This window comes from Candidatus Symbiopectobacterium sp. NZEC135 (genome assembly GCF_025962695.1).
Window position 1 is genome coordinate 1 of the sequence record NZ_JAGFPF010000030.1, and the last position, 51,751, is coordinate 51,751.

The 51,751-nt window shown below is 47.7% G+C and carries 52 protein-coding genes, 4 tRNA genes and 1 other annotated feature; of the genes, 13 read left to right on the top strand and 43 right to left on the bottom strand.

What is annotated here, in order from left to right; all coding sequences use genetic code 11:
- Positions 1 to 287 precede the first annotated feature (287 nt).
- From clpB to rluD, 3 genes are all read right to left on the bottom strand, one after another.
- Positions 288 to 2,867, bottom strand: coding sequence for an ATP-dependent chaperone ClpB (gene clpB / locus J5224_RS14875; protein ID WP_264626119.1), 2,580 nt, complete (start codon positions 2,865 to 2,867; stop codon positions 288 to 290).
- A 135-nt stretch (positions 2,868 to 3,002) separates the two neighbouring features.
- Positions 3,003 to 3,737 (bottom strand): purine nucleoside phosphorylase YfiH, encoded by a 735-nt coding sequence (gene yfiH, locus J5224_RS14880; RefSeq protein WP_264626120.1) that lies wholly within the window; start codon positions 3,735 to 3,737, stop codon positions 3,003 to 3,005.
- 10 nt (positions 3,738 to 3,747) lie between these two features.
- The gene (gene rluD / locus J5224_RS14885; RefSeq protein ID WP_264626121.1) at positions 3,748 to 4,725 is read right to left on the bottom strand and encodes a 23S rRNA pseudouridine(1911/1915/1917) synthase RluD; all 978 of its coding nucleotides are present in this window, start codon (positions 4,723 to 4,725) and stop codon (positions 3,748 to 3,750) included.
- 133 nt (positions 4,726 to 4,858) lie between these two features.
- Here rluD and bamD point away from each other — a divergent pair, with 133 nt between their 5' ends.
- From bamD to pheA, 4 genes are all read left to right on the top strand, one after another.
- Positions 4,859 to 5,593 carry an outer membrane protein assembly factor BamD gene (gene bamD / locus J5224_RS14890; protein WP_264626122.1) on the top strand — a complete coding sequence of 245 codons (735 nt, stop codon included), beginning with the start codon at positions 4,859 to 4,861 and terminating at the stop codon, positions 5,591 to 5,593.
- Between the two features lie 324 nt (positions 5,594 to 5,917).
- The gene (gene raiA / locus J5224_RS14895) at positions 5,918 to 6,250 is read left to right on the top strand and encodes a ribosome-associated translation inhibitor RaiA (RefSeq protein WP_264626123.1); all 333 of its coding nucleotides are present in this window, start codon (positions 5,918 to 5,920) and stop codon (positions 6,248 to 6,250) included.
- A gap of 157 nt (positions 6,251 to 6,407) precedes the next feature.
- Positions 6,408 to 6,531: a sequence feature (Phe leader region), on the top strand.
- Positions 6,409 to 6,456 (top strand): pheA operon leader peptide PheL, encoded by a 48-nt coding sequence (gene pheL, locus J5224_RS14900; protein ID WP_196907589.1) that lies wholly within the window; start codon positions 6,409 to 6,411, stop codon positions 6,454 to 6,456. (Overlaps the previous feature by 48 nt.)
- Before the next feature lie 54 nt (positions 6,532 to 6,585).
- Positions 6,586 to 7,743, top strand: a complete 1,158-nt coding sequence (pheA, locus tag J5224_RS14905) for a bifunctional chorismate mutase/prephenate dehydratase (protein WP_264626124.1) — start codon at positions 6,586 to 6,588, stop codon at positions 7,741 to 7,743.
- A 43-nt stretch (positions 7,744 to 7,786) separates the two neighbouring features.
- On the opposite strand, the gene tyrA is transcribed toward pheA, so the two are convergent.
- On the bottom strand, positions 7,787 to 8,908 hold the full coding sequence (gene tyrA, locus J5224_RS14910) for a bifunctional chorismate mutase/prephenate dehydrogenase (protein WP_264626125.1): 1,122 nt from the start codon (positions 8,906 to 8,908) through the stop codon (positions 7,787 to 7,789).
- A gap of 6 nt (positions 8,909 to 8,914) precedes the next feature.
- Complete coding sequence (locus J5224_RS14915; RefSeq protein ID WP_264626126.1) at positions 8,915 to 9,988, bottom strand: 3-deoxy-7-phosphoheptulonate synthase; 1,074 nt, start codon at positions 9,986 to 9,988, stop codon at positions 8,915 to 8,917.
- A gap of 218 nt (positions 9,989 to 10,206) precedes the next feature.
- Between J5224_RS14915 and btsR the strand changes: the two genes are divergently transcribed.
- Positions 10,207 to 10,923 (top strand): two-component system response regulator BtsR, encoded by a 717-nt coding sequence (gene btsR / locus J5224_RS14920; RefSeq protein ID WP_264626127.1) that lies wholly within the window; start codon positions 10,207 to 10,209, stop codon positions 10,921 to 10,923.
- A 30-nt stretch (positions 10,924 to 10,953) separates the two neighbouring features.
- Positions 10,954 to 11,301: a DUF2799 domain-containing protein gene (locus tag J5224_RS14925; RefSeq protein ID WP_264626128.1), complete on the top strand. Its 348-nt coding sequence runs from the start codon at positions 10,954 to 10,956 to the stop codon at positions 11,299 to 11,301.
- A 28-nt stretch (positions 11,302 to 11,329) separates the two neighbouring features.
- Here J5224_RS14925 and J5224_RS14930 read toward each other — a convergent pair whose 3' ends face one another.
- From J5224_RS14930 to ffh, 6 genes are all read right to left on the bottom strand, one after another.
- Complete coding sequence (locus J5224_RS14930) at positions 11,330 to 12,364, bottom strand: hypothetical protein (protein ID WP_264626129.1); 1,035 nt, start codon at positions 12,362 to 12,364, stop codon at positions 11,330 to 11,332.
- A 207-nt stretch (positions 12,365 to 12,571) separates the two neighbouring features.
- Positions 12,572 to 12,919 (bottom strand): 50S ribosomal protein L19, encoded by a 348-nt coding sequence (gene rplS, locus J5224_RS14935; RefSeq protein WP_222157879.1) that lies wholly within the window; start codon positions 12,917 to 12,919, stop codon positions 12,572 to 12,574.
- 59 nt (positions 12,920 to 12,978) lie between these two features.
- The gene (trmD, locus tag J5224_RS14940; RefSeq protein ID WP_264626130.1) at positions 12,979 to 13,734 is read right to left on the bottom strand and encodes a tRNA (guanosine(37)-N1)-methyltransferase TrmD; all 756 of its coding nucleotides are present in this window, start codon (positions 13,732 to 13,734) and stop codon (positions 12,979 to 12,981) included.
- 38 nt (positions 13,735 to 13,772) lie between these two features.
- Positions 13,773 to 14,321, bottom strand: coding sequence for a ribosome maturation factor RimM (gene rimM / locus J5224_RS14945; protein ID WP_264626131.1), 549 nt, complete (start codon positions 14,319 to 14,321; stop codon positions 13,773 to 13,775).
- A gap of 18 nt (positions 14,322 to 14,339) precedes the next feature.
- On the bottom strand, positions 14,340 to 14,588 hold the full coding sequence (gene rpsP / locus J5224_RS14950) for a 30S ribosomal protein S16 (protein ID WP_264626132.1): 249 nt from the start codon (positions 14,586 to 14,588) through the stop codon (positions 14,340 to 14,342).
- Positions 14,589 to 14,735: 147 nt separating this feature from the next.
- Entirely contained in the window at positions 14,736 to 16,097 is a 1,362-nt protein-coding gene (gene ffh, locus J5224_RS14955) for a signal recognition particle protein (protein ID WP_264626133.1), read from the bottom strand.
- A gap of 181 nt (positions 16,098 to 16,278) precedes the next feature.
- Between ffh and J5224_RS14960 the strand changes: the two genes are divergently transcribed.
- Positions 16,279 to 17,073: an inner membrane protein YpjD gene (locus J5224_RS14960; RefSeq protein WP_264626166.1), complete on the top strand. Its 795-nt coding sequence runs from the start codon at positions 16,279 to 16,281 to the stop codon at positions 17,071 to 17,073.
- Between the two features lie 65 nt (positions 17,074 to 17,138).
- Here J5224_RS14960 and luxS read toward each other — a convergent pair whose 3' ends face one another.
- The 14 genes from luxS to J5224_RS15030 form a co-directional block, all read right to left on the bottom strand.
- The gene (gene luxS, locus J5224_RS14965; RefSeq protein ID WP_264626134.1) at positions 17,139 to 17,654 is read right to left on the bottom strand and encodes an S-ribosylhomocysteine lyase; all 516 of its coding nucleotides are present in this window, start codon (positions 17,652 to 17,654) and stop codon (positions 17,139 to 17,141) included.
- A 171-nt stretch (positions 17,655 to 17,825) separates the two neighbouring features.
- Entirely contained in the window at positions 17,826 to 19,385 is a 1,560-nt protein-coding gene (gene gshA, locus J5224_RS14970) for a glutamate--cysteine ligase (protein ID WP_264626135.1), read from the bottom strand.
- A gap of 79 nt (positions 19,386 to 19,464) precedes the next feature.
- Complete coding sequence (locus tag J5224_RS14975) at positions 19,465 to 19,893, bottom strand: YqaA family protein (RefSeq protein ID WP_264626136.1); 429 nt, start codon at positions 19,891 to 19,893, stop codon at positions 19,465 to 19,467.
- Positions 19,890 to 20,456 carry a fructose-1-phosphate/6-phosphogluconate phosphatase gene (gene yqaB, locus J5224_RS14980; protein WP_264626137.1) on the bottom strand — a complete coding sequence of 189 codons (567 nt, stop codon included), beginning with the start codon at positions 20,454 to 20,456 and terminating at the stop codon, positions 19,890 to 19,892. Before yqaB ends, J5224_RS14975 begins: the two co-directional genes overlap by 4 nt.
- 195 nt (positions 20,457 to 20,651) lie before the next feature.
- A tRNA-Arg gene (locus J5224_RS14985) sits at positions 20,652 to 20,728 on the bottom strand.
- Positions 20,729 to 20,794: 66 nt separating this feature from the next.
- Positions 20,795 to 20,871: transfer RNA gene (locus J5224_RS14990), tRNA-Arg, on the bottom strand.
- A 112-nt stretch (positions 20,872 to 20,983) separates the two neighbouring features.
- A tRNA-Arg gene (locus J5224_RS14995) sits at positions 20,984 to 21,060 on the bottom strand.
- Between the two features lie 8 nt (positions 21,061 to 21,068).
- Positions 21,069 to 21,161, bottom strand: a tRNA-Ser gene (locus tag J5224_RS15000).
- 301 nt (positions 21,162 to 21,462) lie between these two features.
- The gene (csrA, locus tag J5224_RS15005) at positions 21,463 to 21,648 is read right to left on the bottom strand and encodes a carbon storage regulator CsrA (RefSeq protein ID WP_005972168.1); all 186 of its coding nucleotides are present in this window, start codon (positions 21,646 to 21,648) and stop codon (positions 21,463 to 21,465) included.
- A gap of 327 nt (positions 21,649 to 21,975) precedes the next feature.
- The gene (gene alaS, locus J5224_RS15010) at positions 21,976 to 24,603 is read right to left on the bottom strand and encodes an alanine--tRNA ligase (protein ID WP_264626138.1); all 2,628 of its coding nucleotides are present in this window, start codon (positions 24,601 to 24,603) and stop codon (positions 21,976 to 21,978) included.
- Between the two features lie 138 nt (positions 24,604 to 24,741).
- Complete coding sequence (locus tag J5224_RS15015) at positions 24,742 to 25,209, bottom strand: regulatory protein RecX (protein WP_264626139.1); 468 nt, start codon at positions 25,207 to 25,209, stop codon at positions 24,742 to 24,744.
- 79 nt (positions 25,210 to 25,288) lie between these two features.
- Entirely contained in the window at positions 25,289 to 26,368 is a 1,080-nt protein-coding gene (gene recA, locus J5224_RS15020) for a recombinase RecA (RefSeq protein ID WP_264626140.1), read from the bottom strand.
- A gap of 136 nt (positions 26,369 to 26,504) precedes the next feature.
- On the bottom strand, positions 26,505 to 26,996 hold the full coding sequence (gene pncC, locus J5224_RS15025; protein WP_264626141.1) for a nicotinamide-nucleotide amidase: 492 nt from the start codon (positions 26,994 to 26,996) through the stop codon (positions 26,505 to 26,507).
- A gap of 188 nt (positions 26,997 to 27,184) precedes the next feature.
- Complete coding sequence (locus J5224_RS15030) at positions 27,185 to 27,520, bottom strand: hypothetical protein (protein ID WP_264626142.1); 336 nt, start codon at positions 27,518 to 27,520, stop codon at positions 27,185 to 27,187.
- 348 nt (positions 27,521 to 27,868) lie between these two features.
- Here J5224_RS15030 and J5224_RS15035 point away from each other — a divergent pair, with 348 nt between their 5' ends.
- From J5224_RS15035 to grxB, 4 genes are all read left to right on the top strand, one after another.
- Positions 27,869 to 28,369 (top strand): GNAT family N-acetyltransferase, encoded by a 501-nt coding sequence (locus J5224_RS15035; protein WP_264626143.1) that lies wholly within the window; start codon positions 27,869 to 27,871, stop codon positions 28,367 to 28,369.
- A gap of 105 nt (positions 28,370 to 28,474) precedes the next feature.
- The gene (locus J5224_RS15040) at positions 28,475 to 28,969 is read left to right on the top strand and encodes an SRPBCC family protein (RefSeq protein ID WP_264626144.1); all 495 of its coding nucleotides are present in this window, start codon (positions 28,475 to 28,477) and stop codon (positions 28,967 to 28,969) included.
- Positions 28,970 to 29,040: 71 nt separating this feature from the next.
- Complete coding sequence (locus tag J5224_RS15045) at positions 29,041 to 29,721, top strand: MarC family NAAT transporter (RefSeq protein WP_264626145.1); 681 nt, start codon at positions 29,041 to 29,043, stop codon at positions 29,719 to 29,721.
- 395 nt (positions 29,722 to 30,116) lie between these two features.
- A complete protein-coding gene (gene grxB / locus J5224_RS15050) occupies positions 30,117 to 30,752 on the top strand; it encodes a glutaredoxin 2 (protein ID WP_264626146.1) in 636 nt (211 codons plus the stop codon).
- Between the two features lie 10 nt (positions 30,753 to 30,762).
- On the opposite strand, the gene J5224_RS15055 is transcribed toward grxB, so the two are convergent.
- Together J5224_RS15055 and J5224_RS15060 are read right to left on the bottom strand one after the other, a co-directional pair.
- On the bottom strand, positions 30,763 to 31,287 hold the full coding sequence (locus J5224_RS15055) for an isochorismatase family protein (RefSeq protein ID WP_264626147.1): 525 nt from the start codon (positions 31,285 to 31,287) through the stop codon (positions 30,763 to 30,765).
- 127 nt (positions 31,288 to 31,414) lie between these two features.
- Positions 31,415 to 32,437, bottom strand: coding sequence for a sugar kinase (locus J5224_RS15060; protein WP_264626148.1), 1,023 nt, complete (start codon positions 32,435 to 32,437; stop codon positions 31,415 to 31,417).
- 503 nt (positions 32,438 to 32,940) lie between these two features.
- On the opposite strand from J5224_RS15060, the gene J5224_RS15065 reads away from it, so the two are divergent.
- Both J5224_RS15065 and J5224_RS15070 read left to right on the top strand, forming a co-directional pair.
- Positions 32,941 to 34,569: a methyl-accepting chemotaxis protein gene (locus tag J5224_RS15065; RefSeq protein WP_264626149.1), complete on the top strand. Its 1,629-nt coding sequence runs from the start codon at positions 32,941 to 32,943 to the stop codon at positions 34,567 to 34,569.
- A gap of 415 nt (positions 34,570 to 34,984) precedes the next feature.
- Positions 34,985 to 36,238, top strand: a complete 1,254-nt coding sequence (locus J5224_RS15070) for an EAL and HDOD domain-containing protein (RefSeq protein ID WP_264626150.1) — start codon at positions 34,985 to 34,987, stop codon at positions 36,236 to 36,238.
- 58 nt (positions 36,239 to 36,296) lie between these two features.
- Here J5224_RS15070 and J5224_RS15075 read toward each other — a convergent pair whose 3' ends face one another.
- The 16 genes from J5224_RS15075 to sctE all read right to left on the bottom strand — a co-directional run.
- The gene (locus J5224_RS15075; RefSeq protein ID WP_264626151.1) at positions 36,297 to 37,970 is read right to left on the bottom strand and encodes a methyl-accepting chemotaxis protein; all 1,674 of its coding nucleotides are present in this window, start codon (positions 37,968 to 37,970) and stop codon (positions 36,297 to 36,299) included.
- A gap of 275 nt (positions 37,971 to 38,245) precedes the next feature.
- On the bottom strand, positions 38,246 to 38,506 hold the full coding sequence (locus tag J5224_RS15080; protein WP_222157901.1) for a hypothetical protein: 261 nt from the start codon (positions 38,504 to 38,506) through the stop codon (positions 38,246 to 38,248).
- Between the two features lie 323 nt (positions 38,507 to 38,829).
- Positions 38,830 to 40,416 (bottom strand): winged helix-turn-helix domain-containing protein, encoded by a 1,587-nt coding sequence (locus J5224_RS15085; RefSeq protein ID WP_264626152.1) that lies wholly within the window; start codon positions 40,414 to 40,416, stop codon positions 38,830 to 38,832.
- 348 nt (positions 40,417 to 40,764) lie between these two features.
- Positions 40,765 to 41,346 (bottom strand): hypothetical protein, encoded by a 582-nt coding sequence (locus J5224_RS15090; protein WP_264626153.1) that lies wholly within the window; start codon positions 41,344 to 41,346, stop codon positions 40,765 to 40,767.
- Positions 41,327 to 41,527, bottom strand: coding sequence for a hypothetical protein (locus tag J5224_RS15095; protein WP_264626154.1), 201 nt, complete (start codon positions 41,525 to 41,527; stop codon positions 41,327 to 41,329). The genes J5224_RS15090 and J5224_RS15095 overlap by 20 nt, the downstream gene beginning before the upstream one ends.
- Positions 41,528 to 41,530: 3 nt before the next feature.
- Positions 41,531 to 42,244 (bottom strand): hypothetical protein, encoded by a 714-nt coding sequence (locus tag J5224_RS15100; protein ID WP_264626155.1) that lies wholly within the window; start codon positions 42,242 to 42,244, stop codon positions 41,531 to 41,533.
- Complete coding sequence (locus tag J5224_RS15105) at positions 42,228 to 42,785, bottom strand: hypothetical protein (protein ID WP_264626156.1); 558 nt, start codon at positions 42,783 to 42,785, stop codon at positions 42,228 to 42,230. Before J5224_RS15105 ends, J5224_RS15100 begins: the two co-directional genes overlap by 17 nt.
- A gap of 28 nt (positions 42,786 to 42,813) precedes the next feature.
- A complete protein-coding gene (locus tag J5224_RS15110; RefSeq protein WP_264626157.1) occupies positions 42,814 to 43,623 on the bottom strand; it encodes an EscJ/YscJ/HrcJ family type III secretion inner membrane ring protein in 810 nt (269 codons plus the stop codon).
- A 2-nt stretch (positions 43,624 to 43,625) separates the two neighbouring features.
- Complete coding sequence (gene sctI, locus J5224_RS15115) at positions 43,626 to 43,928, bottom strand: type III secretion system inner rod subunit SctI (RefSeq protein ID WP_264626158.1); 303 nt, start codon at positions 43,926 to 43,928, stop codon at positions 43,626 to 43,628.
- A 21-nt stretch (positions 43,929 to 43,949) separates the two neighbouring features.
- Positions 43,950 to 44,216, bottom strand: coding sequence for a type III secretion system needle complex protein (locus tag J5224_RS15120; RefSeq protein ID WP_264626159.1), 267 nt, complete (start codon positions 44,214 to 44,216; stop codon positions 43,950 to 43,952).
- 13 nt (positions 44,217 to 44,229) lie between these two features.
- Positions 44,230 to 45,432 (bottom strand): PrgH/EprH family type III secretion apparatus protein, encoded by a 1,203-nt coding sequence (locus J5224_RS15125; protein WP_264626160.1) that lies wholly within the window; start codon positions 45,430 to 45,432, stop codon positions 44,230 to 44,232.
- Positions 45,433 to 45,719: 287 nt separating this feature from the next.
- A complete protein-coding gene (locus J5224_RS15130) occupies positions 45,720 to 45,959 on the bottom strand; it encodes an acyl carrier protein (RefSeq protein WP_264626161.1) in 240 nt (79 codons plus the stop codon).
- 103 nt (positions 45,960 to 46,062) lie between these two features.
- Positions 46,063 to 48,741, bottom strand: coding sequence for a hypothetical protein (locus J5224_RS15135; protein ID WP_264626162.1), 2,679 nt, complete (start codon positions 48,739 to 48,741; stop codon positions 46,063 to 46,065).
- Positions 48,742 to 48,754: 13 nt separating this feature from the next.
- The gene (locus J5224_RS15140; RefSeq protein WP_264626163.1) at positions 48,755 to 49,825 is read right to left on the bottom strand and encodes an IpaD/SipD/SspD family type III secretion system needle tip protein; all 1,071 of its coding nucleotides are present in this window, start codon (positions 49,823 to 49,825) and stop codon (positions 48,755 to 48,757) included.
- A gap of 64 nt (positions 49,826 to 49,889) precedes the next feature.
- Positions 49,890 to 51,008, bottom strand: a complete 1,119-nt coding sequence (locus J5224_RS15145) for a hypothetical protein (protein ID WP_264626164.1) — start codon at positions 51,006 to 51,008, stop codon at positions 49,890 to 49,892.
- 11 nt (positions 51,009 to 51,019) lie between these two features.
- Positions 51,020 to 51,751: type III secretion system translocon subunit SctE (sctE, locus tag J5224_RS15150; protein WP_264626165.1), on the bottom strand; the 732-nt coding region annotated here is incomplete at its 5' end.

Sequence of the window (51,751 nt, forward strand, 5' to 3'; positions counted from 1 at the left end):
CACATCTACCGTGGCGCGGGAGGCGTATATTACGCTGCACCGCTGAAAAGTCAACGTTAATTTTTCAATTTCGCGTTCGGCTTTTCTGTTTTACTTCTTACTGTTACCACAACCGCGTGTCGCTGTTGCCGTGTCAGTGGAGGCGCATTATAGGGAGTTCTTTCGCGCTGACAAGCGCTAAATGCAAAAAAAATTCCAAGCGCTTATTTTTAACACAACCACTCTGTATAAAAAAAGCGGCACCTCTGTGCCGCTTAATACTTTTACCATATAAAACATAATGTTAATCACTGTCTAGCAACAATATGCTTTTCGCTGCCCTCAACATCCAAGGTGACCGGTTTTCCCGGAATCAATTTGCCCGAAAGAATTTCCTGGGCCAGCGGGTTTTCAATCTGCTGCTGGATAGCACGTTTGAGCGGTCGAGCACCGTAAACCGGGTCAAAACCACTTAGCCCCAATTGTTCCAATGCCGCCTCGGTCATCGTGACCTGATAGCCACGTTCTTCTAGCCGCTTGTACAACCGCTGCAACTGAATACGCGCGATGGACATAATGTGTGCCTGACCCAATGGGTGGAATACCACAACTTCATCAATACGGTTGATAAACTCCGGCCGGAAACGATGGCTGACCACATCCATAACCATGTCACGCATCCCGACATAATCCATTTCACCGAAATGTTCCTGAATGAGATCGGACCCCAGGTTCGAGGTCATCACGATAACGGTATTACGGAAATCCACCGTTCTGCCTTGCCCATCCGTCAAACGGCCATCGTCGAGCACCTGCAACAGAATGTTGAATACATCTGGGTGGGCTTTTTCAACTTCATCAAGCAGGATCACAGAATAAGGACGCCGCCGAACCGCTTCGGTGAGATATCCCCCTTCTTCATACCCCACGTATCCCGGAGGTGCACCTACCAAACGAGACACCGAGTGCTTTTCCATAAATTCAGACATGTCGATGCGCACCATAGCGTCATCGCTGTCGAACAAGAAGGCCGCCAGTGTTTTACACAGTTCAGTTTTCCCCACCCCGGTTGGCCCCAGGAACAGGAACGATCCAATGGGTCGATTAGGATCGGAAAGGCCTGCACGACTGCGACGAATCGAGTTCGCCACGGCACTGACCGCTTCATCTTGCCCGATAACGCGCTGATGAAGTTCTTGCTCCATACGCAGCAGCTTGTCTCGTTCACTTTCCAACATGCGCGCAACGGGAATTCCCGTCCATCTGGCTAGCACTTCGGCAATTTCAGCATCGGTCACTTTATTGCGTAACAGGTGCATGGTTTTCCCTTCCGCCTGCGTCGCCGCTGCTAGCTGTTTTTCAAGCTCAGGCAAGCGCCCATACTGCAACTCCGACATGCGAGCGAGATCGCCCTGACGACGAGCTTGCTCCAGTTCAATTTTCGCTTGTTCCAATGCGGCCTTGATATTTTGCGTACCGCTGAGAGAGGCTTTCTCCGCTTTCCACTCTTCTTCAAGTTTGGAGTAGTCACGTTCTTTCTGATCAAGCTCTTCGTTCAGCACAGACAGCCGCTTTTGACTGGCCTCATCGGACTCTTTTTTCAGCGCCTGCTGTTCCAGCTTTAACTGGATGATGCGCCTGTCCAAGCGATCCAGTGATTCCGGTTTCGAATCCATCTGCATACGAATGCTTGATGCCGCTTCATCAATCAGGTCAATGGCTTTATCCGGCAGTTGTCTGTCGGCAATGTAGCGGTGCGACAACATGGCCGCCGCCACAATCGCCGGGTCAGTGATTTGCACGTGATGGTGCAATTCATAACGTTCTTTAAGCCCACGCAGAATCGCGATCGTGTCTTCAACATTGGGTTCCGCCACAAACACCTTTTGGAATCGGCGTTCCAGCGCAGCGTCTTTCTCAATGTATTGCCGGTATTCGTCCAGCGTGGTCGCGCCAACGCAATGCAACTCGCCGCGCGCCAATGCGGGCTTGAGCATGTTACCCGCATCCATTGCACCGTCTGCTTTGCCCGCGCCAACCATGGTATGCAACTCATCGATAAACAGAATGACGCTGCCTTCCTGTTTTGCCAGATCGTTCAACACGCCTTTCAGGCGTTCTTCAAATTCACCACGGTATTTAGCACCGGCAATCAATGCCCCCATGTCTAACGACAGCACGCGCTTGTGTTTAAGCCCTTCTGGCACTTCACCGTTGACGATACGCTGGGCTAATCCTTCTACAATTGCCGTTTTCCCGACGCCAGGTTCACCAATCAGCACCGGGTTATTTTTAGTACGGCGTTGCAGCACTTGAATCGTTCTGCGGATCTCTTCATCACGGCCAATAACCGGGTCCAATTTGCCCTGTTCAGCGCGTTCGGTTAAATCGATGGTGAATTTCTTTAGCGCTTGTCGCTGATCTTCCGCATTTTGATCGTTTACCGGTTCACCACCACGTATCTGATCAATGGCTTTAGAGACCGCTTCTTTGGTTGCCCCGGCACGCGCCAGGAGATCGCTTAACGTGCCGCGAGTATCCAGCGCTGCCAGCAAAAACAGTTCAGAAGAGATAAACGCATCACCGCGCTTCTGTGCAATCTTGTCACACAGATTGAGAGTACGGACGAATTCATTGGAGGGTTGCACATCGCCGTCAACGCCCTGCACTTGCGGTAAACGCGCGATGGCCTGTTCTATGTCCGCTTTCAGACGAACAGCGTTGACGCCTGCCGTGGTCAACAGCGGGCTAACCGTACCGCCTTCCTGCTGTAACAACGCACTCATGACATGTAACGGGTCGATAAACTGATGATCCTTACCGAGCGCCAGAGACTGCGCATCCGCAAGGGCAAGTTGGAATTTATTGGTAAGACGATCCAGACGCATAACTCCTCCCATACATACTGGTCAAAATTGCTACTGGAGATTAAATGAGGTCATCCCTCAAAATTTCAAGATTATTTTGCCAGTAATAATAGAAGGAATGCAGTTACTTGCCATGGATCGTCTTAATTCAGTAGGTTATATCAGCCAGATTAAACTTGCCATACGACCTGTAGTTCCATCGCGGCGATATGAGAAAAATTTGTCGGCCTGAGTCACAGTACAGGCATCGCCACCAAAAATTTTCGTCACGCCCTGAGCTTGCAAGCGCAAACGTGCCAGTTGGTAGATATCGGCAATGAACTTGTTATCCTTAGCGATAAATGCGTCTGCGGCGGCAGGATGCTGTTCAATAAACGCATCACGCACCTCAGGGCCAACCTCAAATGCCCGCGGCCCTATCGCCGGCCCAAGCCATGCCATCACGGACGATGTCGGGGCGCGAAAATGACGCAATGTTGCTTCCAGCACGCCAGAACACAAACCGCGCCAGCCCGCGTGCGCGGCAGCCACTTCATCACCGCTCTGCGCGCAAAACAGCACCGGCAAACAGTCTGCGGTCATCACCGCACACACCAAACCGGGTTGGTTGGTGTAGGCCGCATCGCCGGTCGGCACATCTGATGCCGAAGACGCTAATGAAACCACCTGCGTTCCGTGCACTTGATTGAGCCACTGCGGCATGGCGGGCAAATCGGCCAATGTGACCAGCCGCTGACGATTAGCTAACACCGCCTCTGGCCGATCGCCTACGTGCGCACCAAGATTCAACGACTCATAGGGGGTTTGGCTCACGCCGCCCATACGCGTGGTACTACAGGCACGCACACGTTGCGGTGCAGGCCAGTCAGGCAGTATCAGTTCGCTCGTCATCAGCCTCTCGTCACCAATCATATTGATCTTTGAACGCTTCGGCGTCCGCTTTTAATACCTCAATCAAATCAACCATATCTTGTGGTATAGGGGCATGCCACTCCATTTCTATCCCACTGATGGGATGATAAAGGCGCAGCATGGTCGCGTGTAGCGCTTGACGATCGAAAGTGCGCAGTGCTGTCACCAGCTCCTCTGATGCTCCCTTAGGCAAGCGAGGACGGCCGCCATAAAGTTGATCGCCCACCAGCGGGTGGTTGATGTGCGCCATGTGAACGCGGATCTGGTGTGTACGACCCGTTTCAAGACGCAGGCGTAGGCGCGTATGGCTGCGAAAATGCTCCATAATGCGGTAATGCGTCACCGCCGGTTTTCCCATAGGATGCACCGACATATGGGTACGTTTAGTGGGATGGCGGCTCATGGGTTCATTGACCGTGCCACCCGCCGTCATGCGACCAATCGCAACGGCTTCGTACTCACGCGTGATTTCACGCGCCTGAAGCGATTCCACCAGTCGCGTTTGCGCTGGCACGGTTTTCGCTACCACCATCAATCCCGTGGTGTCTTTATCCAGGCGGTGCACAATGCCCGCACGCGGTACGTCACCAATAGCCGGAAAATGGTGCAGCAACGCATTGAGTACGGTGCCATCCGGGTTGCCTGCGCCAGGGTGAACCACCAGATCGCGCGGTTTATTGATCACCAGAATGTCTTGATCTTCATAAACGATATCCAGTGCGATATCTTGTGCTTCCCAGCGAACCTCTTCATCGATCAAGGCATCAATCGTAATGGCTTCACCGCCTAACACTTTCTCTTTTGGCTTATTTATCATATTGCCGTTAATCTGTACCCGATCGTCCAGGATCCATTCTTTTATGCGAGAACGTGAATAATCAGGGAACAATTCGGCCAAAGCCTGATCTAACCGTTGACCGAGTTGAGACTCAGCCACCGTTGCGGTGAGTTGTACTTGTTGTGCCATAGTTGCAGCTTCTTCGTTAACGTTGGGTTTTCGCGGCGATGCCGTTTAAAATAATGTACTATTGTAGCTAGTCTTACCCGGGAGCGTAACGGCCAGTCTCCCGGCATAACACTCTGAGGATAATCAAAACGTTATGATGCGTATGAAATATCTGGTGGCTGCAGCCACGTTGAGCCTGGCGCTAGCGGGTTGCTCCAACAGCTCCAAGGATACGGTTCCTGACAGCCCGCCTTCTGAAATTTATGCTACCGCTCAACAAAAATTGCAGGACGGTAACTTTAAAGCAGCAATCACGCAGTTGGAAGCATTGGATAACCGATATCCTTTCGGGCCCTATTCTCAGCAAGTGCAGCTTGACCTGATTTATGCCTATTACAAGTCCGCAGAACTGGCGATGGCGCAAGCCTCCATTGACCGCTTCCTGCGCCTCAACCCGACACACCCAAGTGTGGACTATGTCCTGTACATGCGTGGTTTAACCAACATGGCCCAGGATGATAGCGCACTTCAAGGGTTCTTTGGCGTTGATCGCTCTGACCGCGACCCACAATATGCACGCGCGGCTTTTCGTGACTTCCGCCAGTTGCTGCAAGCGTATCCTCGCAGCCAGTTTGCCACGGATGCGGGCAAACGTCTGGTATTCCTGAAAGAGCGTTTAGCTAAATACGAACTTTCAGTGGCGGAATACTACACCAAACGCGGTGCCTACGTCGCCGTTGTTAATCGTGTAGAACAGATGATGCGTGATTTCCCGGACACGCAAGCAACAAGAAAAGCGCTTCCGTTAATGGAAAATGCGTATAGAGAGCTCCGGCTGCTGGGTCAGGCGGATAAAGTCGCGAAAATCGTTGAGGCCAATCCCGCTTAACCAAAGAGCGGCACAGTCCCTACTCACACGCGTAAACATAAAAAAACGGCAACCTTGGTTTGCCGTTTTTTTATTCGGGCGCCGGAACAGCATCCAAACATCATCCCGCCACTGCTCTTGTCTGGACGCCATCGATCTCATTGATAATGCCACCAGTTGCATCAGGCCTCAAGCCTTGCGTCACGCTTCCTCTATGCGCTTCACAAATTGCAACGCGGTGATCCGACCAGCCAAATAAAAGTGACTTAGATCACGATTTTTATCCCATTTACAGCTATGCTGAAGCTATCTAAGTGAGACGGCACAAGCAGAGAGGTATGTTCTATGACGATCAACATTACCAGTAAGCAAATGGAAATCACCCCCGCAATACGTCAGCATGTCGAAGACCGTCTAACCAAGCTGGATAAATGGCAAACTCACCTGATTAACCCACATATTATTTTATCCAAAGAACCGGTGGGTTTTGTTGCCGACGCGACCATCAGTACGCCCAATGGTCCCTTGGTCGCCAGCGCCAAGCATGAAGATATGTACGCTGCCATTAATGAGCTGCTCGCGAAACTGGAGCGCCAACTGAACAAGATGCAGCATAAAGGAGAAGCCCGTAGGGCAACGACGGCCGGCGTCAAAGACGCGGATATTGAGCTGTCATAACCGACCAGATAACTGTAGCCAACAACGCGCCGTCAGGGCGCGTTTTTGTTTCTGAGGAGAAAGCCCCTTCGCTTTTTAGTTGACAGAACGAAAAGCCAACAGTTACTTTACAGGGGTACTTTTACCCCATGAACGCGTAAGCACTGAACAGGTAACCGATGAGCCACACACCGTTTTTCTTCGTATTCTTTTTTACCTTCCCCTGATTGGGAGGCGATTCGTCATATTGAAAGAATACGAAGACGAACCAGAAAGCCTCCTGAACAGGGGGCTTTTTTTATGCACTTATTTATACGCACCGTATGGATAAAAATGAGTTTACAGGTAACACAACCATGACAGACAACCCTTTACTGGCCTTACGTGAACGCATCACCGAGTTAGATTTAAAGCTGCTTGAACTGCTGGCCGAGCGGCGAGAGTTGGCATTGGAAGTGGCCCGCGCGAAGTTGCACACGCATCGCCCGATTCGCGACAAAGAACGAGAAAGAGATTTGCTGGATAAACTTATCGAAGCGGCAAAACCCTATCATCTCGATGGACACTACATTACGCGCTTGTTTCAACTGATTATTGAAGACTCCGTGCTAACGCAGCAGGCACTGTTGCAGCACCATCTTAACCCCACCGGAGCCCACTCGGCGCGTGTCGCCTTTCTTGGCCCCAAAGGCTCTTACTCCCATCTGGCTGCCCGGCAATATGCCGCGCGCCATTTTGAACAGTTGGTCGAGTGCGGCTGCCAGAAGTTTCAGGATATCTTCGCGATGGTGGAAACCGGTCAGGCGGACTACGGCGTCCTGCCTATTGAGAACACCACGTCGGGTGCAATCAATGACGTGTACGATCTCCTGCAACATACCGGGCTGTCGATTGTGGGCGAACTCACCCACCCTATCGATCACTGTATGCTGGTCGCAACCGACACGGATTTAAGTCAAATCACGACCGTCTACAGTCACCCACAACCCTTCCAGCAGTGCAGCCATTTTATCCAGCGCTATCCACAGTGGAAAATCGAGTATTGTGAAAGCACAGCGGCAGCGATGGAAAAAGTCGCCTCATTGAATTCCCCCCACGCCGCTGCGCTGGGCAGCGAAGCCGGTGGATCACTTTATCAACTGCGCGTGCTGGAACATAACCTGGCGAACCAGACCCAAAACACCACCCGCTTTATCGTGTTGGCACGTAAGCCGATTGATGTCTCTGAGCAAGTCCCCGCCAAAACCACGTTGATCATGGCGACAGGTCAGCAATCGGGGGCATTGGTAGAAGCACTGCTGGTGCTACGCGAACACAGCATCATTATGACAAAACTGGAATCTCGTCCTATTTACGGTAACCCCTGGGAAGAGATGTTTTATATTGATGTGCAGGCTAACCTGCGTGGGGATGAATTACAAAAAGCACTGAAAGAGTTATCGGGCATTACGCGCTCGCTGAAAGTGCTCGGCTGTTACCCCAGTGAGAACGTCGTTCCCGTTGAGATGCACTAAAATTGTCACTCCCGGCTTCAGGCCGGGAGTTGATTCATGCCGTTCAGGTACGACTATCGTTAGCTTGTTTCAGCAAAGCGCGACTTTCCACCTGAAAGCGCTGGGCATAATCGCCAAACCAATGCTCCACTTTCTTGAAGCTGGCGATAAACGCCGCTTTGTCTTTGCTTTCCAACAGCGCAATCGCTTCGCCGAAACGGGCGTAATAGCGTTTGATCAAGGCCAGATTATTTTCGGATGACATGATGATATCGGCATAAAGCTGCGGGTCTTGTGCGAACAACCGTCCTACCATCACCAACTCCAACCGGTAAATCGGTGAAGACAACGCAAGCAACTGCTCAAGCTGCACATTCTCCTCCGCCAAATGCAACCCGTAGGCAAACGTGGCAAAGTGACGCAATGCCTGAATAAACATCATATTTTGATCGTGTTCAACCGCACTGATGCGATGCAGTCGTGCGCCCCATACCTGAATTTGCTCCAACAGCCATTGATACGCTTCAGGCTGGCGACCATCACAATACACCACGACTTGCTTGGCAAGGCTACCGCTGTCCGGTCCGAACATCGGGTGCAAACCCACTACCGGGCCGGAATGTGCCGCCAGCATCGCCTGCAACGGCCCATTTTTCACCGAAGCAAGATCCACCAGAATACAATCCTCCGGCAAGCGCGGTAACTGTGCGATCACCTGTTCCGTCACGTGAATGGGCACACTGACGATCACCATGCCAGCATCCGCCAACAGGCTCTCAGCCTGCGGCCAATCGTCTTTTTCCAACAGCCTTACTTCGTAGCCAGACAAACGCAGCATTTTTTCGAACATACGCCCCATCTGCCCGCGTCCACCTACAATGACGACAGGCCGCAGTTGCGGACACAGCGTTTTAAAGCCTTTGTCATTTTCACTGGCATAGGATTCTCGCATCACCCGGCGCAGAACATCCTCAATAAGATCCGCAGGCACGTTGAGTGCCTCGGCCTCTTCACGACGAGAACGCAGCATCGCAGCCTCGCGATCGGGAGCATAGATAGGGAGACCATAGCGGCTTTTTACTTCTCCGACTTCTGCCACGAGTGCCAGCCTGCGCGCCAACAAACCAAGCAGCGCCTTATCCACCTCATCAATCTGATCCCGCAACGCGGTCAGTTCTGCAACCATGTTCTGTTATTCTCCCAACGATGAACGGCGTGCCGCCCCTAGCTCCTGATGCACCGATCTCAGCAACGCATCGGTGCTTTCCCAATTGATGCAAGCATCCGTCACCGATACACCATATTGCATTGCCGAACGCGGTTGTTCTGATGACTGATTGCCTTCATGAATATGGCTTTCCAACATCATGCCAATAATGGAACGGTTACCCGCTTTAATTTGCTCAACAATGGATGACACCACCTGCGGTTGGCGGCGGTAATCTTTATTCGAGTTGCCATGGCTGCAATCTATCATGAGTGAAGGCGTTAAGCCCGCAGCCTGCATCTGTTTTTCACATTCCGCGACATCTTGTGCGCTGTAGTTCGGCTGCTTGCCGCCACGCAAAATAACATGACCGTCGCTGTTACCCTGGGTTTGCAGCAGGCAGACCTGACCAGTCTGGTTGATACCCACAAAACGGTGCGGCATTGCGGCAGCTTTCATCGCATTAATGGCCGTGCCCAGGCTACCATCGGTGCCATTCTTGAAACCCACGGGCATCGAAAGGCCAGAAGCCATTTCACGGTGCGTCTGCGATTCAGTGGTACGCGCACCAATCGCTGACCAACTGAACAGATCGCCCAGGTATTGTGGACTGTTGGGATCCAATGCTTCTGTCGCCAAAGGCAGCCCCATGTTCACCAGGTTCAGCAGCAGCTCACGTGCAATATGTAACCCCGCCTCCACGTCGAAGGAGCCATCCATATAAGGGTCATTGATGAGACCTTTCCAACCGACGGTAGTACGCGGTTTTTCAAAGTAAACGCGCATGACAATGTACAACCGATCGCTCAATTCGGCTGATAGCGTATGCAAGCGGCGGGCATACTCCAACGCGGCATCCGTGTCGTGAATGGAGCAAGGTCCACACACCACCAATAAACGGTTATCGCGACCGTGGATAATATCGGAAATGGTACGGCGCGCCGTGGCTATCGCCTGCTCTTCTTGCACATTGAGCGGGAATTTTGCCTTAAGCTCGTCGGGCGTAATCAGTACTTGTTCATCGGCAATATTGATGTTGTTGAGCGAATCTTTTTGCATGTTCATTTTCCTGGACAGTTCTTGAGTAGCGTAGCGCGCTTTCCGCCGCCACATTGATTTCAAGATACCACAACATGTAAAGATTTCAATCCATATAGTGTAAATATAAAATTACTGATTTACCCTCCCATGAATCTTACGTTCGCCTCGCGGCTTACGGGCTTTCCTCGCTTATCTCAATGCAAATAGTGATAGAATCAGTGCAACAGGAGGAAAGCATGCTGAGAGCCATCCTAATTGACGACGAGCAACTGGCTCGCGAAGAGTTGTTGCTATTACTGGATAAAGAAGATGACATTGAGGTGATAGCGCAGTGCAGCAACGCGCTGGAAGCGATACCGGTAATTAACCGACTTCAACCGGATGTGATCTTTCTAGATATCCAGATGCCGAAAATCAGTGGGTTGGAACTGGTTGCCATGCTCGACCCTGACAGCATGCCTTATGTTGTTTTTGTCACAGCCTATGACGAATACGCGGTGCGCGCTTTTGAGGAACATGCCTTTGATTATTTGCTCAAGCCGCTGGACAATCAGCGACTGACAAAAACGCTTAATCGTCTTCGCCGCGGCACATCCGTAAATAAAAATGTACAACTCATTGCGGAGCCTCAACTGAGACACATTCCGTGCCACGGTCACAACCGTATTTTTCTCCTCAAGATCGAAGAAGTCGAATACCTTTGTTCAGAGCTGAGTGGCGTTCACGTCGTAGGGCTCAATCAGTCCGGTTATACCCAGCTCTCGTTAAAAACGCTGGAAGAGAAAACGCCTTTTGTACGCTGCCACCGCCAATATATGGTGAATACCGAATTACTTCAGGAAATACAGTTGATGGATAACGGTGGCGCAGAAGTCATTACCCACACGGGTAAACACATTCCAGTCAGCCGGCGCTATCTCAAAATTTTAAAAGAGAAGCTTGGCATTACCTGATGCCAAGCCCTTTCCAATGAGGATGTTGGGATGAAATTTGGGTACATATTATCCATGACATTGCTACTTGTGAGCTGCCAGACAAGCCAGATGTCTGTGCCAGAAAAGTCTAACTTTCTTTGGTACAATATGGGGTTTAGTGATGCAATGAGCGGGAATGTGGTGAAAGATAATGATGCTTTAGTTGAGTGGTCTGGTGATACAGCCGTTGAGCGGACTCCCTATTTACGTGGTTATCAGGATGGGCAGGCCACGTTGTGCCATACGGATCAAATGAAAGCATGGGGGAAAACAGGCAAAGACTTTCCCGCCAGTTGTGATGGCGCAGAGAATGCTGAGCAATTAAAAGCCGATTGGTTAAGTGGGGCAAGTCACTAGTTTAGAGACGATGAATTATCCCCGATTGTTACCGACCTTTTAATGCAGGAATCTTCCCCATTCCACAATAAATGTCTGGAAGTGCCGAATTAGGATTAATTTTATCAATAATGCTGTTGATACATTCAGTTGGGCTGGAATAATCAGCATCATTTAAATGCTCAACAATAATTTTATACACTTCATATATATCTTTGAACACAGTGCTATGCTCCAAATTTAATTTAATATAGCAAACCTCTTTATTATTACCTACATGCTTATTTTTACCGCCGGCCGCACTAAACACATACATATCTTGGTTTGGCGCAACAAGACCTAGTACTTTATGTTCACTATGTTCAATAACGCCAAGGAAATCCTTCACCTTTGTCATAAAGGCAAATGAATACATCCCTTGCGTAAATATCGTTTTCAGCTCAGCGCTAATAGTTTCTTCTTTATATATCATTGGGTGTGCAGGAGGGTAAATTAACATCGCATTCTCAGCCACAGTCACCATCTCAGCGTCAGCATCCATTCTAGCCTTAATGCATGTTGCTCGTTCGATTAGACTTGGAAATTTATCTGAAAGCTCTCGCTTATTATTGAGCACATCAACAGTCAACATTCGTGCGATCTGAGATAGTGTTTTGTTTATATAGATTTTTTTATCCTCTCTTGTACCAATACGTGCCCCCCAAGGACGCGTCTCTCGCATCACAGTACAGTAACCATTTTTACTGGTCACCTCTTCTATAAACTCAATTTTTTTCCCATACCCCAAAGGGATAATAATTTTTTGCATATTTTCATCAATTGCTCCTAGCAGCATTTCTGTCATTCTCACATAATCTAGTAATGCAGCTTCTCTTCTATTCCCCTCAATATACAGGATTAAATAATGGCTTAACCCGAGCGTTATGAGTCTCAATATTTTCCTAGCATCCTCACTCAGTGCAACTTTATTGACGGGTGAATCTAACCCTCCCTTTAATACACTACATTCACCAGAAGAGATTGAACTCTCATACTCATTCAAAAATGCACAATATGTCGATGAACAAGATATTTGGTTAGCCATTTATATGCACCCTATTAGATGATTAAAAATCAAAAGTAGCACACAAGCAAAAATACTCACCATTAGGCATTAACCCCAATACCCATCATTACATACATGACTATAATTACATTGAAAGGATATAAAATTAAAAGCATAAAAAAAGGGCTTAGCCACTGGCCAAGCCCTTGATAACTAAAAGCTTTTGGATGTCGCGTTAGCGAACTCTTAGTTAAGACGCTCTTTGATACGAGCAGACTTACCAGTGCGCTCACGCAGGTAATACAGTTTAGCCTGGCGTACTGCACCACGACGTTTCACAGTGATGCTGTCAACAACCGGAGAGTGAGTCTGGAATACACGCTCTACGCCTTCGCCGTTAGAAATTTTGCGAACAGTGAATGCAGAGTGCAGACCGCGGTTACGAATAGCGATAACCACGCCCTCGAATGCCTGCAGACGTTTTTTGCTACCTTCAACGACCCATACCTTCACTTCAACGGAATCACCCGGACGAAATGCAGGTACGTCCTGTTTCATCTGCTCTTGTTCAAGCTGCTTAATAATGTTGCTCATAATATGTCTCTTACCCTAGGTAAACTGATACATGAGTACGCGCACCGAAGTGCAGCGCCCTAATCCTCTCGTTGCTCGGGCTGATGTTCACGTTGGAACTCAGTCAGCAACGCCGTTTGCTCGTCAGTCAGAGCTAGGCTTTTCAGAAGTTCAGGTCTTCTAAGCCAAGTTCGGCCAAGCGACTGCTTTAATCGCCAGCGACGTATTTCAGCATGGTTTCCCGACAGTAACACCGGGGGAACCTCCACGCCTTCCAGCACTTCAGGACGAGTGAAGTGCGGACAATCCAACAGCCCATCCGCAAAGGAGTCCTCTTGTGCAGAAGACTCATGCCCCAGCACGCCGGGAATAAAACGGGATACCGAGTCGATAAGCACCATTGCTGGCAACTCACCACCACTGAGAACGTAATCCCCAATTGACCATTCTTCATCAATTTCGGTTCTGATTACGCGCTCGTCAATCCCTTCATACCGGCCACACACCAGAATCAACTTCTGATAGGTTGCGAGCTGCCTTACGCCCTGTTGATCCAGCTTACGGCCCTGCGGTGACAAATAAATCACCTTGGCGCCGTCGCCTGCCGCGGCCTTTGCTTCATGAATAGCATCCCGCAAGGGTTGCACCATCATCAGCATACCGGGGCCACCACCATAAGGTCGATCGTCCACGGTACGATGCCGATCGTAAGTGAAATCACGAGGATTCCAACACGTTACGTTCAGCAGGCCATTTTTTACTGCCCGACCAGTGACTCCATAATCAACCACTGCGCGAAACATCTCGGGAAACAGGCTAATCACCCCAATCCACATTTTTTCGTTCCACTCAGTTCGTTCGTTTGATTCAGAGCTCAAAAACTCGGGTCCCAATCTACTTCAATCGTTTTCGTAGAAAGGTCTACGTGCTTGATAACCTGTCCGGTCAGAAACGGAATCAACCGTTCCTTCGCGCCGAAGGCATCTTTCAGGTTAGCTTTGACCACCAATACATCGTTAGAACCGGTTTCCATCATATCAATGACTTTGCCCAGCTGATATCCCGCAGATGTAACGACTTCGCAGCCAAAAAGATCCTTCCAGTAATAATCACCTTCCTCCAAATCAGGAAGCTGGGCAGAATCTACAACGATCTCAGCGTTCGTTAATAAATTTGCCGCATCGCGATCATCAACACCTTTTACTTTGATGATCAGATCCTGATTGTGGTGTTTCCAGCTTTCGATCTCGACAATTTGCCAGGATCCCTGAGACTGGATGTACCAAGGCTGATAATCAAAAATGCTTTCGGTTTCTTCGGTGGAGGAAAACACTCTGAGCCAACCCCGAATACCATACGTTGACCCCATTTTTCCCATCACGATGGGATTAACAGGAGATGACGGGTTAAGTTGCTTGCTCATTGTCACCACCGCAGCAGATTACGCAGCTTTTTTAGCATCTTTGATCAGCGCAGAAACGCGATCAGAGATAGTTGCACCTTGGCCAACCCAATGTGCAATACGGTCCAGATCCAGACGCAGAGCTTCGGCTTGACCGGCTGCGATCGGGTTGAAGAAACCGACGCGCTCGATGAAACGACCGTCGCGTGCATTGCGGCTGTCAGTCACGACGACTTGATAAAACGGGCGTTTTTTCGCGCCGCCACGTGCCAAACGAATTGTTACCATAACATCCTCTTTAGTTAATAAAACAGCCGGGCCCCATCGAGGAACGGGGCCCAGGTGTCATATAAAAAGCCCGAAAATTTTACTCATTTTGGCGCAAAAAGCAATCTAAAGCGTTAATTTGCGCTGCCAAGAGCAAAAAAATCGCTGTTAACGCCCCGGAAAGCCCGGCGGCATCATGCCTTTCATGCTACGCATCATTTTTGCCATACCGCCATTTTTCATCTTTTTCATCATGCGCTGCATGTCGTCAAACTGTTTTAACAAGCGATTGACGTCTTGCACCTGCATGCCTGAACCTGTGGCGATACGACGCTTACGTGACCCTTTGATGATTTCCGGTTTGGCGCGCTCTTGTTGCGTCATCGAGTTGATGATGGCCTCCATACGCACCAGCACTTTGTCATCCATTTGGGATTTGACGTTGTCCGGCAACTGCCCCACGCCCGGCAACTTGCTCATCATGCTGGCCATACCGCCCATATTACGCATCTGCTTAAGCTGATCGAGGAAGTCGGTTAAATCAAAGCCGTCCCCCTTTTTCAGCTTTTTCGCCAGTTTTTCCGCCTGGGAGCGGTCAACTTTGCTTTCAATATCTTCGATCAGGGAAAGCACATCCCCCATACCGAGAATACGTGACGCAATTCGCTCAGGGTGGAACGGCTCCAACGCTTCCGTCTTTTCGCCGACGCCGAGGAATTTGATCGGTTTGCCGGTGATATGACGGATTGACAGCGCAGCACCGCCGCGCGCATCACCATCAATTTTAGTCAGAATCACACCGGTGAGGGGCAGCGCTTCATTGAAGGCTTTTGCGGTATTCGCCGCATCCTGCCCGGTCATGGCATCAACCACAAACAGGGTTTCGACCGGCTTGATAGCCGCATGCACCTGCTTGATTTCGTCCATCATCGCTTCGTCTACGTGCAGACGACCGGCGGTATCCACCAGCAGCACATCATAAAACTTCAGCTTGGCGTGTTGCAGCGCGCGGTTGACTATATCAAGCGGTTTTTCGTGTGCGTCGGAGGGGAAGAAATCCACCTCAACCGTTTGTGCCAGGGTTTCCAACTGTTTGATCGCCGCAGGGCGATATACGTCCGCGGAAACCACCAGCACTTTCTTCTTGTGCTTTTCACGCAGGAATTTGCCCAGCTTAGCCACGCTGGTGGTTTTACCCGCCCCTTGCAAACCCGCCATCAGCACCACGGCCGGCGGCTGAGCGGCCAGATTCAGGGCTTCGTTGGTTTCTCCCATCGCGGCAACAAGTTCATTTTTGACGATCTTGATGAATTCCTGGCCCGGCGACAGGCTTTTGTTTACCTCTTGCCCGACGGCACTTTCCTTGACCCGATTGATAAAATCACGCACCACAGGGAGTGCCACATCGGCTTCAAGTAAGGCCATACGCACTTCGCGCAGGGTGTCTTTGATGTTGTCTTCAGTCAACCGTCCGCGGCCACTGATGTTGCGCAATGTGCGCGAGAGTCTGTCAGTTAAGTTATCAAACATTATCTTGTGCTCAACGAAAGGCGGGCCGCATACGCGACACTCTGGACAAATATGGCTGATTATACCATGAAAGACGAAACGATTGCTGTGAAGCGCGACGATAACCGGTTGGTGCGTGACGAGACAACCGCTATACTGGCACTCCCTATCACTTCAGCAGCCGCTCAATGTGTTGATCACTATGCCACTCTTTGCCATTACAGCGTTAGTCGCCTATTCAATCAGCCTGGGACTGATTATTCCTGGCCTATTGCGCAAACAGAGTGCCTACCGCCGGTTGGCGATGATCTCTGCGGCAGTGGCCCTGATCTGCCACGCCATTACGCTCTATCACCGCATTTTTGATGTGCAAACCGGGCAAAATCTGAGTCTGTTGAATATCGGCTCTACCATCAGCCTGATAATATGCGCCGTGATGACGTTTGTTGCATCGCGCAATCGGGGCTGGTTTCTGTTGCCTATCGTTTACGCGTTTGCGCTGATTAATCTGGCCTTTGCCAGCTTTTTGCCCGGTGAGTTTATAACGCATCTGGAAAAATCCCCGGGGCTGCTGTTACATATCGGGCTGGCGTTGTTCTCTTATGCCACCCTGATTATTGCCGCGCTCTATGCGCTGCAATTAGCACTGATCGATTATCTGCTCAAAAACAAAAAGCTGAGCATCGTGTCTGAAATGCCACCGCTGTTGGGCATTGAGCGCAAGATGTTTCATGTCACGCAGATTGGTGTCATCCTGCTGACGATGACATTATGCAGTGGCTTGTTTTACATGGATAACATCATCGAGAACAAAGAGAATCTTCACAAGGCGCTGTTTTCCCTGTTTGCCTGGTTCAACTATATTCTGCTGCTATGGGGACATTATCACGAAGGGTGGCGCGGACGCCGGGTGGTATGGTTCAGCATGGTGGGTGCGCTGTTACTGACGCTGGCCTACTTCGGCAGCCGTGTTATCCAGCACTTTGTTGCACAGTAATACGCGTCACTGGTAACGAGACACAAACAAAAAAGGCACCTGATGAAGGGTGCCTTTTTTATTTTTTAGATATGCAATTCTGCCAGTTTATCTTTCGGTAACGCCAGATCGTCGTTCTGGTTGACGCCAATCGGATGTGCCAGAATATGGCGTGCAATGTCCTGGGCCTCTTCCAGAGAGTGCATCTCATAAGTGCCGCACTGGAACTCGTTCAGTTCAGGGATTTTACGCTGATCGGTCACTTTGAGCACATCCTCCATTGCCGCGCTCCAGGCATTCGCCACGCGCTGCTCAGCCGGGGTGCCAATCAGGCTCATGTAGAATCCCGTGCGGCAGCCCATCGGAGAGATATCGATAATTTCGACGCCATCACCGTTGAGATGGTTGCGCATGAAACCGGCAAACAGGTGTTCCAGCGTATGAATACCGCGCTCCGGCATCACCTCTTTATTCGGGCGACAGAAACGCAGATCGAACACGGTAATGGTGTCGCCATGAGGGGTTGTCATGGTTTTAGCCACTCGAACCGCCGGTGCGGCCATGCGGGTATGGTCTACGGTAAAGCTATCTAATAACGGCATGTTGCCACCTCCTCATAAAAAAATGACTTTTTTCATCTTTCCAAGAAACTTTTTGGTTCCCAACGAGTCTGACTCTATGAAAGACGCGCATTTATTATCATCATCCCTATTTCTCAGAGATGTTTTTCGGCCACGGCTTATACCGTGGCCTTTTCTTTATCTACTGTACGCTCACGCCTGAGTCGCTGCCAGATAAGCGTCGAACGACAGCGTATCTTGCGCTTCCAGCGCGCGCTGTTTTTGCCAGGCGCGTTCACTCTCGGTAGCAAACTGCGCCTCCGTCAACACCGCCAAAGGCTCCTGACTGAGCTGCTCACGATAACGATCTGCTAGCGCCAAGCCAAGATTACCGCAGCCCTGCGCTTTCAATAGCGGCAATAAACGCCCGGAGAATGTGTTTTCCGGTTTATCAAACCCTACGCTCAACGCATCGCAAACCTGCTGGTAATAGGGCTGTTCATGTTCTCTATCCAGCACTTCTGCCACGCGGCGCAGATCGCGGAACAAGGCATGCCCGACATCGGCCAGTGGCTGCTGTCGCGTTTCACATCCCATACCGACGGTCAAACCCGGTTTACGCCCTTCCAGAATAATACGGTTCCAGTTTTTACGGGTACATTGCAGCTCGGCGCTATCCATTTCCGGCGCATCAGCCAGTGCACACCAGATCAGGAACAGGTCTAGGAAACGCACCTGCTCGGCGCTGACTCCTGATGGCGTAAAGGGATTGATATCCAGCGAGCGGACTTCAATATACTCAATGCCGCCGCGCATCAGCGCATCAGAGGGCGTTTCGCCACTGCGTGTGACGCGTTTAGGGCGGATCGGCGCATACAGCTCATTTTCAATCTGTAACACGTTGGTATTGAGCTGCACGTAGCGATCGCCTTGTTTAACACCCATCGCGGCATATTCCGCTGACGGCGTTTTTATCGCACGCTTCAGTGCTGCCACATATCCATCGAGCGTGTTAAACGTGATGCCCAGATTGCTTTGTGATTTATTGGTGTAGCCCAGATCGCTCAAACGCAACGAGGTGGCGTAGGGAAGATAGTAGAGCCCGTTTTCGCCACGTTCGAACGGCAGTGCCGTTTCACGCCCCTGCAAAAAAGAAGAGCAGATGGCGGGCGATGCGCCAAACAGGTACGGGATCACCCATCCGAAACGGTAGTAGTTACGGATCAAACGAAAATAACCGGCGGATATCTCCTGTTTACCGCTTTCAGCGTCAGCAACGCCAGCGCGCGCCTGCCAGAATGCCAGCGGCAGCGAAAAGTTGTAATGCACGCCGGAAATGGTCTGCATCAACGCCCCGTAGCGGTTTTTCAACCCCTCACGATAGAGCGTTTTAAACCGGCCAACGTTCGATGTGCCGTACTGAGCCAGCTCGATATTCGTCTCATCGGGAATAAAACACGGCATGCTAAACGGCCATAACCGCTCAGAACCGATGTTACGCGCGACATAACGGTGAATGTCCTGTAAGAATGCCAACAGGTGATCGACATCCTGATCAACAGGCGTAATAAATTCCAATAAGGATTCTGCGAAATCCGTTGTGATCCAGGGATGGGTTAATGCCGCCCCTAAATTTTCTGGGTGCCCTGTCTGTGCCAAATGTCCATTGGGCTGTACGCGTAACGTTTCGCGCTCAATACCGCGTTGAATCCCCTTCACCGCATCAGGGTGATGTTCAAGCCAGGTCAACGCTTGTGATATATCCGGGATCAAATCGACCTCCCGCTGTTAGATGTAATGATTGTTCGCATAATGAAATCGTATCATCTCTACTAAAATACAGTGCTACACGTTATGACCACAAAGTCATTCCTTGTAATGCCACGATGGCCACCACGATATAACGCAGCGCTTTCCCGATACAGATAAAAAGCGTGGAGTACAACCACGGCATGCGCAGCCATCCCGCCGCAACGCACAGCACATCGCCAATAACAGGCACCCAACTCAACAAAAGCGCCGCCGGACCATAACGCTGCAACCAGCGTAGCGCCGTCAACGTGCCGGTACGCGGTTTTGGCTGTGGTAGGATACGCCCCAGCACCAGATTGGTCATGCCGCCCAGCGTGTTGCCTATCGTCGCTACAACAAGCAACGGCACCACACCAGTAACCTTCGCCACCAATAAAGAGACCAGCAGCACTTCAGAGCTGCCGGGCAATAATGTCGCACTGAGAAAACTACTCCAGAAGAGAGAAACCAGTCCCCAGAAGGCACTCACCGCGTGCGCACATCGACAACGGCCATGTTTGCGCGCTGTGCGGCCTGAATGCCGAAATCCGCATCTTCAAATACCACACAGGCTTCAGGCTCTACCTGCATAAGCTGGGCGCAGCGCAGGAAGGTATCAGGAAACGGTTTATGATGCAGGACATCCTCTGCACCGACAATACCAACAAAGTAGTCGCGCAAGCCAAGATGCCGTAACAGCCGGTCAGCCAGATAACGTGGACTACCGGTGCCAACCGTCATGGGTCGACGCCCCTGATACGCTTTCACCACCTCAATCAAGGGCAGCGGCTTTACCGTATCAAACAGCATCTCTTCCACCAGCGCCAGCTTTTCAGTCGCCAGCGCCTTCGGATCCATATCCACGTTATGCTGTGCCAAGATCACCGCGGCGATTTTTTCAATGGGAGCACCATTGTAGGCCGCCATTTCCTGAGCATTATAGGTCATGCCGTACTTGCCCAAAATCGTGTGCCAGGCAGCTCGGTGTGTGGGTTCGGTATCGAGGATGGTGCCATCCATATCAAAAATGAGGCCTTGATAACGATCGTACATCGTGACTCCGTGAATAGCGCCAAAAGAGCCGTTACTTTAGCGCAAAGTCAAAATGATGTCGCTGGTTCAATAAAACCACAATAAGCAAGGTTATCTGTGTATGAACGGTTGACAGTAATACGCAGGCAGAGTGCCCATAATGCTGAAGGTGAAACCCGAGAAAACGTGAGGGATAATGACTTGCAGCAAGAGGAATGGTGCATCCAGGAGGATTCGAACCTCCGACCGCTCGGTTCGTAGCCGAGTACTCTATCCAGCTGAGCTATGGATGCATTGAAAACAACAATTCGCCAGTTATAAAAACCTGAGATACTTATTTTGGGATTGACATCGAAGAATGGTGCATCCAGGAGGATTCGAACCTCCGACCGCTCGGTTCGTAGCCGAGTACTCTATCCAGCTGAGCTATGGATGCATAAAAATTCTTTGTATCAAGCAGCGTTCGCTTAAACGCGTAAGAGTAACAACATTCACTATTATCATAACCCTGATAGATACGTAACTTTCATCATTTATCATCGGTGTTATGGTGCATCCAGGAGGATTCGAACCTCCGACCGCTCGGTTCGTAGCCGAGTACTCTATCCAGCTGAGCTATGGATGCATAGTAAATGGCGGTGAGGGAGGGATTCGAACCCTCGATGCAGCTTTTGACCGCATACTCCCTTAGCAGGGGAGCGCCTTCAGCCTCTCGGCCACCTCACCAATACGCTAACCTTCGAACCGCGATGATGATGTTTCCTTCATCGTGCTCACCGGTACTGCGTGGCGCACATATTACTTTCCCGGACTTATAAGTCAAACAATTTTTCCCAACTCGTGGTTGTTTGAACAAATCACACCCAACACGCGCAGATTCACAGCGAAAAGTCTATTTTATCAACAGCGTTAATGGCTATTGATGTTTCTGACAAAACGCACGCATAGGAAACTAAAACGGCACGGGAAGAGATTCAGGGAGGCTAAAACGAACGCGTCCCGCCTGAAAGGCGAGACGCTTGGTAAATCAGTAGGACGTCGGTTGCGACTTTTCCGCTTGGATCCGCTGGTAAATCTCTTCGCGGTGAACAGAAACTTCTTTCGGCGCATTAACACCAATACGAACCTGGTTGCCCTTTACCCCTAGCACGGTAACCGTCACCTCATCGCCAATCATGAGGGTTTCGCCAACTCGACGAGTCAAAATAAGCATTCTTTGCTCCTTGAAAGATTATAAAGAGTCGGGTCTCTTTGTCTCCCCGCCATTCTCCATCATGCGCCGTGAAAACATAAACCTAAATGGGGAAACACACTCCGCCATCTTACTCCAGTGTATCGTTACTTTTAGTTTAGTCGATGTCAGCCGTTTTCGCTGTTTTATCACGACATTTGTTATCACAACAAAGGGCTACGGTATGCTTACGCCTACTAACACAAGCTCGGCAGACCGACATTTCCCCCAAAGCACTTCCTTGGCCTAAGGGGGAAAACGCCAAAATGAATATTTTGGCGTTTCGTTGAGATAACACACTATTTATAGTTATAGCCTATCCGTTACCCATGTTTCAACGCTAGATAGTGCCGAAGGTAAAGCCGCAGGGTTGTTCCCACCGGCTTGAGCCATATCTGGACGCCCGCCTCCTTTACCACCGACCTGTTGAGCGATAAAGCCAATCAATTCACCGGCTTTAACACGATCGGTCAAATCCTTCGTGATACCGGAAATTAAGCTGACTTTATCTTCTGAGACGGTTGCCAGCACAATGATAGCTGAACCGAGCTGGTTCTTCAGATCGTCCACCATAGTACGCAATAATTTCGGGTCGGTGTTATCTAACTGTGTTACCAACAGTTTCGCACCCTTGATCGCTTTCGCCTTCGAAGACAGCGAGGCACTTTCCTGGGCTGCCTGCTGCTCTTTCAACTGTTGCAGCTCTTTTTCCAACTGACGAGTGCGGTCCAGCAGGGAACGTACTTTTTCCGCCACGTTATGGCTATCGCCTTTCACCAGTTGGGTCACATCCTGCAATACGTCACTTTGACGATGCAGCGCCGCCAGTGCCCCACTCCCCGTTACGGCTTCAATGCGTCGAATGCCCGCCGCCGTCCCGGATTCAGAGATAATCTGGAACAAACCGATATCCCCAGTACGTTTGGCGTGTGTACCGCCACACAGCTCGATAGAGAAATCGCCCATGGTTAATACACGCACATGGTCTTCATATTTCTCGCCGAACAGCGCCATTGCACCTTTCTCTTTTGCATCCGACAGCGCCATCACGTTGGTGTCAACGTCGTGGTTACGACGAATCTGCGCGTTGACGATATCTTCCACCTGACGGATTTGCTCTGCCGTCATGGCTTCCGGTTGCGAGAAGTCAAATCGCAGGTAATTATCGTTAACCAACGAGCCTTTCTGCGCAACGTGGTCGCCCAGTACCTGGCGCAACGCGGCGTGCAGCAAGTGCGTGGCGGAGTGGTTAAGACGGATACGATCGCGACGCTCACTGTCTACATCAGCATTCACCGTATCATTGACGCGTAGCGTACCCTGAGTCAGAGATCCGAGATGACCGATTGCCTGACCAAACTTTTGGGTATTCCCAACGGTAAAGCGCACGTTGGCATTATGCAGCGTTCCAGTATCGCCGACCTGACCGCCCGATTCACCATAGAACGGCGTTTCGTTGAGGATAACCACGCCCTCTTCACCGGCATTGATCGCATCTACCGCCTGTCCGTTTTGATAGAGCGCGATAACCGTAGCTTGCTGCTGCGTCTTGTCGTATCCCGTAAACGGCGTGGCCACATCAACACGAATCAGGGTGTTATAATCGATGCCGAACCCACTGGTTTCACGCGCGCGCTGGCGTTGCGCTTCCATCGCACGCTCAAAACCGTCCTTATCCACCGTCAGATCGTGCTCACGGCATACGTCTTCCGTTAAATCGAACGGGAAGCCGTAAGTGTCATACAGGCGGAACGCTGTCTCACCGTCCAGCACGTTGCCTTTCAGGTTTTTGATCTCTTCATCCAGCAGGCTAAGGCCACGTTCCAGCGTGCGGGCAAACTGCTCTTCTTCCGCTTTCAGCGCCTGCTCTACCACCGCCTGCTGCTGTTTCAATTCATCAGCCGCCGCCCCCATGACCTGAATCAATGGCGCAACCAGTTTATAGAAGAAGGCCTCTTTGGCGCCGAGGAAATTACCGTGCCGCACCGCGCGACGAATAATACGGCGCAGAACATAACCACGGTTTTCGTTGGATGGCATGACGCCATCAGCGATCAGGAATGCGCAGGAGCGGATATGGTCAGCGATAACGCGCAAGGATTTATTGCTCAAATCCTGCGTGCCAATGACGCGAGCCGCTTCTTGGATCAATGTGGTAAAGACATCAATCTCATAGTTGGAATTGACGTGTTGCAATACTGCAGTAACACGCTCCAGCCCCATCCCGGTATCAACAGACGGTTTAGGCAACGGAACCATGGTGCCATCAGCCTGACGGTTGAACTGCATAAATACCAGGTTCCAGATCTCAATATAGCGATCGCCATCTTCATCCGGGCTTCCTGGGGGGCCGCCCTGAATGTGGTCACCATGATCGTAAAAAATTTCCGAACACGGACCACACGGGCCAGTATCACCCATCTGCCAGAAGTTATCAGACGCGTATTGACCGCCCTTGTTGTCACCAATACGGATAATGCGCTCGGCGGGTACGCCAACTTCGTTTGCCCAGATGTCATAGGCTTCATCGTCGGTGGCATATACCGTTACCCATAATTTCTCTTTGGGCAGGTTAAACCATTGCGCACCGGTCAGCAGTTCCCATGCATATTGAATAGCATCACGCTTGAAGTAATCCCCGAAGCTGAAATTACCCAGCATTTCAAAGAAGGTGTGGTGACGCGCGGTATACCCGACGTTGTCTAAATCGTTATGCTTACCGCCCGCACGCACGCAGCGCTGTGACGTGGTAGCACGCACATAGTTGCGCTTGTCCAGCCCCAGGAAAACATCCTTGAACTGGTTCATTCCCGCGTTGGTAAACAGTAATGTCGGATCGTTATTCGGCACCAGTGAACTACTGGAAACGATCTGGTGTCCTTTACTCTGGAAAAAATCGAGAAACGCTTGACGGATCTCAGCGGTGCTCTTGCTCATAATTGTCCTGGAATGAAACTAAAAGAACAGATCGTGGGCAAGGCTAGTGCAGCAGAGTGACGCTACCCGTGCAACTCACGAACAAAAAGTGGGAATAAGATAAATTTTCTTCGGAGGGAAGTAAAACATCGGATGCATTCAATGTGAAAAATTCGTATAAATGTCCTGAATTTCATCATGCGAAAAGCCGCGAGTTAACAAGTATCGCTGCTGTTTTGCTTTTTCTTTCCAGTCCATTGGTGGCACATCACCAAATTTACGCGTTGCTACCTGCTGTGCTAGGGCAAACCAGTCAATTTCACATTCCAGCAATGCGGATGATATAACAGAACGCGAAAGGCCTTTCTGACGTAATTCCGCCACAATACGCTGAGAGCCATAGCCTTTTCGGCTTCGTCCATGGATGTAACGCAGTGCAAATCGCGCATCATCTAACCAGCCGTGCTCGTGACAATATGCCAAGGCAGCTTCAATATCCGCAGCATCAAATGCCGGATCAACGCGAGCCGTCAGCTTACGGCGTAGTTCCCCTTCGCTATGATCGCGAACAGCTAACAGGCGCATTGCAATGGTCAGTGCGTTGACAGAGGGGGGTGATGGTGTCATTGAAGGTACATGTTGGTAAGGGAGCACAACAAACCACGAATACCGTTTGCTATGCTCCTTTCAGGTTATTTAAACCGTTTTAAAATTCGCCGTTATTTTCGCTGCCTGCGGTTTCTGCATCATCGTAGAAACCCGCTTCGCTTGCTGGCGCAGGCACATGATCTTTGTTGTGCAGCAGCATTTCACGCAGCTTTTTATCCAACTCGGCCGCGACTGCCGGGTTTTCTTTCAGGTAGTTACACGCATTCGCTTTACCCTGCCCGATCTTGTCGCCGTTGTAGCTATACCAGGCACCCGCTTTCTCAATCAGCTTATGCTTCACGCCAAGATCGACCAACTCACCGTGGATGTTGATCCCTTCGCCGTACATGATCTGGAATTCAGCCTGTTTAAAGGGCGCAGCCACTTTGTTTTTCACCACTTTCACGCGGGTTTCGCTGCCCACCACTTCTTCCCCATCTTTGATGGAGCCAATGCGGCGAATATCAAGGCGCACAGACGCATAAAACTTCAGCGCGTTACCCCCAGTGGTGGTTTCCGGGTTACCAAACATAACGCCAATTTTCATACGGATTTGGTTGATAAAAATCAGCAGCGTATTTGCCTGCTTCAAGTTACCTGCCAGCTTACGCATCGCCTGGCTCATCATACGAGCCGCCAGACCCATATGGGAATCACCGATCTCGCCTTCGATCTCCGCTTTCGGCGTCAGCGCCGCCACGGAGTCAACGATGATCACGTCCACCGCGCCTGAACGCGTCAACGCATCGCAAATCTCTAACGCCTGCTCACCGGTATCGGGCTGAGAACACAGCAGGTTATCGATGTCTACACCCAACTTTTTGGCATAAATCGGATCGAGCGCATGTTCTGCATCGATAAATGCGCAAGTTTTACCTTCACGCTGTGCGGCGGCGATAACTTGCAGCGTTAATGTGGTTTTACCCGACGATTCTGGTCCATAGATTTCAACGATACGCCCCATTGGCAGCCCACCGGCCCCCAAGGCAATATCGAGTGACAGGGAGCCGGTAGAGATCGTTTCAACATCCATTGAGCGGTCTTCGCCCAAACGCATGATAGAACCTTTACCAAATTGCTTTTCGATCTGGCCCAGCGCAGCCGCCAATGCCTTTTGTTTGTTCTCGTCAATAGCCATTTCTACTCCTGTCATGCGGCGTAACGCTCTCGCTACACAGCCGCGCGCTTTATGTGACTGACACTGGTATGTAATCAAACAGGCGTGTCACCGAATCATTACCAGCATTATACTGTATACGCATACAGCATCAAGATTATTTTTGCAGAAATCCATCCAAAAGCATCTGAAGTGCGAAACGCACGGCCTGAAGCCGCACAGCATGCCTGTCGCCAAGAAACAGCATTTCACGCGCCAGTTGGTTACCGTGCCTGTCACTCCAGCCAAACCAGACGGTGCCAACGGGTTTTTCGTCAGAACCGCCATCAGGGCCAGCAATGCCGCTCACAGAAAGTGAATAATCGGCCCCCGCTGCGCGCAATGCTCCCTGCGCCATTTCCCGCACGGTTTGTTCACTCACCGCACCGTACTGAGCGAGCGTTTCTTCACTGACACCGATGAGGCGCTGTTTTGCCTGGTTACTGTAAGTGACAAATCCATAGTCAAACCAGCCGGAACTCCCCGCGACATCAGTAATCGATTTCGCTATCCAACCTCCCGTACAGGATTCGGCACAGGTCACCTTTGCACCCAACGCGGTCAGGCGCGCACCAATCTGAGCGCTTAACTGCAAAATCTCGGTTTCCATGTTCACTCCACGTTGATTAAGGATATAGCATCACAGCGTATCATTTTCACACGGGTTCGCCCTCCCCCAGCACGCTATTGCGTGCCTTATTCCAGAATTCAGTGCGAAAGTAAAGGGGCGGCAAGGCAGATATTACACCGGGGGTAAAACGCGAGGGGGAGTAAAAGGGTTAAACAGGTTTGCCGGGATTACATGCAACCCGCACAGCTGGTACAACGCCAATCCTGTGGATTGATCGCCTGATAAAAAAAACGGAAATAGCACTCTTCAATAGGAACCTGGTTATTGTCGAAACAGTCGGCTAACCAGTCGACATTCTCTACAATCCAATCATCTTCATCCAACCCTTCACGATATAATTCATCCTCAGGATCGATGATCGAATATATTCCCAACGTTCCCAGATGTTTTTCCTGATAAGACGCAGGCAGGCTAAATGCCTTGGACTGAAACGTAATGATCCAGTGCCCATGGCACAAGAGATTACCGTTGCGGCTCCATGCGGCTGTGAATGGATTATTCATGTTATTAATCCCCTCTCAAAAAAAGCGGAAGCGAAATTAACACGAGATGGAAAACAAGTAAATAATCCGTAAAGAGTAAGGTCAAATGTTAATTATTTCGGCGAAATATAGGTACATTTCATCACCTATTAAAGCAAGTCTAAATAACCGCATTGATATACCGCAATAAAATAGAAAATAACAAGATAAATACAATATTTATTTAGGGTACTTTTCTCCGCTCCGCTGACCGTCATGAAAATGTCACAGTGCGCGATTATCGTGTGCGGATAATAATAACAGACGATAGCTCGTAAACGACATGCTGCCCCGCCTCGGGGCTTTTTTCCCCTGATGCGGAGAATGTCCATGACGTTTCCCTCAATTCGACGCCTACGAACGTCAGACGGCCTTGCCTTCAAACAGCTACGACTCGAAAGCCTGCTGAATCACCCTGATGCTTATCAGGCATCCTGGGAAGAAGAAAGTCAGGAAAGTGACGCATGGTTCGGTGCGCGCATCAGACAGAATGTTATTTTCGGCGCTTTTACCTCAGAAGCGCACCTGATTGGCCTGTGCTGCTATACACGCCCCCAAATGCTGAAATCCGCCCACAAAGGCATTGTCTGGGGGATGTATGTGACACCAGCGTATCGGGGCAAAGGTATTTCCCTGCAATTGCTTAATCACACCATCTCACACGCTCGCTCGCGGGCTCACATATTATTACTGAGCGTAACGTCCTCCAATCTGGCAGCGTATCGCTTGTATCAAAAGGCCGGTTTTTGCCAATATGGGCAGGAACCGGATGCGATGAAGCTGGGCGACATTTATTACAGTGAACGCTTGATGTTCCTCCCTTTACGCTAGCTACACGTCTTCCAGAAACAGGGCAAACCTTGCCTAAATGGAAAGAAGCGGCAAAAATAACCAGCAATGTTGTAAGCTGTAAATCCACATCACAGAGGATCTTGCGTGCCAGCTTCTTTCTTTAAATCATTGGGTTTTGCCAGTAAGCGTGCTCCTGATGCCTTAAGCGGGAGCATTACTATCGCGCATTCTGCCGATGCGCTGTATGCCTTGTGGCGCAAGCCAGAAACGCTTCCGGTGCTGATGAGCCATTTTGCGACGATCACTATCCTTAATCAGACAGATTCCTTGTGGCGCGCCAATACGCCGCTCGGCTCGCTGCTGGAGTGGCGAGCACGCATCGTGGAAGAGAAACCGGGAGAAGCCATGCATTGGCGTTCACTCCCTGGCGCACTGGTTCCAAACGAAGGGAGGCTGACATTCTCACCCGCCTCTAATGGCGAGGTTAACGTCACCTTGTGGATTCGATTCACACCGCCGGGTGGGCTTATCGGTAGAAAAGTTGGTCAGCTATTCACGTTATTTTCAAACGATATGCTGAAACAAACGCTGGAACGCTTTAAAAAAATGGCCGATGAGCAACAATTGCCGTCAGCTTAGCTTGCCTGAATACACAGCCACTGTTTGCGCTATCGCCACAAGCGCAGTGCCCACTAAGCATTGGAGGCCATATGCTGGAACTCATTAAGACCGTGGGTCTGGGCCTGGTGCTCATTTTGCCCTTGGCCAACCCATTGACCACCATTGCGGTATTTCTTGCGTTGTCGAGTGACATGAGTGAGGGAGAGCGCAACCGGCAAATATTTCAAACCGCTCTGTACGTGTTTATCATCATGATGGTGGCCTTTTATGGCGGGCAACTGATCATGAATACGCTGGGCATTTCTATTCCCGGTTTGCGCATCGCCGGTGGACTGATCGTGGCCTTCATCGGTTTTCGTATGCTCTTCCCGCCACACCAGCAAGAGCACGGTCCTGAAGCCGCCAGCAAAGCGGATGAAATCAACCGAAGCCCTTCAGCAAACCGGGTTAATATCGCCTTTGTTCCACTTGCCATGCCCAGTACCGCGGGGCCCGGTACAATCGCGCTTATTATCAGTACCGCATCACAAATCAAAAGCGGAATTGCGATCACCCCCTGGGTGGTAACGGTTGCTCCCGTCCTCACCTTCCTGATGACCAGCGTGATCCTTTGGGTGTGCTTACGCAGTTCTGGCTATATTGTGCGTCTTCTGGGGAAAAGCGGTATTGAGGCCATTGCGCGCTTGATGGGATTCCTGCTGGTGTGTATGGGGGTGCAATTTGTCATCAATGGCATGCTGGAGATCGTGACAACCCTGCCAGCCAAATAACAGATAAAAAAAACCCGCCTCGAGGGCGGGAAAAGTGATTCTCTTGACAGGGATGGAAATCACAACATTGACAAGGGATGTAGAGACAATAACAGATGAAATGTATAGAAGTGTCTGTGTGAAGTAAGGTTAACCCGGGGGATGTAAAGCGTGGTTTTCAAACATAACGATTTGCATCATCAGGGGATTATCAGTATTCCCTGTTCTTGCCTGTGCCCACGGTGAACCCCGTCTTGATCCTTTTCCCTGATGTTTCACATGCAGTTACATTCTGAGCGACAACACTGGCGATCCGCACGCACTGACTGTACCTCCCCCTGTTTATGGTATTAGTCTGACCAATAACGCGTTAGGGCGTCAGGCAGACAGGTTTTACTATCATCAAGGAACCACGAATGAAATTATTTACCTATGAGCACTGCCCGTTCTGTGTGAGAGCCAGAATGATTTTTGGACTGAAGAACACACCGTTTGAATTGGCGATTATCATGGAGGGGGATGTTGAAACGCCGACGCGGATGGTTGGCCGCAAAGTCGTTCCTATTCTGCAAAAAGAGGATGGCAGTTTCATGCCCGAAAGCATGGATATTGTTCACTATGTAGATAGCCAGAAAGCACCGCAGATCGCCAACCAGCCGGTAGACAGTGCCATTGAAGCCTGGTGCAAGTCAGCCTCTGGCGTGGTGTTCAAACTGGCGGTTCCGCGTTTCACCGAAGGTGAGTTTGCCGAACTGGCAACACAATCTGCCCGTCAGGCTTTCCGACAACGTGAAGAAAAAGCGTTTGGCGACTTATCGGCGCTGCTGGCTGAAACACCTGCGCTGATTCGCGACGTTGAGCAAAAATTGGCAGAATTGGAAACCTTACTCCCTACGGATGAAACCGTCTCAACCACGGACTTTATCCTGTTCCCGATCCTACGATCGCTGACTATCGTGAAAGGTATTCACTATGGGCCACGAGTGAGTGAATACCTGCATCGAGTCGCTGCCGCAGCCCAGATTAATTTACTGACAGCCCAGGCGCGCTAGTTCAGAGCGGCTAACGCCATGCGTTCAGAATGGCAGAGGTGGGGATGACGGTGACGGGGTTCCCCGGCAGGCTCAGCCCCGCCCACACCTCATTATGCTGACCAATGAGTTGCTGGGCGCTGGCATAAGTACGATCCGCCGTGGTATGCGCATCTGCCGCCACGGTGATTGCATAGCCTTTGCTGGCCCCCACTTTGATGGTTGTATCTACGCAATAATCGGTTGCACAGCCACAAACGGTAAAGGCACGGGTTCCGATCCGCTGTAATAGCGCATCCAGCGTCGTGTTCCAAAATGCATCGCAGGCGGTTTTAGTGACATAGTGCGCCTGCTCAGGCTGGTGCAATTCTGGGATGATCTGCCATAAATCACCGCCAACACCCATTTCCCCTTCGGCATGCTGGATGAAAATAACAACGTCGGCAGCATCAATCAGTTGATTGATCAATGCAGCCTTACCCTCCCTATCGTAACGTAGCATCGCCAACACGCCGACCTGCATATCAACCACGACCAAAACGTTATTTTTCATCATTACCTCAACGTAAAAAAGCCAAGGTTATGTGGCTCCCACACGCCCTTGGCTTATGCACCATTAGCTATATACACAATGCGCTTTATGTTCGGAACGTTACGCGGCTTGCGAATCGCAGCAAAAACCGTTAGCGGCTGAGGCTTGCGCCCCCACCTTTTTTCATCACGCCACGGATATCAGATTCCTGTACCAGGTTCAAGTCACCGCTGATCGTCAATTTCAGAACACTGGCCGCAATGGCGAAATCGATGGACTCTTGAGCGTCAAACTGATGCAAGATGCCGTGCATCAGCCCGGCACCGAAGGCATCCCCCGCCGCAACACCTTCCATCACATGCAGGTTATAGCACGTCGTTTCATGAAACTCGCCATCGCTCAACAGCAGCCCCATCCATTGGCTGTCTTCGACCGAGCGAATATTACGCAATACGCTGGCAACCATTTTACATCCAGGATAACGGCGTGTTACCTCCCGCATCCCTTCTTTGAACGCAGCAATCTGTTCAATGCCACGTGACATATCGCCATCAAAGGCTTTTATATCCAGCGTTGCCTCAAAATCTTCATCGTTGGCAATGCAAATCGTCACGTAGTTCATCAGTTTTGACATGACACGCTGCGCTTTTTCCGGAGACCACATTTTGCCGCGATAATTCATATCGCATACCACCGGAATATTATGCTGTTGGCAGTAAACACAAGCAGTGGTCACGGCCTGTTCTAATTCAGCAGAAATTGCCGGCGTGATGCCAGAGAAATAGAAGTAATCGACGTCTTGCAGCAGCGTTTCCCAATCAAACTCCGTTTGATTAGCCGTAGCGAAGGCGCTGCCTGCGCGATCGTAAACCACATTGGTAGAACGGACGCTGGCCCCTTTTTCAAAAAAGTAAATCCCAAGACGGGGGCCGCCACGTAAGACTTTATGCGTATCAACGCCGTATTTACGCAACGTCGAAAGCGCCGTTTCGCCCAGCAAATTGTCTGGCAGCTTGGTAAGATAAGCAGAATCATTGCCTAACAGAGCAAGAGAAACTGCCACATTAGCCTCTGCACCACCGTACGCCGCCTCAAATGCATCAGACTGCATAATGCGGTTATTGCCCTGCGGCTTAAGCCGCAACATCATTTCCCCAAACGTTAATACTTTCATTTTTCATCCATCATTAGGTTTATTACGCTAAGACGCGCTGGTATAGCAGGTATACAGGTGTGCCATTATAGGTAAAACCGACAACGGTCAGTGCAGCGTATACACTTGCCATTATACCTCGACGCGTGATTATTCTACTTTGTCATAATTTGGCCTATACAGGTACGATAAATGGCAATCACTAATGAGCGTTATGGACTAACAACGTGGAGTTTTATTCCATCACCGCATATAACATCACCCTGGTTGATTGACATTATCGAAATGCGGCATGCCTCAATGACACAAAAGAAACAAATTCCCTTCACTATGGAAAAAGACACGTAACATAAACATCGATGGCGGATAGCAATTTGACGCTCTCTGAGCCATTTCTATTTCATATTATCTAACATTGGCGCGTTGCGTATGATAACAACAGGTCAAAAGAGTGGTAATACCACACGAATCGTCGCCATAAAACGATAATTATCAAAAAGCATCATGAGGAATATATGCGGTCAATGAAAAATATCTCTCTCGGTGTTCTGCTAGGCGCTGGCTTCTCTGCCATTATTGTCATCGGCCTGCTGGTTGCCGCCTTTGGGCGGATCGCGTTGAGTAAAACAAGCGATCACATTGAGTATTATGAGAAACACCATTTAACCAATCTTATTTCAATGCAGGATTTAAAGGATAACTTAAACAGTGCCACCAAAGCCGCATTAATCATGGCATTCCAGGATGATATTAACAGTCAGGCAGAAAGTGAGGCGGTAGTCGAACAAATGCTGGGAGGCAATACTCTGCTGCTTACACGTTTAAAAGAAGAAATCTCACTGCCAAACTTGCTCGCAACACTCGATAATTTTAACAAAACCTACGCGGACTATATTGCCATCACTCAGCAAACCGTGAACCTGGCAAAAAATGGTCAACTGTTGGATGCCCAATCTCTCGCGATAGAGAAGTTACAGCCAATACAAATGAGGCTGTTTCAAGAGATTTCGTCCATGATCCAACAACAGCAAGACAACACTACTCAAGCGGCTGCCGAATCAACTCAGGGGGCACGCCTGTCTGGCAATATTCAGTTGCTATTGGCTGCCATCGCAGCGCTATTGGGCTTGACCATCGCAGGATTAACGACACGGCATATCAAAAGACAACTGGGCGGAGAACCTGCCTACGCCATGCAGGTTGTCCAACAAATAGCGCAGGGTAATCTGGCCACACACATTACCATTCCCTCGGGGCAGCAAACCAGCTTGCTCTCTGCCATGCAAGAGATGCGCGATAATTTACGCAACATCGTGCTGGAGGTACGCGAGAGCAGTGAATCCATCTCCGTGGGGGCTAACGACATTGCACAAAGCAGTACCAATTTGAGTCAACGTACTGAACAGCAAGCGGTCAGTCTGCAACAAACTGCCGCATCGATTGAGCAAATCAGCAAAACTATTCACCAAAATGCGGACACCGTGCGTAACACAACGCAGCAAGCTGATACGGCCAGCAACATTGCGGCAAAAAGCGGTGAAGCCATCGCCGATATCGTACAAACCATGAGTGAAATTAGCCAAAGCTCGAACAAGATCAATGAAATCATTGCCGTTATTGATGGTATTGCTTTTCAAACCAACATACTGGCGCTCAATGCCGCCGTTGAAGCAGCGCGAGCCGGGGAACAAGGGCGCGGTTTTGCCGTGGTGGCTGGAGAAGTCCGTTCTCTGGCGCAACGTTCCGCATCCGCGGCAAAGGAAATTAAAACGCTCATACAGGATAGTGTAGGCTGCGTTAATAACGGTTCACTGTTGGTCACTCAGGCCGGCGCCACCATTGACGAGTTGGTAAAACAATCACGCCAAGTCGCAGTGAGCGTGAATGAAATTGGCGTGACCACACAAGAACAGGAGCAAGGTGTCCGACAAATTAATGATGCCGTCAGTCAACTGGATCTCGTCACCCAACAAAACACGGTATTGGTGGAAGCATCAAGCAGCGTTGCCGACGGTTTACGCGATCAGGCGCAGCACCTGGTTTCCTTGATGAGCGTATTCCAAGTAAATATGTCACGCCCCTCTCGCGAGGCATCCCCGACGGTCACGGCACCGCCACTCGGTATAGCACTACAACGTAGAAATATTGCCTGATATCGCCACAGGAGATTGCTGCCGTCGTCATGCCCCCGCGACGGGCAATCTCCTTCTAGCCAGCCTTTCGCCTGCCCATCCCTGGTGGTGTTGCGCTACTACAGCGCTTTGCTATGCGTTCAACCCCTCAAAAACGTCAAATATCGGTAAGATTACGGTAATTATCACCTGACAAGACTACTATTAAAGCAGTTTCTGGCCGATATAAGGTAAGAGACATGTAAATTGTCCAGGATTGGGCACTGCCAGATAGGAATCAGGCTAAACGTCTAGAAAGAAGGTTAGTCAATTGAAAAATAATAAAATAGTCACTAAGCCTATCTAGAGGGTTACTATGTATTCATTTGTTGCACGCCAGCAGGTTAGTCAATTGAAAAATAATAAAATAGTCACTAAGCCTATCTAGAGGGTTACTATGTATTCATTTGTTGCACGCCAGCCTATTTTAAATAAGCACCGCCAGCCCGTCGCTTATGAACTGCTCTTCCGAGATGGTATTTGCAATTCGTTCCCCGATGTCACCCCTGAATACGCCACCGCACAAATCATAACGGAACAGTTTCTAACGAATTCATTAAGTCGACTGGTTGAGGATCACATCAGCTATATCAACGTTCCACACCAGATGCTTACCAATGGTCTTGTTGAAGCGTTACCGCCAGAAAAGGTCGTGCTGGAGATTCTGGAAAATGCACCGCCCGATGACACCTTGCTAGCCTCGGTAAAACGGTTGAAAAAGCGCGGTTTTAAGCTCGCACTGGATGACTTTTTGATGGCTCCCGAATGGGATCGTTTTCTGCCTTACATTGATGTGCTCAAATTCGACCTCATGCAGTCATCCTTTGCTGACATTGCCGCCTACATCAACAAACTCCCCTACCGCCACATCACTTTTCTCGCGGAAAAAGTGGAGACGCATGAACAATTTTCTCAGGCAAAGCAATTGGGCATTTCTCTCTTTCAGGGATACTTTTTTAGCAAACCAGAAATCATTCAGTCACGCCGACTTTCAGTGAACAATTGCAACGTATTGCAGCTACTTAGCGAGGTAAACAAGCAGGATCTAAATTACGATAAGATCGAAAAATTGCTCAGTAAAGATGTATCTCTCGCTTACAAAGCAATGCGGTATGTCAATAATATCAGGTTACGCAGCAACTTAACCCTGATGCCGCTCCAGGCTAATTTCCGCTATATTGCCATGCTGTTGGGACAAAAAGAGTTACGCCGCTTTCTCTCACTGGTGACAATAACCAGCCAAAGTAATAAAGATAAATCCTTTGAATTGTATCGATTGAGCTTGTTAAGAGCCAAATGCTGTGAACTGATTGCGCTGCATCAGAATAAGAAAGATGACCCCATCAATGCGTTTTTATGCGGTCTGTTCTCCCCGCTTGAAGCCATCCTTGACTGCCCAATGCCACTTTTACTGTCAGAAATAGCACTACCTAATGAGGTAAAACAGGCTCTGCTTGAAAACACCGGCACTTATGCACGTTACCTCATGTTGACAACGGAATATGAAAAACAGAATTGGCAAGACGTTAATACGCTTATCTCCGAGCTGAAAATCACTGAGCAACAGATGATACACATCGTGCTGGATGCCACGCTGTGGGCTGATGAAATGCTGCAAATAGGTCAAATGGGCGAGAAGAAGGGGGAATAATTCCCCCTCATCCGTTATTGGCTACAGTGATAGGAAATAGGCCAGTTTTCCATCATGCTTAAAACGTTTCCCAATTGGCATTGTCTGATTTGGCCTGCACCTTAGCGGATGCCGGTAATGAGGCAGGCAAGACCGCACTTTTCGAGGATTGCGCAGTCCCCTGAACGCGCGTTGTTTCGGTAATCTTAAAGGTCGCAACAGCCTGACGCAGATAGTTCGCCTGATCTTCCAGTGCCGCTGCCGCTGCCGCAGATTGCTCAACCAATGCCGCATTCTGCTGTGTTACGCCATCCATTTCCGCGACGGCCTGACTCACCTGCTCGATGCCTCTGCTCTGTTCATCTGACGCGGTGGCGATCTCGCCCATGATATCGGTGACACGCGTTACCGCCGTGACGATCTCTTTCATGGTTTCCCCCGCATCCTGGACTTGTTCAGAGCCCGTGTTGACGCGGCTAACCGAATTTTCGATCAAGCTTTTTATCTCTTTTGCGGCTTGAGCACTTCGTTGGGCTAAATTGCGCACCTCGCCAGCCACCACGGCAAACCCACGCCCTTGCTCACCGGCACGCGCCGCCTCAACCGCCGCATTCAGTGCCAGAATATTGGTTTGAAACGCGATGCCATCGATCACATTGGTAATATGCGCAATTTGGGTAGAACTATCAGAAATATCTCTCATGGTGGTAATAACGGTATTAACGACATGCCCCCCTTTCTGTGCTGTTTCTGATGCATTTTTTGCCAGAGCAGCCGCCTGTCGCGCATTGTCGGTGTTCTGTTTTACCGTGGCCGTCAACTGTTCCATGCTTGCAGCCGTTTCTTCCAATGCGGAAGCCTGCTGCTCGGTTCTTGAAGACAGATCGTTACTGCCCACTGAAATTTCGCTAGCCCCGGTATAGATACTGTCAGAACTGGTGCGAACGTCGCTCACCGTTGTAATTAATGAACCTTGCATCTCTTTTAAACGTGAAGCGAGCTGACCAATTTCATTTTTACTTTCAGCCTCAATGGCCTGCGTAAGATCGCCTCCAGATATGGCGCGGATATGATGGATAACGCGGCTTAAAGGCTGGAAGAGAATATGCTGTAGCACACGCCATGCGCTCACAACCACCAAAATCAATGCAAGCGCAATACTCCCAATCGTCCATTGCATAGACACAAAGCTAGAGAGGTTTTCACGCTGCCCGGCACTGACCAAAATATTATTCTGCTCCCTCCAGGTGTTATAGCTCTGCTCTAAATTGTCCTGTGCCAGTTGAGCATCAAGATTGCCATAAGCATCATAGTCGCCGCGTTGCAGATACTGGATAGACATTTTAAAAATATCATGCAGTTGGCGATAATCGTTCTCCACTTTTTTAGCAATGGCATCACTCTGCCCTTCGAGTCGGGGGGAGAATTGATAGCGATTAAACTGCTTTTCGGCCGTATCTAGCGTAGTGCTGGCGGTAGCCAGGAGGGCATTGATTGCCGCAATGGATTTTTCATCTTTCTGGTTTTTCAAAAAACGGATAGCCACACGAGTAATGACAACGCGAGTCTTTACAAGTGATTGAAAGCTATCAGTAAGCTGTTCTTGCTGAAAGTTCAAGATTTCAGACTTTTGAAAGTTTTGCTTATCGTTATTTACTGAGGAGTAGAACAGTATGCTGGTGATTATCTGCAATAAAATAAAGACAGCAAAGGCAATCGAAATCCCTGTGATGACTTTAACATTTTTGAACATGACTTGCCTCTTTGGTCTAGGAATAGATGCCTAGAGGCAATATCGTCAACCGACCGCGCTTCTTGATTACATTTACGCAACACACTTCGGCTATCAAAAATGATAGAAAAAACATATCACATTGATAAATATAAAAATCGCATTAAAAAGACGTTTTTATGTGTGAGGAAACGTTATCAAAAATCAACATTCGCATTAACAAACCGAAAAATATAAAATAACAATATGAATTTTAAGTAAAAAAAACACTTGCCGATCTCGAATCTTAAAAAAAATTAATGTGTCATTTTCCTGATTATTTCCTTTACTTCCAGCCCATGCTCAGAATTTTTCTGCATCCTTTGCACAAAAACTCGCTGGTAGAGCCATGCATCGATGCACTTTTTCACATCAGCCTTGTCCGGTTGGCAGTGGAATTCGAAGATCATCCTTTTTTCTTTTGAAAACAACACTAAACTACTTTCGAACTCGAGAAAATCAAGATCTTCTATCTGGTAGGCTGTTTTAAACGCAGAGCAGATGTAATGTATATCCATATAATATCCACCAATTTTTTATAACTTCACATTGCTGTATAGCATAACTCGCATTAAACCGTGCATCTTAATTATTTTATTGTGACACACATTGAGTTTGCGTTGAAATATGAGATTCCTTTTCTAGAAAACCCGATGCTAAGTTAACAACTTCAGGCCATGCCAGCTCAACACACCCGCTCTTCTTAAAAAATCCCCGCTCTCCCCTCAAGAAATGCAATCACATAAAAGGGACAACACTGCATGATGACATCAGCATTATTAAATGGCATTTAATTCATAAACTAAAATCAAAAAACAATCCTTCATTATCAGCATAGGTTTTACATCATCCAGGATGCTAAGGAAAAGGAATTTCCGACATGGGCTCTCGAGAATCTCATTTTCTCAGCGGTTACTACTGAATGTTTTGTTGTTCCTGGATGCACAACCCTTGCGACTTCATTATAACAATACCCGATAAACTCACAAGATAATTTATATTTTTCAATATCTTTTACCAAAGCCTGCGCCTTACATAACTCGCCGAGACGAGCATAGAGTAACGCCAGCAATCCACGCATAATCGTATTTCCGGGTGAATCAGTATTGAGTGTATCCTCTCCATATCTTACAGCCTCTTGGATATCGCCAAGAAGATAATTAATGATAACACACAATATTTTAGGAGAATAAAATGCATCATTGAGATCCATGCACATATTATTCATCTGCATTGCTTTATCTAAATCACCTTGTCGTACCAGATGACATGCATAATAATAATAGACCTCTGCAACAGTGGGTGATAATAACATAGCCAAATGAAACTTACTTGCAGCCTCCTTATTGTTTTCAGCGCAAAGCAATAACCCTTGTAAAGAAAGGGCGATAACATTATTAGGTTCAGTCGCTAATATTTTGCCCACGATGATCATCATTTCATGCCGGACGCTTTCATAGTCCATCAGGCCCAGATTAGCTACTGCATAGTAAGAACCGGCAATGCGGCATAATTCACTGATACTGGTTTTGTCATGTCGTCTTAATTTCACTGCTTGAGGCATAAACTTCTCAAGCGCTGAAAGTGAGAATTGCAATGCATCATGCTGTGCCACTTTAGAGCTCAAAGGATGTGCACTGACCGTTGCAGGCTCCACCCTCATCGATGGATCAATAGCAGACAAAAGCGTAAGAATAGCCCTGCATAACAACCGGTAATTGATATGATGATCGCTCGTGAAATGGACACCCTCTCGATATAATACCGAGTGATCCTTTGCACGCGTCAGTTCAATACGGATGATAGATTTTTCACCATGCCGAATTTCCATACCAGAAATATAATAATCAGCCTGTGATTTTTCGATTGCAGACAGATAGCTACTGTAATCCTGGACGCTACGCGTCAGACAAGATGAAACAACATTAATCGGCAAATCCAGACAATGCAACCAATCAATTAACTGATCGTGAAGTGAAATAGCTTGGTATCGATGCTGCATTTCAAAGATAAACAATGCAATATTGCATGCTCTCTTTTCAACAAAAGCATCAGCGGCGGTTATGTTATCGTGACTCGCGATTAAGGCAGGCTGAGTCGCTTTAGCAGGGAGATAGTCGACTTGAACCTCAGGGACAAAACGATAGCCCTTGCCGTAGATGTTATCGATAAATCTATTTTTTCTTGAATGGCCTAGCGTGCGACGCAACACATAAATACAACGCGTCAATGACTCATCGGAGACTATCCCCCCCTTCCACACATGTTCAATTATTGCATCTTTTGAAATGACGGTATGTGAGTTTTGTAACATGAAGAGTAATACAGCACTCTCTTTCGGCGCTAAATAGATAGCGCCTTTATCTTTTGTCAGTAATTGACCATTATGAAAAGAAAAACCTTCGAATATAAATTGATGAAATTCCATTTTTACTATTCCTTACGAAATAGAGGCATAACTTTTCGCAATAAAGGAATAACACATACACTCATCGACCAGTGCAATTCCCCAAATGCGGTAATGACTTTACTTCGGTTTTTTAGAGCAAACAGATGAAATACTGCTTAAAACTTTTTTCAGGTATATCAGCAGAACAAAAGTGGCAGAACCACCGTCACAGATAATATACGAGAATCGATAATTTTAATCACCTAATTCATTGGCAAGTTCAGGCCAATGCACTAAAAATCGCAAGTAAAAAAAACAACGCTTTCATCAATACAAAATACTAAAAAAACAAATTTAAATAAAATTTAATATCGAAAAGTAACAATATTACTTACATAATAAGTAATTATCGACGGCCACATCCCACTGGGATTGTTCTCTTGGTTTAGCAGTCACGCCCGACGATTTTTCAACGCGCATGTAATCTATGCTGTGCGTAGGCATACCTGCCTGCTTTACCTTGTTACATATCATGGATTTTTTGCCGGGATCTTGCATCGTCGCACGAATACGCTCCCAGAACTGACTCACCTGCTTTTCGGACAGTTGCGCCAACGCTTCACCTAAGCGTTTTCCATGTGCCATCTTGGCATATTGAGTACCAATACGGTTTGCATCAAACCATGTGTAGCTTCCCGCTAGCGCATAAAGGAAGACTGCTCGGTCAAACTTCTGAGCACGGACGCATTCATTCATTTCAGCATAGAGCTCATCGGGCCTGCCAGAAGCACTGTAAGGGGAATCTGTACGACATGTTTTTCCTGCAAACTCAAGACCTGTACTGTTTCTGCTATAACTACCAGCGCTATCAGGCAGTGAACGTGTCGCAGACTGACATCCCACCAACAACAACGATAGGAATAAAGTGCTGACTGCGAAAAAAGCGGGTTTACCAGTCATAATTTTCATCAGGATCGAGCCCATCTGATAACAGGACTTTTTGCATCCACTCGTTATACATAAACCGCATCGCATAATTATCGCCCCCTTCATCTACTAACTCTTTGATTATTTCACTCATTTCTTTTATATCTCCATCAGTTTTATAAGGCAAAAGAGTGGAGTTTAATAAAGCATTAATCGTTGTCATTACTTATTTTCCTTGATTATCATCATTATCCGACATCAACACATCGCGCGGCGGTGAATGCGTTCCGAGTTGTTCGTAAAATTTTTTCAGTGTTTGCTGAGAAAGTTGTTCGCAACTCTCATACAATGATTGCGTGTCAAAAAATGTATCTATTTGATTATCAACAAACATCTCTGGTAAAAATTCTACTAGTTGCTCACGATACTTAAATACATATCGTAAATCTTGATGATACTCAAAAATGACGCCCCCCCGGTGCATACTATCAATATAGGCCATTAATCTGCGTTTATAACGGCGTCTGTCGCTAGGAAGAAGGATATAAAAAGGCGTTTTGTCATCTCGGCCATCAATCTCATCGGCCCAGCTTTCAAACAAGGCACAAATCACGCTTTCCTTATTGACAGAGTCACTCAGCAAACGCTTTGCCCGCTGGCGAACCTGCCCATAGAGTTCATTCACAATACCTTGTTTATCTTCAATAAAACCAATTACTGTTTCAACTGACGTCACAACGCCATGCTCATAACCATCGCGATAGGCCTGCTGATGTATTGCCTCAGCGTCGCGACTGGCATCGCTGATGATCTTTTTGGCATGTTCCCTGGCCTGCGCCACGACGCTGATTCTCAGATTATGCGCTACACGATTCTTGTTCGTTAACAGCACATTTTCTTGCAGCATATTCGCATATGATGCCTCAACTTCTTTGAGCATATTGAATGGCCATCCTCATTGCTAATTCATTATCACCAGTTAGTGTCGGCGGCACAGTTTCCACATCATTGCCCGGTGAAAACAATAATGGCAGTCGTTCTCTCATTACCCTCGAGACAGAAGCGGAGAATAAATCAATTTCTCGTTTAGCACACAGCGCATAGTGCTCAAGAGAATAAGTAGATGCATTCATCGGATTATCTTCAAGAAGGTGCAACAATGAAAACTGCCTGACGGATTTTTCAAGCTTCCACCAGATACCACACTGAAAAAGATTGATCTTATAGCGCTGACAAGCCACCATAAAGGCCGCTTTGGGTAACAAATGCCAATGCACAGCTAAATATCGCTCTCTTTCATTATTTAGGTCGAGCGGTTCAACCGAAAGGGAAAAATTTTCGATTAAAATATCATTTATAATTCGATGGCATCCTGGCGTCACAAACCCAGGGGGCAATGAAAAATGTTCTGGATGAATCCAGGATATCGGATTATATATGATATTCATGACATTATCGCATGCCCTTTGCTTTTCATGCATTACTCTTTCCATGATATTCAGACATCCGCTATTTTTTATTCTCAGGAACATCTACACTGGGTTTAGGGTCATCCGATGTACTGTTGTTACTCGTCTGCGTCAGAATATGCTTCTTTAGCTTACCTAAAAATGCATGATGGCTTTGACTAATAAATAACAACACGGCAGCTAACAAGGCAACAGTTACCGCGCCAAGGCTTATTAACCACGTCGGTGTACTAGACTTTGTTGCTTGGATGGATACCGGTGCATGCCGCTGAACGTCATTAATCTTGGATAATACGACGGAAATATTATCGTAATTAACATCCTCAAAGCTATTCTTAAGAAAGCGCTTTACATCACTGATTAATAAGGTGGTATCAGTAATGCTATTATCATGATTGAGCAATGTTGAAAGATGAACGGCCGATCTTTTCCTATCACCATCGCTGGAGCTCATATCGTAGCTCACATGTACGCGAGCAGAAACCACCCCTGAAATTGACAACAACGAATGCTCAAGTCGTTGCTCAATCCCAGAATAGAGACGAGCCTTTTCAGCGCGCGGTGAAGAAACAAGCGCATCGGCAGGAAACATCTGCGCAATGTCGATTGCGGGAGGACGTGGCAGCCCATAAGTATTCATTAAATCAACAGAAGCCGAAAAATCCTGAGAACTGACAGAGAGGCTATACCCCTCTTTTTTGACCTCATTTTTATCAACCTTGATGTTATTGCGCTGTAACAGCGCAATAACTTCATTAGCCTGCTGTTGATCTAACCCTTTTAGCAAAATATCTTGCTTACAGCCTACAAGAAAAACTGCCAGTATGGGAAATAACAGGTATTTATTCATGATTATGAACGTAATAATGTTTCAACAGCACTGACCCCTTTACGCGTCAGTGTACTGATGAGTGATACATGTAAGTTGTAGTCAGAAGTTCGCTGTTGAAGTTCTGCCAACATTTCAGGATCTGTGGAAGCATTGGTGTTTTCCAACAATGAAATCACGTCACGCTGTTCCGCAGACATATTTACCGATTCCCGCGCATAAGCGCGAAGCAGACGATCTTCCAACGACACATTGACCGATTCTGGCATGGTAATATCATGCCAATTACCAGACAACTGTGTCACCATATTGATGTTATGATTCATAGTCTATTCCTGGTAACAACATTAGCGGAAGTTGGTAATAATTGCAGAACCCACATCTTTGTATACCTTGACAACGTTAGATTGTGCATTACGGTATAGCGTATACTCTGACAAGCGAGACTGATAAATCGCCAACAGCTCTGGATTTGAAGGGTCTTGTGCCAGTTTGTCTAGCGCCAATTCCAATTCGGAATTAAGCTGTGCCACACCATTGTCGAAGGTTGATGATTTATTCGACAAATAACCATTCCATGTAAAATCAGTGCTTCTCGAGTTCACGTTACTCATATAAAATCCTTACTTATGTTTTTGGGAAATACCAATGTCCAGCGCCAAGCTTTATATAGCCTTGCTCGCCAAATTTAAAAGATTTATCTTTGAACCAATCAGTTTCCAGCTCAACAGAAAAGTGAACATATCTGCCCCCCCATTGTTGATAGTATTGATTGACAAAGTTTTTGATGCTTTCGAGCATACCATCCTCAATAACGCCCAATATAACAAAGGTGATAGTATCGCCATTGTCTATCTCACGAAAAGAGAGCGCCATTTTTTTCAATCCTTGATTGGCAATGCTCCTGATTGTTTTATCCTCCAGATTATCCAGCCTCACTGAATTCATATAAGGAAATTTTTCTTTCAGTGCAGTAATAAAATCACCGTGCGTCTTTTCACTTAATCCATTTCTTTCTTTACTAACTCTAAGAATCGGGTGTTGTGGGTCACTCAAGCGTATCTGATGAAACTTTAATGCAGGCCAATAGGTTTCCACCCAACGCGAAATTCGCTCTTCTTCACTAGCAATATTGACAACGTTAACCTGTTGGCGCAGTGGGTTTCTGATCATGGTTTGAATAGCCCAATCAGTCGCTTTTTCACTGCCAGCAAAAACGTAAATCCAATTATCACGAGCATAAACGATCTGATAATCATCAGAGGCAAAATTCAATAATGTTGAGACATTATCAAGCTGACGCTGTGTTCCCGTAAGGTAACCATTGCCCGCGACAAACACGGCACTCACTAAAGCAACTGCTGCCAATGTTTTATACCAGACACTTTTAGTATTCTTGACAATCTCGGAAGTCGTTGATAATTGTGCCTTGGTGCTGTCAGGATACTCCCCAGATAAGATGACGCCCGAGAATTCAGAATGTTGACTTCTCCAGACAAATTTTTGCATACCGATGGTGATGACTTTATTTTCTGACAATGCTATCAGTGGTGAGCCATCGTCAGAGATCTCACGCATATAAACGTCACATGAGTCACCTAGTTTAACGATTAGTTCGAAACTTACATCCGTTTGTTCAGCAGGAATATAAATTGTATTATCAGGCAGTTGTGTGCCATTATATTGCTTACTAATCGTTTCTTCATCAGTAGAAAGAAAAAGTGTATTCCCTTCAAACAAAGCGAACTCACACCCACGCAAAACGCCGTTAAGAAGCCTAACGACTATCCTTTTTTCTTTATCGATATTTTTATCTTCATCCAATAACATTGCTAGACTCTCAAGGAGATTGATACCATTACATTAACTTTTGATAAGATATACCAGCGGACTACCAGCATCTTGATTCAATAATAATGGAAAGTTGATTTCACATCAGATTTGACGACCAGTAGATTAATGATTGTCAAGAAAAAGGGTATGAATGTATACCTTCACATAGAAAAGAATACATATCGTCAATATAATTATTTTTTCTTAGAAAGAACAAGCAACTGAGAAAATAAAAGGGGCAGGAATGAATAATGGGCCGGGTAAAAATCCGACCCACGTTTACATTAATGGCATCGTTGATGAATCAGTCGATAGAGATCCTTAACATAGTTAACATCGTCCAGCGCATCATCTTTAATGTTAAGAACAAACTCCTGTTCAAGCACTAACATCAGATCCATCATCATGAGTGAATCAGCTAATAGATCATAGTATAAGTGTTTCTCCGGTGATACATCCGCAGAGGAACAATTTATAATAGAAGAAACCACATGATTTATGCGTTCCTCAACGTTTTGATTCATTACAATTCCTTTTCAATCTCATAGGACGAGGCGATCAAGATGACGTCAGGTCATTTTCATCCGACAGGACGACTGCCTCTCATCCTAAAAGTATGTTAACGGTTCACTTTTTAGCAAACCTGTCAGTGTTAATATAAGATTGCTTTGCCGTAGCACCTTGCCTTCCCGTCCAAAAAGGACCTTTGTAGCCAGTGTTACCCACAGCAGTAACCGTATTTTTCTCTCCAGAAGACGCCACCTGGTGACGATTGGCCAAAGAGGGCTCTCTGGCAGCGCTGAGGTCGGGCGCAGAATCTGCCAGCAACACATCATCTGTGCTTTCAACCTTTTTGGTTTCAGGTTCGACGCGCGCTTTGTGTTGAGAGACACCCACTGCGTACTCAACGCCACCGGTAACCGGGGTATCTTCACCCGTTTTGTTTACAACGCGCTTTTCAATGGTGCTGCTTGAGACCGCTTTGGCCAAAGGCTCAGCATCACGCTCGGTACTGCCTGGCCTGTTTAGCGCATGATTTACGGTAGATACATTTGAATCTGATACATATTTTTTGAAATCTGCTGCGCCAGTTCTCCCCATTCTGTGCGGCCCCATATAGGTATCAGACTTTTGTTTACTGATACCCGCAGCGCCGTTCAACTGCTGTTGTTGACGAATTGTCTGTGCAGGTGAAGTCGTGGTTTTTGGGGGAGGTGTCTCATACAGGTTGTGCGCTTTCTCGTTGACTTTACTTCCGTCAAGCTCAACAGTTTTTTCTGCTCCTACAGCGTTTGACCTTGTCAGCAGCGCTGTTTCATCACGGCCTGGAAGCGGCTCTCGGCGTCCAGCCAGGGTATCAGTTTCAGAACTCGTTTTTTTTGCAGATTGCCAATAACGTTTAAACTCTGCGGCGCCAGTGCGTCCTGTTCTGTTTAGTCCGATATAAGGATCACGCAAAGCACTAGTCTCCTCTTGCGACTGAGGCTCAGATGATTGCACAATCGCTGCATGACTTTTGGCTTTGGTTAACGTCGTAGCAAACTGCGCCCGTTGACGAGTGAATGACGCTGCATGAAGCGCTTGATTGCCCCCTCTCTCGCTAACAGGATTTTTTCCTGCCTTAACGTGAGGGTCAGGACTATTGATATTCTCATCACGTGAATGAGCGCCATCGTTTTTCATCCCAGTGCTGGCATCGTTAGAAGGTGTAATCGGAGACGCATTTTTTTTATCAAACTGCCCGCTATCAGAGGTTATCGATGCTGGCTGCTTATACTTCTGAAATTGTGCAGCGCCCGTTCTACCCGTGCTAAAGGGGCCAATATAAGCCGTCTGGTGTGCGCCAGGATTACCCACGATCGGTGGCTGAGGCTGTTGGATAGAAGTGTGCTCATTCTGTCCGGTATTGGTATCTGACGATGCCTCTCTTGGTAACATTGGGCCATCACCTCCCACTTCTACAGGTGGAATCTGCGTTTCATGAGAAAGTTTGTTGCTATTAACCGTTATATCTGACGTACCTGTCGTTGTCTCAGAGCGCTTCAGCCCCCCACTTTCTCCCAGTCCCCGCCCATCAGTACTACGATCGGATTGCCTCTCAGGTACAGGAGTAACATTCTGATGCTGGGTGGCTGACGCCGTTGCGGAGGCGGGAGGGTTTTCTTTTTGTCCTTTAGGCAGGTTAGCAGCCTCCTTCATCAAGAGATGACTTTTATCAGTAAAGTGGACACTGTTATCATTTGTCGTCGTGCTGTAGTCATAATATACATAAGTTGGACCTGGTGTTTCTTTGGCCTTGCCATTATCTGGCGTCGACGTTCCTGTCTTTCCGGCGTCAGTATTCTGACCTACATTCTCTCGGTGTAGAAAGTCTTTGAACAGTTCTAATTTAATGGGTTGATGATTGAGAAGTGCGTCTACGCGATGAAAATGACTACTCCCATTAATAGTTCCCTCCATCTTATCAAAAACTTGCTTCGATGGACGAAATGCGATGTCTTTCCATTTACTGAGAAGCGTCGCTCTCATATTTTGATCTTGCACCGTATTAATCTTACTCTCAACCAAACGATCAATAGCTGCATTATAATTTAAACCTTCAGCGATTAGCTTAGCAGCATTTTTATTCACGCGGTCGTCAATGTTTTTAAGCGCACGCTCCCCCTGGAGTAAAGAGCCAGCAAAGGGTGATTTTATGCCCAAGCCATACTTATTAATATTATCAACATAAAATTTGATATCTTCTTTGATTCCCGCTGTGTTAGGGGTATCAGACCTAGCCGAAAGGTCACTTAGCATTTTAAGCATAACAAATATTTGCTTAGCTTTATCCACTGCAGAAGATTCGTTATTAGGATCAGCTAGAATGGTCTGAAGCTTATCAAAAGATTTATCACTTACCTCGTTACGCAAGAAGTCCAGAGCTTCATGCTCATTTTTATTGATAAACGTAGAGCTACTGTCTAATGAATTAAAAACATCATTAAACACTGAAGCGTCATGAGTATTAAACGATGAGGCACTATTTTTTTCGTTTTTAACCTCACTTTTACTTAAACCACCTCTCACGCTTCTTACTTTTGTACCGAGATCAGCATTCTGAGTTCGCGTAGAAAACCTTGACGAGCGCGATGCCGTAGTGGCTTGGCTTGGCTGAGATAAAAATTGCACTCTTGCTTGTGTTATACTTCTTAATGATGCAACATGCTTATTCCCGATTTTACTATTAAAGTCGGCAAGTAAACCATTTGGATGAATTGGTTTCGATATACCAGAACCAATCATATTTTTATTTGGAAAAGTCATACTGTCGCCCTCATTAAACAAAGAATTGTTTATCGCACTCTAAAAGACTTGCAATTGTGCTACTCAATACTTTAACTAAATTATCAAACGTTGAATGCGCGTTTGCAAATTTCTGAGTTAATGTTTGCATGCCATTTTGTATGTGATCTTTTTGCATATCAACGCCAGTTTGCCATGCAGACCATTGTGCTGCGTTGAACGACATATCTTTATCTTTCACTGAGTCATAGATATTATCTAATGGGCTAGTATCAATATGAACGATGTAAGTCCCATCGCCTAGCCGATGAATACAGTCATCGGTATTGAGCCCAAACTCTTTTGCCCAGGCTTCACACTCCTCACGACTGGTCCCTTGAAACGGCCCCCCCGTTTGAACAGGAAACAATATCGTTGACATACCTGGAACAGGATATTTCTTTATCAATTCTAGAAGACTTTTTTGGAATTCTTTACCATCCAGAATGGTTTTATCACCATCAGCGGAAATGAATTGTGGCAACGTAGACATAAAATCAGAAAAATCTTTATAAAACTGAGCATTTTTCTCAACGGCCTGTTGAAAAACATCTAAATAACTTTCAGACATTTCCCCAATAGCACCAGAGAGTAAATCATTGATCTCTTTACTTGATAAAGTACTAAATACGTCAGAATTCAAGATACTGGAAATGAGGACTGCGTAGGAAGAGCTCCTCTGTTTTTCCAGCGTCGAATAGACCAGTTCTTTTGTATCCGCCGACAAGGCCTTATTTTTCAATTCAGGATTCTGTGAAAACAGATCGTCAAGAACACGCATTCTTTTTTGTACATCATGAGTGAGAAGCGCTCTCCGTGCCTGGACAGTCTTTATTTCATCAAGAAATCCACTATTATTTAAATTTTTTAAAAAACCTTCCAACTTTCCACTATCAGCCATGATGAAAGAAAAAGGACTGAGAAGAATGCGATGCATTCCATCATTGCGGGGTGATATATTCATCTCATCAGCGATCGACTCCTGCAAAAAAAAATCATTAGTAGATTGCTCCTGTGCATAGCCACCAACCCGAAATGAGGGCCTTGTTGTAGATAATATTTCCATGTTTTCCTCTAAAGAAACCGCCTGTATCAACAGGCGGCTTTATATCATTATCAATGTTTAGCAATTACACTTTGGTATTATTGGCAACAACACCGGCAGTATCGCTGATACCTTTCGCAATATTTTCGAGCGTTGCCAACAATGCAGCCTTGAGCTTTTCAGCATCCTGGGCTCTTTCATCGTTTCGTTGGCTCTCCTGCATAAAGACATCTTTATCAAATTGCCGCAATTGCTGTAGGCCATTCTGCTCAGCCTGACTCAATATCATCTGAGAGGAAGAAATGGTTCCCATTGCCAAGGCTCCGCCCTGTAACGCTTGCCCAACACCAATTTGTTGCTGTGAGGTGCTAAGGGTCGTTTGGAGCTGAAACTCCTGTTTCTGCGCCAGCACGTGTTCACGATTGGCTGATTGCTTCAAGCGGGTCATATCTTGCGCCCACATCGGATCGTTAATATCCTTCCCGCGCGAAAGCGTTGCGTGAGTATCGAGTTTATTACCCAGACTCTTATGCTGAGTAATTTTGGCCCCCTGAATCTCATACCCTTTAATCGCTTGGCTATGCCCTTTATGGGACTTGATTCCGCCAGTCAGTGCCATGCCGCTTGTCACAAAGCTACTGGTAAGATCCTTTTTAAGCTGCTCTCGTGCAGCCTGCATGCTGTGCTCGACAGAGTTTTCAAGACTTTTCTGGCTAGTTTCCAACATCTTGGTTTTCATGCCATGTTCAGCATGTTTGCTCAATAACGCGGTTTTCGCCAACTCAATTAACGGGGCAAAACGCACGCTGTTATAACCACCGAGAAAACTTGTTGTAGCCATGATTTTCTCTGACCGGCTAGCTATCTCTTTCTCTGGAACTACAGGCACTTTTTCATTCTGTGTAGGCATCAAATTGCTACTTTGAGAATACAAAGAAATTTGTTTGCTTAACAAATTCTTATCCGTGTCCGAAACTGGCTTAGTGATATCTGGAATGCGAATATCAATACCAACAAGGTGACTGGATGCATGCTGTGCCAACATCGTTCTATTACGATTTAAGTCAGCGGTATCTAACGGTCTGGAACTTGACTTCTCTATGAAACCGGTATTATCCATACCTTTACGATGCATCTCTTCAGGAAGAGCAGTCGCTCGCTGTTGGAACACGGTATTATTGGAATTTGTAATAGATACTGCCATAACGCCTCCTATTAGGCTCTGATATTTCTTACAACACTCTTCCCAGTGTTGGCTTTACTACTTAGCATGTCAGACAAAGTCATATTTACCGATTGAGATACTTTGGAATCCTCTTCATGATTAGCAAGGATTTTACTAATAAGGTCACGCAAAATGCTGACATCCATTGCTGCCAGATTAAAATCAGCAATGGCTTTTGTCGCCTGGAGTCTGATATTTGAAATATTAATACTCATGCCACTTTGAACAACAGGCATCGCCGTATGAACGCCGTTTTGCAACATTTCCAATCGTTTCAATGCAATATTACCTAAGCGCTTCGCATCTTCTGGATCGCTCAATTTCAGCACCTTCATGACATTGGTATTTACTTTATCTGAAATATCATCCAGCTTTTTATTAATCCCTTGTGTAATCTTCCCAACTTGTTTTGTTACAGATTGCATGCTTCGACTTAATGCCGCACTCCCCTGCCTCATAGAGTTATTAACAAGCTGTGGCATAATTTTATTAATAACCTGCGTTATCGCCTGCTTGATGGACTGCATAATGGCAGAGGTCATTGCCTGGGACATTTTTTCAATCATAAATTTGGCTGCTGTTTTCGCCACCAAAGAAATAGCAACAATGGCAGCAATGGTCACTGCGGCAGTGACCACCATATGGATGGTATCCATCATGTTGGCCCCCGTTGCTTTATCGATGGCATGTAGCAACAACCCGAGTGGTGTTTTATCAAAAAT

Coding starts and splice junctions, on each gene's coding strand:
- clpB (WP_264626119.1), bottom strand. CDS start 2,867: ATGCGTCTGGATCGTCTTACCAATAAATTCCAACTTGCCCTTGCGGAT.
- J5224_RS15065 (WP_264626149.1), top strand. CDS start 32,941: ATGAAAAATATCTCTCTCGGTGTTCTGCTAGGCGCTGGCTTCTCTGCC.
- J5224_RS15110 (WP_264626157.1), bottom strand. CDS start 43,623: ATGAATAAATACCTGTTATTTCCCATACTGGCAGTTTTTCTTGTAGGC.
- yfiH (WP_264626120.1), bottom strand. CDS start 3,737: ATGACGAGCGAACTGATACTGCCTGACTGGCCTGCACCGCAACGTGTG.
- grxB (WP_264626146.1), top strand. CDS start 30,117: ATGAAATTATTTACCTATGAGCACTGCCCGTTCTGTGTGAGAGCCAGA.
- sctI (WP_264626158.1), bottom strand. CDS start 43,928: ATGAATCATAACATCAATATGGTGACACAGTTGTCTGGTAATTGGCAT.
- pncC (WP_264626141.1), bottom strand. CDS start 26,996: ATGGAAACCGAGATTTTGCAGTTAAGCGCTCAGATTGGTGCGCGCCTG.
- J5224_RS15105 (WP_264626156.1), bottom strand. CDS start 42,785: ATGCATGAAAAGCAAAGGGCATGCGATAATGTCATGAATATCATATAT.
- recA (WP_264626140.1), bottom strand. CDS start 26,368: ATGGCTATTGACGAGAACAAACAAAAGGCATTGGCGGCTGCGCTGGGC.
- alaS (WP_264626138.1), bottom strand. CDS start 24,603: ATGAGCAAGAGCACCGCTGAGATCCGTCAAGCGTTTCTCGATTTTTTC.
- luxS (WP_264626134.1), bottom strand. CDS start 17,654: ATGCCGTTATTAGATAGCTTTACCGTAGACCATACCCGCATGGCCGCA.
- J5224_RS15015 (WP_264626139.1), bottom strand. CDS start 25,209: ATGACACCATCACCCCCCTCTGTCAACGCACTGACCATTGCAATGCGC.
- bamD (WP_264626122.1), top strand. CDS start 4,859: ATGATGCGTATGAAATATCTGGTGGCTGCAGCCACGTTGAGCCTGGCG.
- J5224_RS15035 (WP_264626143.1), top strand. CDS start 27,869: ATGACGTTTCCCTCAATTCGACGCCTACGAACGTCAGACGGCCTTGCC.
- ffh (WP_264626133.1), bottom strand. CDS start 16,097: ATGTTTGATAACTTAACTGACAGACTCTCGCGCACATTGCGCAACATC.
- btsR (WP_264626127.1), top strand. CDS start 10,207: ATGCTGAGAGCCATCCTAATTGACGACGAGCAACTGGCTCGCGAAGAG.
- J5224_RS15120 (WP_264626159.1), bottom strand. CDS start 44,216: ATGAGTAACGTGAACTCGAGAAGCACTGATTTTACATGGAATGGTTAT.
- J5224_RS14915 (WP_264626126.1), bottom strand. CDS start 9,988: ATGCAAAAAGATTCGCTCAACAACATCAATATTGCCGATGAACAAGTA.
- J5224_RS15130 (WP_264626161.1), bottom strand. CDS start 45,959: ATGAATCAAAACGTTGAGGAACGCATAAATCATGTGGTTTCTTCTATT.
- J5224_RS15030 (WP_264626142.1), bottom strand. CDS start 27,520: ATGAATAATCCATTCACAGCCGCATGGAGCCGCAACGGTAATCTCTTG.
- J5224_RS15125 (WP_264626160.1), bottom strand. CDS start 45,432: ATGTTATTGGATGAAGATAAAAATATCGATAAAGAAAAAAGGATAGTC.
- J5224_RS15090 (WP_264626153.1), bottom strand. CDS start 41,346: ATGAAAATTATGACTGGTAAACCCGCTTTTTTCGCAGTCAGCACTTTA.
- pheA (WP_264626124.1), top strand. CDS start 6,586: ATGACAGACAACCCTTTACTGGCCTTACGTGAACGCATCACCGAGTTA.
- J5224_RS14930 (WP_264626129.1), bottom strand. CDS start 12,364: ATGGCTAACCAAATATCTTGTTCATCGACATATTGTGCATTTTTGAAT.
- raiA (WP_264626123.1), top strand. CDS start 5,918: ATGACGATCAACATTACCAGTAAGCAAATGGAAATCACCCCCGCAATA.
- J5224_RS15060 (WP_264626148.1), bottom strand. CDS start 32,437: ATGAAAGTATTAACGTTTGGGGAAATGATGTTGCGGCTTAAGCCGCAG.
- yqaB (WP_264626137.1), bottom strand. CDS start 20,456: ATGTACGATCGTTATCAAGGCCTCATTTTTGATATGGATGGCACCATC.
- J5224_RS15145 (WP_264626164.1), bottom strand. CDS start 51,008: ATGGCAGTATCTATTACAAATTCCAATAATACCGTGTTCCAACAGCGA.
- J5224_RS15095 (WP_264626154.1), bottom strand. CDS start 41,527: ATGACAACGATTAATGCTTTATTAAACTCCACTCTTTTGCCTTATAAA.
- J5224_RS15075 (WP_264626151.1), bottom strand. CDS start 37,970: ATGTTCAAAAATGTTAAAGTCATCACAGGGATTTCGATTGCCTTTGCT.
- rimM (WP_264626131.1), bottom strand. CDS start 14,321: ATGAGCAAGCAACTTAACCCGTCATCTCCTGTTAATCCCATCGTGATG.
- csrA (WP_005972168.1), bottom strand. CDS start 21,648: ATGCTTATTTTGACTCGTCGAGTTGGCGAAACCCTCATGATTGGCGAT.
- J5224_RS15080 (WP_222157901.1), bottom strand. CDS start 38,506: ATGGATATACATTACATCTGCTCTGCGTTTAAAACAGCCTACCAGATA.
- rluD (WP_264626121.1), bottom strand. CDS start 4,725: ATGGCACAACAAGTACAACTCACCGCAACGGTGGCTGAGTCTCAACTC.
- J5224_RS15135 (WP_264626162.1), bottom strand. CDS start 48,741: ATGACTTTTCCAAATAAAAATATGATTGGTTCTGGTATATCGAAACCA.
- rplS (WP_222157879.1), bottom strand. CDS start 12,919: ATGAGCAACATTATTAAGCAGCTTGAACAAGAGCAGATGAAACAGGAC.
- J5224_RS15055 (WP_264626147.1), bottom strand. CDS start 31,287: ATGATGAAAAATAACGTTTTGGTCGTGGTTGATATGCAGGTCGGCGTG.
- J5224_RS15070 (WP_264626150.1), top strand. CDS start 34,985: ATGTATTCATTTGTTGCACGCCAGCCTATTTTAAATAAGCACCGCCAG.
- tyrA (WP_264626125.1), bottom strand. CDS start 8,908: ATGGTTGCAGAACTGACCGCGTTGCGGGATCAGATTGATGAGGTGGAT.
- J5224_RS15140 (WP_264626163.1), bottom strand. CDS start 49,825: ATGGAAATATTATCTACAACAAGGCCCTCATTTCGGGTTGGTGGCTAT.
- J5224_RS14960 (WP_264626166.1), top strand. CDS start 16,279: ATGCCACTCTTTGCCATTACAGCGTTAGTCGCCTATTCAATCAGCCTG.
- J5224_RS15100 (WP_264626155.1), bottom strand. CDS start 42,244: ATGCTCAAAGAAGTTGAGGCATCATATGCGAATATGCTGCAAGAAAAT.
- J5224_RS15045 (WP_264626145.1), top strand. CDS start 29,041: ATGCTGGAACTCATTAAGACCGTGGGTCTGGGCCTGGTGCTCATTTTG.
- trmD (WP_264626130.1), bottom strand. CDS start 13,734: ATGTGGATTGGGGTGATTAGCCTGTTTCCCGAGATGTTTCGCGCAGTG.
- J5224_RS14925 (WP_264626128.1), top strand. CDS start 10,954: ATGAAATTTGGGTACATATTATCCATGACATTGCTACTTGTGAGCTGC.
- rpsP (WP_264626132.1), bottom strand. CDS start 14,588: ATGGTAACAATTCGTTTGGCACGTGGCGGCGCGAAAAAACGCCCGTTT.
- J5224_RS15085 (WP_264626152.1), bottom strand. CDS start 40,416: ATGGAATTTCATCAATTTATATTCGAAGGTTTTTCTTTTCATAATGGT.